The organism is Candidatus Beckwithbacteria bacterium (assembly GCA_026397255.1).
In the GTDB taxonomy this organism is placed as follows: domain Bacteria; phylum Patescibacteriota; class Microgenomatia; order UBA1400; family CG1-02-47-37; genus JAPLVF01.
Genome location: JAPLVF010000007.1, coordinates 1 through 55573, shown reverse-complemented (window position 1 = coordinate 55573; position 55573 = coordinate 1). Strand labels below are relative to the sequence as shown.

At 41.1% G+C, this 55573-nt stretch carries 65 protein-coding genes and 2 tRNA genes (1 of these 67 cut by a window edge); 30 read left to right on the top strand and 37 right to left on the bottom strand.

Translation table 11 applies throughout. From position 1 onward, the window contains the following. Window positions 1-1691, top strand: partial view of a phenylalanine--tRNA ligase subunit beta gene (locus NTZ93_01390; protein ID MCX6816509.1) — the 3' portion only. Its footprint begins 142 nt before the window's first position; the window shows 1691 of its 1833 coding nt (coding positions 143-1833); its start codon lies beyond the left edge, outside the window; the stop codon is at window positions 1689-1691. On the opposite strand, the gene NTZ93_01385 is transcribed toward NTZ93_01390, so the two are convergent. After that, the gene (locus NTZ93_01385; protein ID MCX6816508.1) at window positions 1688-4303 is read right to left on the bottom strand and encodes a PBP1A family penicillin-binding protein; all 2616 of its coding nucleotides are present in this window, start codon (window positions 4301-4303) and stop codon (window positions 1688-1690) included. The genes NTZ93_01390 and NTZ93_01385 overlap by 4 nt on opposite strands. A 26-nt stretch (window positions 4304-4329) precedes the next feature. On the opposite strand from NTZ93_01385, the gene NTZ93_01380 reads away from it, so the two are divergent. The 11 genes from NTZ93_01380 (at window position 4330) to NTZ93_01330 (ending at window position 11180) form a co-directional block, all read left to right on the top strand. Next, window positions 4330-4944: a queuosine precursor transporter gene (locus NTZ93_01380; protein MCX6816507.1), complete on the top strand. Its 615-nt coding sequence runs from the start codon at window positions 4330-4332 to the stop codon at window positions 4942-4944. A 23-nt stretch (window positions 4945-4967) separates the two neighbouring features. Continuing rightward, entirely contained in the window at window positions 4968-5306 is a 339-nt protein-coding gene (locus NTZ93_01375; protein ID MCX6816506.1) for a hypothetical protein, read from the top strand. Window positions 5307-5549: 243 nt separating this feature from the next. After that, window positions 5550-5634: transfer RNA gene (locus NTZ93_01370), tRNA-Tyr, on the top strand. Between the two features lie 3 nt (window positions 5635-5637). Next, window positions 5638-6414, top strand: coding sequence for a hypothetical protein (locus tag NTZ93_01365; GenBank protein ID MCX6816505.1), 777 nt, complete (start codon window positions 5638-5640; stop codon window positions 6412-6414). After that, window positions 6405-7526, top strand: a complete 1122-nt coding sequence (gene tyrS, locus NTZ93_01360) for a tyrosine--tRNA ligase (protein ID MCX6816504.1) — start codon at window positions 6405-6407, stop codon at window positions 7524-7526. Before NTZ93_01365 ends, tyrS begins: the two co-directional genes overlap by 10 nt. Window positions 7527-7629: 103 nt before the next feature. Then, window positions 7630-9570: an ATP-dependent DNA helicase RecG gene (locus tag NTZ93_01355; GenBank protein MCX6816503.1), complete on the top strand. Its 1941-nt coding sequence runs from the start codon at window positions 7630-7632 to the stop codon at window positions 9568-9570. Beyond that, window positions 9548-9706, top strand: a complete 159-nt coding sequence (gene rpmF, locus NTZ93_01350; protein MCX6816502.1) for a 50S ribosomal protein L32 — start codon at window positions 9548-9550, stop codon at window positions 9704-9706. The genes NTZ93_01355 and rpmF overlap by 23 nt, the downstream gene beginning before the upstream one ends. Further along, the gene (gene nusB / locus NTZ93_01345) at window positions 9706-10020 is read left to right on the top strand and encodes a transcription antitermination factor NusB (GenBank protein MCX6816501.1); all 315 of its coding nucleotides are present in this window, start codon (window positions 9706-9708) and stop codon (window positions 10018-10020) included. Before rpmF ends, nusB begins: the two co-directional genes overlap by 1 nt. Next, window positions 10017-10679 (top strand): ribonuclease III, encoded by a 663-nt coding sequence (gene rnc / locus NTZ93_01340; GenBank protein MCX6816500.1) that lies wholly within the window; start codon window positions 10017-10019, stop codon window positions 10677-10679. Before nusB ends, rnc begins: the two co-directional genes overlap by 4 nt. Then, on the top strand, window positions 10661-10894 hold the full coding sequence (gene rpsP / locus NTZ93_01335; protein MCX6816499.1) for a 30S ribosomal protein S16: 234 nt from the start codon (window positions 10661-10663) through the stop codon (window positions 10892-10894). The genes rnc and rpsP overlap by 19 nt, the downstream gene beginning before the upstream one ends. After that, entirely contained in the window at window positions 10887-11180 is a 294-nt protein-coding gene (locus NTZ93_01330) for a KH domain-containing protein (protein MCX6816498.1), read from the top strand. The genes rpsP and NTZ93_01330 overlap by 8 nt, the downstream gene beginning before the upstream one ends. On the opposite strand, the gene NTZ93_01325 is transcribed toward NTZ93_01330, so the two are convergent. From NTZ93_01325 to NTZ93_01280, 10 genes are read right to left on the bottom strand one after another with little or no spacing between them, the layout of a single operon-like run. Then, window positions 11104-11817, bottom strand: a complete 714-nt coding sequence (locus NTZ93_01325; GenBank protein MCX6816497.1) for a hypothetical protein — start codon at window positions 11815-11817, stop codon at window positions 11104-11106. The two genes, NTZ93_01330 and NTZ93_01325, sit on opposite strands and share 77 nt — an antisense overlap. Then, window positions 11817-12368, bottom strand: a complete 552-nt coding sequence (locus NTZ93_01320) for a hypothetical protein (GenBank protein MCX6816496.1) — start codon at window positions 12366-12368, stop codon at window positions 11817-11819. The genes NTZ93_01325 and NTZ93_01320 overlap by 1 nt, the downstream gene beginning before the upstream one ends. Next, window positions 12369-13364, bottom strand: coding sequence for a type IV pilus assembly protein PilM (gene pilM / locus NTZ93_01315; GenBank protein ID MCX6816495.1), 996 nt, complete (start codon window positions 13362-13364; stop codon window positions 12369-12371). A 24-nt stretch (window positions 13365-13388) separates the two neighbouring features. Next, the gene (locus NTZ93_01310; protein ID MCX6816494.1) at window positions 13389-14099 is read right to left on the bottom strand and encodes a hypothetical protein; all 711 of its coding nucleotides are present in this window, start codon (window positions 14097-14099) and stop codon (window positions 13389-13391) included. A 22-nt stretch (window positions 14100-14121) separates the two neighbouring features. Beyond that, entirely contained in the window at window positions 14122-14601 is a 480-nt protein-coding gene (locus tag NTZ93_01305) for a type II secretion system protein (protein ID MCX6816493.1), read from the bottom strand. Continuing rightward, window positions 14589-15032 carry a hypothetical protein gene (locus NTZ93_01300; protein MCX6816492.1) on the bottom strand — a complete coding sequence of 148 codons (444 nt, stop codon included), beginning with the start codon at window positions 15030-15032 and terminating at the stop codon, window positions 14589-14591. Before NTZ93_01300 ends, NTZ93_01305 begins: the two co-directional genes overlap by 13 nt. Continuing rightward, window positions 15019-15474: a type II secretion system protein gene (locus NTZ93_01295; protein ID MCX6816491.1), complete on the bottom strand. Its 456-nt coding sequence runs from the start codon at window positions 15472-15474 to the stop codon at window positions 15019-15021. The genes NTZ93_01300 and NTZ93_01295 overlap by 14 nt, the downstream gene beginning before the upstream one ends. Then, complete coding sequence (locus NTZ93_01290) at window positions 15471-15881, bottom strand: prepilin-type N-terminal cleavage/methylation domain-containing protein (GenBank protein MCX6816490.1); 411 nt, start codon at window positions 15879-15881, stop codon at window positions 15471-15473. Before NTZ93_01290 ends, NTZ93_01295 begins: the two co-directional genes overlap by 4 nt. Continuing rightward, window positions 15878-16324: a prepilin-type N-terminal cleavage/methylation domain-containing protein gene (locus NTZ93_01285; protein MCX6816489.1), complete on the bottom strand. Its 447-nt coding sequence runs from the start codon at window positions 16322-16324 to the stop codon at window positions 15878-15880. The genes NTZ93_01290 and NTZ93_01285 overlap by 4 nt, the downstream gene beginning before the upstream one ends. Beyond that, window positions 16291-17070: a prepilin peptidase gene (locus tag NTZ93_01280; GenBank protein MCX6816488.1), complete on the bottom strand. Its 780-nt coding sequence runs from the start codon at window positions 17068-17070 to the stop codon at window positions 16291-16293. The genes NTZ93_01285 and NTZ93_01280 overlap by 34 nt, the downstream gene beginning before the upstream one ends. Before the next feature lie 82 nt (window positions 17071-17152). Here NTZ93_01280 and NTZ93_01275 point away from each other — a divergent pair, with 82 nt between their 5' ends. Further along, on the top strand, window positions 17153-17818 hold the full coding sequence (locus NTZ93_01275; protein ID MCX6816487.1) for a transposase: 666 nt from the start codon (window positions 17153-17155) through the stop codon (window positions 17816-17818). Window positions 17819-17915: 97 nt separating this feature from the next. Here NTZ93_01275 and NTZ93_01270 read toward each other — a convergent pair whose 3' ends face one another. From NTZ93_01270 to NTZ93_01255, 4 genes are read right to left on the bottom strand one after another with little or no spacing between them, the layout of a single operon-like run. Further along, a complete protein-coding gene (locus NTZ93_01270) occupies window positions 17916-18590 on the bottom strand; it encodes a type II secretion system protein (protein MCX6816486.1) in 675 nt (224 codons plus the stop codon). Window positions 18591-18597: 7 nt separating this feature from the next. Next, window positions 18598-19803 (bottom strand): type II secretion system F family protein, encoded by a 1206-nt coding sequence (locus tag NTZ93_01265; GenBank protein MCX6816485.1) that lies wholly within the window; start codon window positions 19801-19803, stop codon window positions 18598-18600. Further along, a complete protein-coding gene (locus NTZ93_01260) occupies window positions 19803-20855 on the bottom strand; it encodes a type IV pilus twitching motility protein PilT (protein ID MCX6816484.1) in 1053 nt (350 codons plus the stop codon). The genes NTZ93_01265 and NTZ93_01260 overlap by 1 nt, the downstream gene beginning before the upstream one ends. Before the next feature lie 2 nt (window positions 20856-20857). Beyond that, a complete protein-coding gene (locus NTZ93_01255; protein ID MCX6816483.1) occupies window positions 20858-22561 on the bottom strand; it encodes a GspE/PulE family protein in 1704 nt (567 codons plus the stop codon). 26 nt (window positions 22562-22587) lie between these two features. On the opposite strand from NTZ93_01255, the gene NTZ93_01250 reads away from it, so the two are divergent. From NTZ93_01250 to NTZ93_01230, 5 genes are read left to right on the top strand one after another with little or no spacing between them, the layout of a single operon-like run. Then, complete coding sequence (locus tag NTZ93_01250; protein MCX6816482.1) at window positions 22588-23241, top strand: hypothetical protein; 654 nt, start codon at window positions 22588-22590, stop codon at window positions 23239-23241. A 16-nt stretch (window positions 23242-23257) separates the two neighbouring features. Beyond that, the gene (locus tag NTZ93_01245; GenBank protein ID MCX6816481.1) at window positions 23258-25213 is read left to right on the top strand and encodes a DNA gyrase subunit B; all 1956 of its coding nucleotides are present in this window, start codon (window positions 23258-23260) and stop codon (window positions 25211-25213) included. A 13-nt stretch (window positions 25214-25226) separates the two neighbouring features. Further along, window positions 25227-27224, top strand: coding sequence for a sodium-translocating pyrophosphatase (locus NTZ93_01240; GenBank protein MCX6816480.1), 1998 nt, complete (start codon window positions 25227-25229; stop codon window positions 27222-27224). 9 nt (window positions 27225-27233) lie between these two features. Further along, the gene (gyrA, locus tag NTZ93_01235) at window positions 27234-29795 is read left to right on the top strand and encodes a DNA gyrase subunit A (protein ID MCX6816479.1); all 2562 of its coding nucleotides are present in this window, start codon (window positions 27234-27236) and stop codon (window positions 29793-29795) included. A 57-nt stretch (window positions 29796-29852) separates the two neighbouring features. Continuing rightward, window positions 29853-30296: a hypothetical protein gene (locus tag NTZ93_01230; protein ID MCX6816478.1), complete on the top strand. Its 444-nt coding sequence runs from the start codon at window positions 29853-29855 to the stop codon at window positions 30294-30296. A 13-nt stretch (window positions 30297-30309) separates the two neighbouring features. On the opposite strand, the gene NTZ93_01225 is transcribed toward NTZ93_01230, so the two are convergent. The 9 genes from NTZ93_01225 to NTZ93_01185 form a co-directional block, all read right to left on the bottom strand. Beyond that, window positions 30310-30972: a transposase gene (locus NTZ93_01225; protein ID MCX6816477.1), complete on the bottom strand. Its 663-nt coding sequence runs from the start codon at window positions 30970-30972 to the stop codon at window positions 30310-30312. A gap of 41 nt (window positions 30973-31013) precedes the next feature. Continuing rightward, on the bottom strand, window positions 31014-31958 hold the full coding sequence (locus NTZ93_01220) for a tyrosine-type recombinase/integrase (GenBank protein ID MCX6816476.1): 945 nt from the start codon (window positions 31956-31958) through the stop codon (window positions 31014-31016). A gap of 881 nt (window positions 31959-32839) precedes the next feature. Then, a complete protein-coding gene (locus NTZ93_01215; GenBank protein MCX6816475.1) occupies window positions 32840-33607 on the bottom strand; it encodes a hypothetical protein in 768 nt (255 codons plus the stop codon). Further along, window positions 33604-34314 carry a YebC/PmpR family DNA-binding transcriptional regulator gene (locus tag NTZ93_01210; GenBank protein ID MCX6816474.1) on the bottom strand — a complete coding sequence of 237 codons (711 nt, stop codon included), beginning with the start codon at window positions 34312-34314 and terminating at the stop codon, window positions 33604-33606. Before NTZ93_01210 ends, NTZ93_01215 begins: the two co-directional genes overlap by 4 nt. 21 nt (window positions 34315-34335) lie before the next feature. Further along, window positions 34336-35142: a LytR C-terminal domain-containing protein gene (locus NTZ93_01205; protein ID MCX6816473.1), complete on the bottom strand. Its 807-nt coding sequence runs from the start codon at window positions 35140-35142 to the stop codon at window positions 34336-34338. Between the two features lie 86 nt (window positions 35143-35228). Next, a complete protein-coding gene (locus NTZ93_01200) occupies window positions 35229-35909 on the bottom strand; it encodes an RluA family pseudouridine synthase (GenBank protein MCX6816472.1) in 681 nt (226 codons plus the stop codon). After that, window positions 35878-36189: a signal peptidase II gene (locus NTZ93_01195; protein ID MCX6816471.1), complete on the bottom strand. Its 312-nt coding sequence runs from the start codon at window positions 36187-36189 to the stop codon at window positions 35878-35880. The genes NTZ93_01200 and NTZ93_01195 overlap by 32 nt, the downstream gene beginning before the upstream one ends. Next, window positions 36189-36557, bottom strand: a complete 369-nt coding sequence (locus NTZ93_01190; protein ID MCX6816470.1) for a TraR/DksA C4-type zinc finger protein — start codon at window positions 36555-36557, stop codon at window positions 36189-36191. Before NTZ93_01190 ends, NTZ93_01195 begins: the two co-directional genes overlap by 1 nt. A gap of 22 nt (window positions 36558-36579) precedes the next feature. Further along, entirely contained in the window at window positions 36580-37293 is a 714-nt protein-coding gene (locus NTZ93_01185) for a prolipoprotein diacylglyceryl transferase (GenBank protein MCX6816469.1), read from the bottom strand. 24 nt (window positions 37294-37317) lie between these two features. Between NTZ93_01185 and NTZ93_01180 the strand changes: the two genes are divergently transcribed. Then, window positions 37318-37755, top strand: coding sequence for a hypothetical protein (locus NTZ93_01180; GenBank protein MCX6816468.1), 438 nt, complete (start codon window positions 37318-37320; stop codon window positions 37753-37755). Here the strand turns inward: NTZ93_01180 and efp are convergent. Beyond that, on the bottom strand, window positions 37745-38320 hold the full coding sequence (efp, locus tag NTZ93_01175) for an elongation factor P (GenBank protein ID MCX6816467.1): 576 nt from the start codon (window positions 38318-38320) through the stop codon (window positions 37745-37747). The two genes, NTZ93_01180 and efp, sit on opposite strands and share 11 nt — an antisense overlap. A gap of 32 nt (window positions 38321-38352) precedes the next feature. Here efp and NTZ93_01170 point away from each other — a divergent pair. After that, window positions 38353-38436: transfer RNA gene (locus NTZ93_01170), tRNA-Leu, on the top strand. 27 nt (window positions 38437-38463) lie between these two features. Here the strand turns inward: NTZ93_01170 and dnaB are convergent. Together dnaB and NTZ93_01160 are read right to left on the bottom strand one after the other, a co-directional pair. Next, window positions 38464-39780, bottom strand: a complete 1317-nt coding sequence (dnaB, locus tag NTZ93_01165; GenBank protein ID MCX6816466.1) for a replicative DNA helicase — start codon at window positions 39778-39780, stop codon at window positions 38464-38466. Further along, window positions 39773-40225 (bottom strand): MBL fold metallo-hydrolase, encoded by a 453-nt coding sequence (locus NTZ93_01160; protein ID MCX6816465.1) that lies wholly within the window; start codon window positions 40223-40225, stop codon window positions 39773-39775. Before NTZ93_01160 ends, dnaB begins: the two co-directional genes overlap by 8 nt. 72 nt (window positions 40226-40297) lie before the next feature. Between NTZ93_01160 and NTZ93_01155 the strand changes: the two genes are divergently transcribed. The 9 genes from NTZ93_01155 to NTZ93_01115 all read left to right on the top strand — a co-directional run bounded on the left by NTZ93_01155 (window position 40298) and on the right by NTZ93_01115 (window position 47684). Next, window positions 40298-40729, top strand: coding sequence for a hypothetical protein (locus NTZ93_01155; GenBank protein MCX6816464.1), 432 nt, complete (start codon window positions 40298-40300; stop codon window positions 40727-40729). Continuing rightward, complete coding sequence (locus NTZ93_01150; GenBank protein MCX6816463.1) at window positions 40726-41409, top strand: hypothetical protein; 684 nt, start codon at window positions 40726-40728, stop codon at window positions 41407-41409. Before NTZ93_01155 ends, NTZ93_01150 begins: the two co-directional genes overlap by 4 nt. Beyond that, window positions 41410-41688 carry a YerC/YecD family TrpR-related protein gene (locus NTZ93_01145; GenBank protein ID MCX6816462.1) on the top strand — a complete coding sequence of 93 codons (279 nt, stop codon included), beginning with the start codon at window positions 41410-41412 and terminating at the stop codon, window positions 41686-41688. It begins immediately after the preceding gene. 203 nt (window positions 41689-41891) lie between these two features. Next, window positions 41892-43436: an HAD hydrolase-like protein gene (locus tag NTZ93_01140; GenBank protein ID MCX6816461.1), complete on the top strand. Its 1545-nt coding sequence runs from the start codon at window positions 41892-41894 to the stop codon at window positions 43434-43436. Then, window positions 43433-44335: a nucleoside hydrolase gene (locus NTZ93_01135; protein ID MCX6816460.1), complete on the top strand. Its 903-nt coding sequence runs from the start codon at window positions 43433-43435 to the stop codon at window positions 44333-44335. The genes NTZ93_01140 and NTZ93_01135 overlap by 4 nt, the downstream gene beginning before the upstream one ends. 62 nt (window positions 44336-44397) lie before the next feature. Next, complete coding sequence (gene hisS / locus NTZ93_01130; protein ID MCX6816459.1) at window positions 44398-45603, top strand: histidine--tRNA ligase; 1206 nt, start codon at window positions 44398-44400, stop codon at window positions 45601-45603. Continuing rightward, window positions 45587-46498 carry a DMT family transporter gene (locus tag NTZ93_01125; GenBank protein ID MCX6816458.1) on the top strand — a complete coding sequence of 304 codons (912 nt, stop codon included), beginning with the start codon at window positions 45587-45589 and terminating at the stop codon, window positions 46496-46498. The genes hisS and NTZ93_01125 overlap by 17 nt, the downstream gene beginning before the upstream one ends. Next, a complete protein-coding gene (gene rpmE / locus NTZ93_01120; protein ID MCX6816457.1) occupies window positions 46495-46797 on the top strand; it encodes a 50S ribosomal protein L31 in 303 nt (100 codons plus the stop codon). Before NTZ93_01125 ends, rpmE begins: the two co-directional genes overlap by 4 nt. Further along, window positions 46794-47684 (top strand): PCRF domain-containing protein, encoded by an 891-nt coding sequence (locus NTZ93_01115; protein MCX6816456.1) that lies wholly within the window; start codon window positions 46794-46796, stop codon window positions 47682-47684. Before rpmE ends, NTZ93_01115 begins: the two co-directional genes overlap by 4 nt. Here the strand turns inward: NTZ93_01115 and NTZ93_01110 are convergent, their stop codons facing one another. The 6 genes from NTZ93_01110 to rpsF are packed head-to-tail and all read right to left on the bottom strand — an operon-like array spanning window position 47685 to window position 51420. Beyond that, window positions 47685-48809 carry a trypsin-like peptidase domain-containing protein gene (locus NTZ93_01110; GenBank protein ID MCX6816455.1) on the bottom strand — a complete coding sequence of 375 codons (1125 nt, stop codon included), beginning with the start codon at window positions 48807-48809 and terminating at the stop codon, window positions 47685-47687. After that, window positions 48806-49210: a 50S ribosomal protein L9 gene (gene rplI / locus NTZ93_01105; protein ID MCX6816454.1), complete on the bottom strand. Its 405-nt coding sequence runs from the start codon at window positions 49208-49210 to the stop codon at window positions 48806-48808. Before rplI ends, NTZ93_01110 begins: the two co-directional genes overlap by 4 nt. Beyond that, window positions 49207-50397, bottom strand: coding sequence for a S41 family peptidase (locus NTZ93_01100; GenBank protein MCX6816453.1), 1191 nt, complete (start codon window positions 50395-50397; stop codon window positions 49207-49209). Before NTZ93_01100 ends, rplI begins: the two co-directional genes overlap by 4 nt. Next, on the bottom strand, window positions 50397-50603 hold the full coding sequence (rpsR, locus tag NTZ93_01095) for a 30S ribosomal protein S18 (GenBank protein ID MCX6816452.1): 207 nt from the start codon (window positions 50601-50603) through the stop codon (window positions 50397-50399). Before rpsR ends, NTZ93_01100 begins: the two co-directional genes overlap by 1 nt. A gap of 6 nt (window positions 50604-50609) precedes the next feature. Next, window positions 50610-51158: a single-stranded DNA-binding protein gene (locus tag NTZ93_01090; GenBank protein MCX6816451.1), complete on the bottom strand. Its 549-nt coding sequence runs from the start codon at window positions 51156-51158 to the stop codon at window positions 50610-50612. After that, window positions 51136-51420: a 30S ribosomal protein S6 gene (gene rpsF / locus NTZ93_01085; protein ID MCX6816450.1), complete on the bottom strand. Its 285-nt coding sequence runs from the start codon at window positions 51418-51420 to the stop codon at window positions 51136-51138. Before rpsF ends, NTZ93_01090 begins: the two co-directional genes overlap by 23 nt. A gap of 85 nt (window positions 51421-51505) precedes the next feature. Between rpsF and NTZ93_01080 the strand changes: the two genes are divergently transcribed. After that, on the top strand, window positions 51506-52435 hold the full coding sequence (locus tag NTZ93_01080) for a hypothetical protein (protein ID MCX6816449.1): 930 nt from the start codon (window positions 51506-51508) through the stop codon (window positions 52433-52435). Here the strand turns inward: NTZ93_01080 and NTZ93_01075 are convergent. The 4 genes from NTZ93_01075 to NTZ93_01060 form a co-directional block, all read right to left on the bottom strand. Further along, entirely contained in the window at window positions 52425-52991 is a 567-nt protein-coding gene (locus tag NTZ93_01075) for a hypothetical protein (protein MCX6816448.1), read from the bottom strand. The genes NTZ93_01080 and NTZ93_01075 overlap by 11 nt on opposite strands. Beyond that, entirely contained in the window at window positions 52988-53656 is a 669-nt protein-coding gene (locus NTZ93_01070; GenBank protein ID MCX6816447.1) for a methyltransferase domain-containing protein, read from the bottom strand. The genes NTZ93_01075 and NTZ93_01070 overlap by 4 nt, the downstream gene beginning before the upstream one ends. Before the next feature lie 145 nt (window positions 53657-53801). Next, window positions 53802-54752 (bottom strand): YchF family ATPase, encoded by a 951-nt coding sequence (locus NTZ93_01065; GenBank protein ID MCX6816446.1) that lies wholly within the window; start codon window positions 54750-54752, stop codon window positions 53802-53804. A gap of 4 nt (window positions 54753-54756) precedes the next feature. Further along, complete coding sequence (locus NTZ93_01060) at window positions 54757-55317, bottom strand: hypothetical protein (protein ID MCX6816445.1); 561 nt, start codon at window positions 55315-55317, stop codon at window positions 54757-54759. Window positions 55318-55573: the final 256 nt, after the last annotated feature.

Genomic DNA, 55573 nt, shown 5'->3' with positions numbered 1-55573 from the left:
TCGAAGTTACCACTAACCGGGTTGACTGCATGTCCGTCATGGGCATCGCCCGCGAAGCCGCCGCCATTCTGCCCCAGTTTGGCTTTAAAGCCAAACTCAAAAATATCCTTTTTCAACCTGCAGGTTCTCTCCCTGTAGGCAAACCTTTCCCTTTAAAAGTCATTGTTGACCAACAACTCTGTCCCAGATTTAGTGCAGTAGTCATCAAAGATGTCGCTATTAAACCGTCGCCAAAAATGATTAGCGGTCGGCTCGAAAAATCCGGCATTCGCAGTCTCAATAATGTTATTGATATTTCTAACTACTTAATGCGCGCTTATGGTCAACCAGTCCATGCTTTTGATTTCGACAAAATTAATAAAATCATGAAACTTCGTTTATCTAAAAAAGGTGAAAAGATTACCACTCTGGACAACAAAACTTTTACCTTAACGGGAAAAGATATTGTTATCGAAGACGCTAGCGGGCAATTGATTGACCTGTGTGGCATCATGGGCGGCTTTAATACGGCCGTCGACGTAAACACGAAAAACATTTTATTATTTGTCCAAACCTACAATCCTATAAATATCCGTTATACTTCAATGTCTTTAGCCCAAAGAACCGAAGCGGCAACACTATTTGAAAAAGCCTCTGATCCGGAATTAGTTATGCCAGTTTTAATCCAGGGAATTCAATTATTTAAACAGTTAACTAATGGGCGACAAGGAAGTAAAATTATTGATCTTTATCCCAAACCATATCAGCCAAAAATGGTCAAAGCTCCGCTTCAATTAATCAAAGAACGCCTAGGAATCGAAATCACTCAACCAGAAGTGGATAAAATTCTGAATTCTCTGGGATTTATTAACGGCTCCATCCCTTCCTGGCGCGCCAAAGATATTAATATCCCCGAGGATATTGTCGAAGAAGTGGCCCGGATTTACGGTTACCACCGTTTACCCAGTCAAATCATGACTACCGCTATTCCCACCAACTACCCAGACGAAAAATTTAGTCTCGAGTATCAACTTAAAACCTGGCTGACAGGCATGGGCTTAACGGAAATTTACACCAACTCCATGGTTTCGAAAGAATTAGCTGTCAATTCTGGCTTTCCTTTATCGTCACACTTAAAGATTAAAAACGCCCTATCGGAAGACTGGCAATATTTGCGCCGCTCCTTGATCCCTTCCCATACTCAATCTTTTCCGGCTTTTGAAATCGCTAACGTCTATATTCCTCGCCCCGGGAAATTACCGGAAGAAAAATTGCAACTGATCATCAGTGGTATTAACGATTACCTACGCCTAAAGGGAATCGTGGAAGTTTTATCAGCCAAACTTCACACCGCAATTACTCCTCAATATCAACCAACTTCTGTGGTGATTGATTTACTGCCTGTGTTTAAAAAAGCCTCTATTTACCCCCATTATCAACCGGTTTCTTCTCATCCCCCGATTATCGAAGATTTAACCTTTACCTTACCGGGAAAAACCTTAATTGGACCAATCTTGGAAGCAATTAAAAAAATCGATAAACTGATAAAATCTGTTAATCTTTCCCAGACTTATCAGCACAATTTTACTTTTACCCTCGTTTATCAAAGCTTGGCTAAAGACTTATCCGTTTCCGATATCGCTCCCATCAGGCAAAAAATTGTGACTGTTTTATCCCAAAAATTCCACGCCCAGCTAGTCGGCAAAATTTAAGGGCTAGGAGGCAATGGAAAGGGGGATGGACTCAATGACGGTGACGGACTCGGTGAGGGCTGCCAATCCCAAGGTTTATTCACCCCAATCTTAATCTGACTTTCACCAACATTTCCTTTTTCATCAACTGCTTTAACTTTAATTGTATATATCCCATCAGCCAAAGAAATTGTCGTTTCAAACGGTTTACTCGTTAAAGTCGGGCCTTTCTTTTCATCATTTGCGTAAAATTCTACTTGTTTAATTGAACTATTACCTGTCACCTTAGTTTTTATAGTAATATCATGAGAATTAATTTGAGTTTTATCCCCAGGTTCTTCAATCTCCACTACCACCTCAGTTGAATCACTGCAATATTCTTTGGGATATTTATACCTGCCGTCACTTTGGCCGTTAATCCAGGCGTCAATTCCTTCCTGCCAGCGGTTGCGGCTGCCGCCGCCAGGATCGCTTTCCTTTAACACAATATATTCTTTTTCGTCGTAATCGCCCCGGGCCGCTAGCGTATCCGGAGCCAACTTTTCCTGACCTTTACAAACTTTCAGCTTAGTGTGAATAGTATCTACTCCTACCGGTTCCGTCCCCTTAATAAAATATTCTTTCCTGGACGGATAACCGTCGTGGCTGACTAAGCCGGAGATGCTGTCGACATCCAAACTTACAATTCCTTTCGGCACTGCCCATTCTTTCAGCGGCTTATCTTTAATCGCTTCCAAAATAATTCGTCTCCAGATTGGTGAAGCCCCGGAAACCCCTGACGCCACTGTTTTCATCGGCGTATTGTCATTATTTCCTACCCAAGCACCCACCATTATATCCGGCGTCCACCCAATTGCCCAGTTATCTCTTTGATCATTAGTGGTTCCGGTTTTCACCGCCACTGTCCGGTTGCTAATATTTAACAAACTGTTGGGCCCAAAACTAATCAACCGGGCATTGTTATCTGACAAAATATCGGTAATTAACCAAGCTTCTTCCTCGCTTAAAACCCGTTGCCCTTGGGTGGGTTTAAACTGTTCCAACACCTTCCCGTTGCTGTCTTCCACTTTTAAAATACTGATCGGCTCCACTTTTAGTCCGGTGTTGGCAAAAGCACTGTAGGCCGCCACCATGTCAATCAAACGCACTTCACCGCCACCCAGTGTCACTGACAGCCCGAAACGATTCACGTGCTCCTGAGTCGGTTCCAGTGTTGTCAAACCCATTTTATAAGCTGTTGTTAACATATCTTTAATCCCTACCAATTGCAACAGTTTCACCGCCGGAATATTTAAAGAACTTCCCAAAGCGTATCTTAATTGTACCGGACCATGAAGTTTCCCGTCATAGTTTTTCGGTTTGTATTCCGGCAAATTAACGCCGCCGGGGAACACGGTTTCCACGTCAACCAACATTGTTGCCGCTGTATAACCCTCTTTAAACGCCGTCACGTAAGTAATTGGTTTAATCGCTGACCCCGGTTGTCTCTGTGACAAATTCACATTCACTTTACCATCATAGTTTTCATCAAAATAATCTTTTGATCCGACCATCGCTAAAATTTCTCCGGTCTGCGGATCTAATACCATCGCCGCCCCGTTAGTAATCTTCAAACTCTCCACTTTTTTAATTTCCTCCGCCACAATTACCTGCGCTTTCTCCTGCAATTGCCAATCTAACGTCGTCGTTACTGTTAACCCGCCTTGCTCGACCAATTTTTCGCCGTAACGATCAATCAATTGTTGCTTGACATACATCACAAAATGCGGCGCTTTGAAATCTGCCCCCTCTTGAGCAAACGAAACTTGATTTAAATCATTCAAAGCCTGATTCTCTTCGCTTTTGGAAATATAGCTATCTTCTCTCATCCGCCGCAAAACATCTTTAGTCCTGGTTTTATAAGCCTCCGGACTCGTTCCAAACGGCGAGTAGCTAGTCGGCGATTGGGGTAAGCCGGCCAAAATTGCACACTCCACTAAATTTAAATCAGTCACGCTTTTTCCGAAATATGTCTCACTAGCCGACTCCACTCCCCAAGCCGTTCCGCCGTAAGGGGCTTCGTTTAGATACATCTGCAAAATTTCGTCTTTGGTATATTTTTTTTCAATCTCTACTGCCAGTACAAATTCCTGAATCTTTCTCCCTATGGTTCTTTGAGAAGTCAATAACACATTCTTAACTAACTGTTGTGTCAAGGTTGATCCGCCTTGCAAACTATGGCGCACTAAAATATTAAACACCGCTCTCAACCAACCCATAGGATCAAATCCCTGATGTTTATAAAAATTTTTATCCTCAATCGCTACCGTCGCCTCCTTTAATTTCTCCGGTATTTTATCCAACGTGACCGGGGTCCGTTTTTGATCAGCAAAAACATCATATAAAAGTTCACCGTTGCGGTCTAAAATTTTCGTCGCAAACCCTTCCCGCCTGACAATCTTACCGGGTTGGGGTAGATCCCGTGAATACCAGGCAAATAAAACCACTCCTAATAGCGAACCAACCACTAAACCGACAAACGTTAACAAAGCCACAAATTTAATAAAATCTGCCTTAGTTCTAATTCTGTAGCTGTGAGAAAATTCCTTCAGTTTATTGACCCTTCTCCGCCACTCTCGTTGCCAGTTACTCATAAATATAATATACTCCTTTTAACTTTATGGACAAAACTCAGAAACTTGATTTACTCTTGGCTGTCTACATCGCCGCTATTGTTAGCGCCGAACTACTCGGCAGCAAAATTTTTCAAATCGGTTTTATTAAAGCCGCCGTCGGTATCTTTATCCTTCCCTTAACCTTCACCATTAACGATATTGTCACTGAAGTTTACGGCAAAGCCCGCGCCCGCAGTTTTATTAAAATCAGTTTATACATTTTAATTGGTTTAGCCGCTTACAACCTCCTCTGTATTTCCTTGCCGCCAGCCAAACGTTTTCTGCCGACCAACGACGCTTATAACTTAATTTTTGCCAAGTCCTTGCGCATTACTCTAGCCAGTCTAACCGCTTTTTTCTTAAGCGAACGCTTTGATGTTTTCGTGTTTAGCAAAATCAGGGAAAAATTAGGCCAGAAAAATTTATGGCTGAGAAATAACTTATCCAACTTTATTGGCCAACTCTTTGACACGGTTATCTTTTATTCCTTAGCTTTTTATGCCCCTGGTAATATTGGTTTTCTAGTTTCTTTAATCTGGCCCTACTGGTTCTTAAAATGTTCTATGTCGATTATCGAAACCCCGTTTACTTATCTGGGCGTTTCCTGGTTGAAAAAGTAAATTTAACGTGCTAATTTAGACTTATGTTAACCAAGCAAGATTTAAGCAAAATTAAAAAAGTTGTTAGAGAAGAAGTGGTTTCCGAATCGGAAACTGGACAGAAAAGCTTACGAGCGGAAATTATACTTTCAAGAATGCAGCTTCAAGATAGATTAAAAAACCTAAACAACAGGGTAATAGACTTAGAACAACAATCAAAAGAAACCGGGAAAAATGTTCTTGGATTGAAAAAAGACGTCAAAAAAATTGACAAAAAAACTGACGATATTATTGATCTTTTTGAACATGACTATCTTGATCTGGAAAAACGGACCCGGCGGATTGAAAATCACCTCCAACTCCCGACTCTTGCGGATTTTTAATTTCTGTGCTATAATACACCCATCTTTGACAATCTAATAAAGCGATGAAAGAGAATTTTTACACTCTGGAGCAGAGCTGACAAAATCAGCTACGGGAGTTCCCGTCACAGAACTAGCGTGTGTCGGCAACGGAGCACGTCAATATTTTACAGATAAATTTATCTGTTTGACTTGACTCCCGCACTTAGCGGGATTTTTTTGGCCATAGGCCAATCAGCCTTTGGCTGATGTGCTCCATTTTATGCTGAGGTGCCGGAGTCCGGTCAATCGGGGCTGTCTGTAGAACAGTTGCTTTTAAGCTTCGGGGGTTCAAATCCCTCCCTCAGCACCTATGATAAATTTATCGCAAAATCCGCTTTTTTGGCCTAACCAGGCAGATTTTATAGTGGACCAAACAAAACCAAATATTTTTCTTGGTACCGGCATCGCCACTGAAACCAAAATCAGCCAGGCTGCGCCGTTTGACTTAATTGGTTTTCTCTTGTCCGCCGAATTTGTTAAGCTTCAAATCCCAAAAAGTCAGGTATTTTTATTAGTTGCCGATCAGCACGCCTGGCTGGCGAATAATCTTGATAGGGAACAGTGTAAAAAGGCCGCTGCTAATTTACATCAAATTATTCAAATAATTATTACAAATTTTAAGCTTGAAAATTGGTATATATTTAAGGCGTCAGAAATTTTCCCCAATGCTTTACCGCAATCTTACGAAGCACTGGAAACAAGAGATGTCTTACATTTTTTTAACCAACATAATTGCGGCCTTAAAATCGGCTGGAGTTTTTCTTTAGCCGAAACTAATCATAAAACTGACGAATCTCATTTTGACCAACAATTTGGTCTTCCGATTCAGTCGATTTTTACTAAACCCGGAGTCACTATTAATCCTAATAAACCCCAAGAAAGTCCATACCTTTCTACCGACCCCGCCGCTAGAATAATAATTGATCAACATTCCACTCCGGAGTGGAATGTTGCTAAGTTAAATCCTGCGGTGAAAAACCATTTAAATCGTATTACAATATTATTTGAGAAATTGATTAATGCTTTTCCCAACAAAACACCGTTGGAAAATAAACTAAAATCAATTATAAATTTAATATGCCAATAACTATCGATCAGGTTTTAGCTAGGGGAGTAGAACAGATTTTACCCAGCAAGGAAGGTCTGAAAAAACTGATGCAGACAAAAAAGATCAAGCTATACTTGGGAATTGACCCGACGGCCACCAACTTACATTTAGGCCATACAGTCATGTTAAGAAAACTTCAGCAGTTCGCTGATCTTGGCCACGAAGCGATTTTGCTTTTCGGCACCGGCACGGTTTTGGTTGGCGACCCTTCCCAGCGGGGAACCGCAAGAAAGTTAATAACTCAAACGGAAATTGATCAGAATATCAAAACTTGGAAAGACCAAGTTAAGCCAATTATTGATTTTAATAAAGTCAAAATTAAATATAATGGCGACTGGCTTTTAAAAATGAATTTAAAAGATATTATTGAGATTGCCTCGAAAATTTCCGCCGTCCAGCTTTTTAAGAGAGAAATGTTTCAAAGACGACTAAAACTTGGAGACACTGTCTGGTATCACGAAACTATGTATCCGCTTTTACAAGGTTACGATTCCGTTGTTATGGACGTTGATCTGGAGTTAGGCGGTACTGATCAAATTTTTAACATGCTCGTCGGTCGGGAACTGCAGCAAAAAATCAATCACCGGGAAAAATTTGTCTTGGCCGGAAAAATGATTTTAGGCACCGATGGCCAACAAATGAACAAAACTTCAGGTAATTGTATCTGGCTGACTGACACGGCCGAGGACATGTTTGCCAAGTTGATGGCCGTGCGCGATGAATTAATGCCCGACTACTGGGAATTTTTCACCGACAAAACAATGCCTAAAAATGACCCTCTCACGGTTAAAAAAACCCTAGCTTTAGAAATCACCAGTCAATACCATGGATTAAACAACGCCAAAGTTGCCCAAAAACATTTTGAGCAAACGTTTCAGCAAAAAGCCCCGGAATACAAAGAAACCATCAAATTTAAAGAAAACTTGATTAAAACCTTAGCTCAAATTACCGCTAGCAACGCTGAAGCCAAAAGATTAATTATTCAAGGGGCCGTTGATATTAACAATCTTAAAACTACCGATCTATACGCCCCGCTTAAAATAGGGGACCGTTTAAAAATCGGGCAAAAAACTTTCGTTAAAGTCGTATGAGATTAAACAAACGCCAAAAAAGACTTTTTACCATTCTGGTCGCTATTTCCAGCCTCAGTCTGTTAATCGGCTCACTTTTACCTTTGTTTTATTCCCTCAGATAATGCCTCAACTCACCCTCGATACCCTAATCGATCAACTCTTCCTGATCGGTCCGGTTTATGCCCATAAACTAAAAAGATTAAATATTAGTTCTGTCGAAGGCCTGCTTCATCACTATCCTTTCCGTTATGAAGACTTGAGCCAAGCTAAAATTGGAATCATTGTCAGCAGCCGCAATCTCTACACTCGGTTTGGCAAAACAGTTCAAAAAATTATTGTTAAAACTAACGACGGTAATCAAGAAATTACCTATTTCAATCAACCTTTTCTTATTAAAACACTTACACTAGGAACTAAAATCCGTTTCAGCGGCAACGACTACGAAATAATTAAAGAGGGGCAAGAATTGATTCATACTGGCCGTCTCGTAGCGATTTATCCAGAAACCGTCGGTGTTTCTTCCAAGTGGCTCCGTTCTCGCATTCATTATCTTTTAAAACAAATAAAAATTGCTGACTGGCTGCCTTTAGACATTCAAAAAAAATATTGCTTAATTGATTTAAATTCTGCCCTGCATCAGCTTCACTTTCCTAAAAATCAAGGGCAAATTGACGACGCCGTCAAACGCTTAAGCTTTAACGAAATGTTTTTATTACAACTTGAGGCTCTGGAAAGAAAAAAAACTTGGCAGGAAAAAAAGTTATCCTACCAATTTAAAATTGATCAGGAAAAGATTTTAAACCTAATTAGCTCTTTGCCATTTTCGTTAACTTCCGCCCAAAACCGCTGCTTAAAAGAAATTCTGGCTGATTTAAATAAAGACCGGCCGATGAACCGTTTATTACAAGGAGAAGTTGGTTCAGGTAAAACCGTTTTGGCGGCCATTGCTATGTTTGCTGCCTATTTAAACGGCTACCAATCAGTCCTGATGGCCCCAACAGAAATACTAGCCAATCAACACTATCAAACTTTAAAAACAGTTTTTGCTGACACCGGTATTAAAATTCAATTAGTCACTTCCTCAACAAAATCTCCGCGCTCCGCGCTCCGCGCTCCGCACATCTTAGTCGGTACCCATGCCCTTTTATTCAGAAAAATTTCCAAACAAATCGGCCTGTTGGTAATTGATGAACAACATCGGTTCGGCGTCCGTCAACGCTCACAAATTCTGACAGAAAATAAAATTACTCCGCATCTATTAACTATGACCGCCACCCCAATTCCCCGAACCTTCGCCTTAACGGTCTATGCTGATTTGGATTTATCCCTCCTTGATGAAATGCCTATCGGCAGGAAAACAGTAAAAACGTGGGTTGTCCCTCCTGAAAAACGGTTAGATGCTTATCATTGGATTGCCAAAGAAATAACTACTAATCACACCCAAGCCTTTATTGTTTGTCCACTGATTGACCCCTCGGAAAAAGAAACAATGAAAGACATTAAGGCCGTTTCGCTCGAGTTTAATCAATTAAAGTCTGTCTTTAATAATTTAAAGTTAGGCTTACTTCACGGCCGCCTTAAAAATAAAGAAAAAACCAAACTTCTTGAGAAATTTAAGAAAAATAAAATTAATATTTTAGTGGCCACGCCAGTCATTGAAGTTGGGATTGATTTTCCTAATGCCACCATTATTTTAATTGAAAACGCGGAGAGATTTGGTTTAGCCCAATTACATCAACTCCGCGGTCGCGTCGGCCGCAGCCAAAAAGATTCTTATTGTCTTATTTTTAGTCAAAGCCAATCTGCCTTTACCCGTTTAAAATATCTCGAAACTAACTTTTCCGGACTTAAATTAGCCGAACTAGATCTAAAGCTACGCGGTCCTGGCGATTTATATGGCTTAAAGCAACATGGTTTTTTTGATTTAAAATTTGCTTCATTAACTGAGACAGATTTAATCGAAAGAACCAAGAACGCCGTTTCGAATTTAAAAAATCTAACTCCGCTCTTGAAAAAAGAACTAGAAAAGCATAAAATAAATTCATATGCCACCGCAGCCTAAAAGAAAAATTTCTACTCGCCGTCAGGGAAAACGCCGGGCAGCTATTCATTTAACTAAACCTACCCTTGTCCCTTGCCCTCATTGCCATCAACAAAAACCTCCTCACGTCTTGTGTCCCAATTGCCGTCAATATTGATGAAATCAGTTTCTGACCCCCGCCACCTTAAACGAATTAAATCATTTAAAAGACTTTTTTCTTCGATCTTCCGTAATGAAAAATTCAATACAGAAATAGACAAAATCATCAGTCTAAATGCCCCTGATTGGCCGATTAATAAATTAAATAAAGTTGATTTGGCTATCTTAAGATTAGCGGTTAAAGAAATGAAGGCCGGCATTACCCCGCCAAAGGTGGTGATAGATGAAGCAATTGAGTTAGCTAAAACTTATGGCAGTGAAACTACTCCTAAATTTATTAATGGCGTTTTAGGCGCCATCATTAAAAAATGATTCAGTTTAAAAACCCTTTTTTATTAACCACCGCCCTGACTCATCGCTCGGCTATAAACGAAAAACAAGGCAGTAAGATTTCCAATGAAAGATTGGAATTTTTAGGCGACGCTGTTTTGGAATTAATTGTGTCTGATTACCTTTATCATCAATACCCCCACCTTCCCGAAGGTCAATTAACCAGTAAACGGGCCCAAATTGTTCAGACAAAAACATTAGCTGCCGCCGCCAAAAACCAGAATCTTGGCAGTCAATTAATTCTTTCCCGTGGGGAGAAAAAAGCCGGTGGTGATAAAAACCCTTCGCTTTTAGCCAACGTTTTTGAAGCTCTTATTGGCGCTATTTATCTTGATCAAGGACTTACTGCCGTTAAGAAATTTATTCAAGAACAACTTATTAACCAGTTTTCCCATCTTTCTGAAACATTAGAAATTGCCGATTTTAAAAGCCAACTTCAGGAAAAATGGCAAAAGCAATTCAAAATTGCCCCGCATTATAAATTAGTTAAAACTTCCGGGCCGGACCATAATCGGATTTTTACCGTCCAAGTTTATTGTAAACAAAAATTGGCCGGCGTTGGTCAGGGCAAATCCAAACAAGAAGCCCAACAGCATGCCGCTAAATCTGCTATAATTTCCCTATGCTTAAACTTAAACTAACCCGTACCGGCAAAAAAAATTACGCCACTTATAAAATTGTGGTCAACGAAAAAAGAAGCAAACGCGACGGTCAATATCTGGATTTAATCGGCACTTATAACCCTAATACTCATCCCCATACAATTAAAATTGATTTAAAAAAAGTTAATTACTGGATTGCTCATGGCGCTAAACCCACGGCTACCGTCAGCCGCCTAATTAAAACCCATGCTTAATTTAGTCAAATTCCTGGTAACGAATCTTGTCGATAAACCTAAAGCTGTCAATGTTACGGAAGATATTGATGAATCCGGCGTTCACCTGATTACCATCACTGTCGATCCTAGCGATATGGGTAAGGTAATCGGCAAAGGCGGCAAAATCATCAATAGTATCCGGGAACTAACCAAAGTTAAAGCCATCAAACAAGGATTAAAAGTCAAAGTTAGTCTCCAAGACCCGCTGCAAACAGATCAACTTTCCCGGTCTGAGCCACCGGTAGAATTACCGGAAATTGAGTAAAAGTAAACATCGTTGATAAAATTGCCTCGTCATCTCTGGTTAATAAAGCTACCGGCTCTGTTATTGCTCCGATAGTTTTCGGCGGACCTTTGAAAAAAGCCGAAACGTCAATTTTCGCCGCCACTTCTGTTGGTTGTTCGCTGACTAGGGGACTAGTCTTGATCATTAAACCAACCTTGTCTATTTTCATTAATGGGGCCGCTCTTTCTAACTCCTTCATAAAATTTAAAATATTATCAAAGGTTCCTCCGACCTCAAATCCAAACTTCATATCATTTAAACTGTCCTCCGCTTGGTCTTTGGTTGTCTGATTATCTGTCAAACTGCCTGGACTTAAAGATACCCCGCCAAAATTAAGACTATATTTACCCGATAATTGTGTTAACGTTGAGAGCAATTGCACCACCGGTTTATCGGAGGGAAAAACTGTTTCCATTTTTACCACTCGCTCATTAACTAAATTTTTATCAATTCCTTCTAAATCCGCCAACTTCTTTTCCATGGCCTTCAACTCCTGATTTAACTGCTTATTAGTCGTCAAACGACTATATAAGCCCGTTAAAATCGGACCACAAATCACTCCTATCATTGCTAACCCCAATAAACTTAAAATTATTAAGTTTCTATATTTTTTCATTAATTGACATTGCCTCCGGATAATTGCAGATTTATATCAAAATTAATCCCGCTTTTACTGTCAAAAGAAATTTTATCCACCTGAGCATTAACAATGATTAACTTTCCCGCTTTTGCCTCTCTGATATGACCAAGTAATAGATTAAATGTTTCCCAATCAGCTACATCACCTGCCAGTTTAATTATCCCGCTTTCATTAACATCAAATCCTTTTAGGCTTGTCCCGTCCGGAACAAGCGCAAAAACTGCTTCGGCTACTGCCTGATGTCGTTCCTGCAACTTTAACAAATCTTTAAAAGATTGTAGCTTGCTTAATAAGTATACTTGTTTCGTTTCCACCTCTTTTAAATCAGTTATCTTTTGTTTAATAACATTCAACTGCAATTCCAGTTTTTTATTTATTGCGCTGATCGATAAATTAAATAAAGACACAAAAATCATTATCCCGCTTAAACCAAACAGAATTAAAACCAGAATTTTCCCGGCCAGTTTTTTTAATCTCTGCCGATCTCTAACTTTCTTTATTTCTTTCTTAATTAGTTCTATCTCCATTTATAGCCACCCTTTTAAAGCTAACCCTGTTACTGTTGCCCACTGAGAGCTATTTTCATAGGGAAACTTCTTTTTAAAATCTTCGTCATGAAGAAAATTCTTAAAAGGATCAGCGATCACCACTTCTATGTTCAATTTAGCGGCTAAAAAACCACTTAGTCCGGCCAGCATGGCTCCGCCGCCGGCCAAAATGAGTTCATTCGGAGGTTTATTATAACCCTGTTGTTGCAAATAAATCATCGCCTTTTTAATTTGCTCAATAATTTCTTCAATAAAAGGTTGTAAAATTTTAGCCACCTTTCCTTCCAGTAAATCTTCCCTTAATCCGTAAGTTTTTTTATATTCCTCCGCCTGTTCAAAAGATAAAGATAATTCATTAACTAAACTCTTAGTTAAAGCCATCCCGCCGACATTAGCTGAGTAAGTAAAGCTGGGGATGTTATGATTCAACACCATTAGGTCGGTGGTTTTATAGCCGAAGCTGGTTAAAATCTGAACTTTCTTTTCATCGCCTAAAATCCGTTTCAAGCTAAAAAGCTCTGTTTCTAGGCCACCGGGAATCAAATCCGCCTGATCAAAGATTTGCATTAATTGTTGAATTCGGGTTTTTGGTACGGCAATCAATAACACCTTCATCGATTTATCACTCTTAATTTCATCAATCGGTAAAATCTGATGAAATAACTCCACCTCTGATAAAGCAATGGGGATATATTGTTCCGCTTCATACCGGATTGAAGATGCCAACTCCATTTCTGATAGTTTCGGCGCCTCAATAATTCTGGTAAAAACTTCACTTTCCGCTAAAGCAACATTGACTTCGCTTGAAGCTTTTATTTTTGCTTCCTTGATAGCTGTTTTAATCGCCTCGGTTAACCCATCGGCCTTAAGCGGCACCGCTGCCATCCGGGCAACTCTAAATCCTTGACTGACTTTTTCCGCTTGTAAAACTTTAACTTGATTAGACCCGATGTCTAAGCCAAACCAATTTTTCATGGGCAGGTTTCTCCTTATATATTATCATTGTACTAAGTTTGTCCCGGAAAATAAAGCATAGTCAAATATTGCCGGCGCCGCCGGTTCGGTTCTGGTCACGTTAATCGCTTTCGACTCTAGAGTCGTCGCTTGGGCCGTTGAATTAACCTGATACACTTGCGGCGGTAATTCTATTGACCCGTACACCCTCAACTTCGTTTGGCTGTAAATCGGCCTGATCCGCACCAACCGATCATCCACCCCTACTGTCACTGAACGACTTCTTAAATAACCATCAGTCCCCGGAGTTGATATATCGGTTAAACCATTGTCGTATCCCGTACAGGCATTAATTCCGTCTCTTTTAACATTCCCGTCTTTGTCGATTACTGCTATTTCCAAAGATGCCGTCCCGGGACAAGCTTCTCCCCACTCAACCGTTAAAGTGTTTGCTCCTCCCAAAACTACTGTGGCCACATCGTTTTCACTCAAGGTCTCTAACTTTAAAACATTAACTCCTGTAACTGAATATTGACCAGTAATTCCCGCCACCGGTGGTAAAGGATAAGTCCCAACGGCTAAATTTTGTAAACCGGCCTCTATCCCGGCTTCTGCCGCATTAAATGCCCTCGACGCCTGGTCTTCCTGCTCGCTGATTTTAACATCCGTCGTTGATCGGGAAATAATCGACAAACCAAAGCCTAAAGCCACCGCCGCCACTAAAAGCACAATTAACACCGCTTGACCTTGTTTCATAATTCTATAGTAACTTATTAGTTTATTTTTGCCTAGTAGCCACCGAAGTGGCAAAATTTTGGCTGAATTTTTCTTGAACTTGGGATGACGTATCTCCGACAGTTAAAGTAAATTTGATGGTCACAATCTGGTTACCGCCACTGCCGTTTATGCAGGAAAATGTCAGCCCGGAAACCTCTCCCAATGTTCCGGTTAAAAACGCGCTGCCTGAAGCCACTCTATCACTAAGCAATTTATATAAAATCGGTGTGCCTCCATACGGCATTGTTAACGTTAAATTCCCAGCCCCGCACGCTATCTTATCTGCCCTTCTCACTTCTCTGGTTATTGCCTTGAGGGCAAAATCACCATCCTCATGTAATTGCTGCAATATTTGGGCCTTGCCGCCGCCTCGGAATGCCCCCAATAATATCGCCACTAAAGTAATGCTGAACAAAACCATTATTCCCGAAACGGTTAATACCTCAATCAGTGTAAAACCTTTTCCTTTTATCTTTCCCATAAAGTCAACTGCGTTACTTGATTTGTTTGATAAGTTTGCGCGCCTTCTTTCCAGGATACCACCACATTAACAGTCACTGGTGTTGGATTTTGGCTTAAAAGTACACAGCGTTTAAAAAAAGTATTAATGTTTATTTGGCAATTGCTTAATAAAGCCGGCCCCACTGTCCAATCCTCAGGTAAATTATAAGCCGTTGTTCCGTCCGCCTGGCCGGAGAATTGACTCCAGCTAAAATCCCGATAAGTCCTCATCAACTCCACGCCTTCTTGGGCTAAACTCACTGCTTGGGCTCGATCTTTCGCCACGCGGCTGTTTTTTACTGACAAAGACACTAAGGCTAAAATCGCCGTTAATAACAAAGCCATCATGCCTACTGCTACCACCACTTCAATCAACGACTGGCCTGAATTATTTGTCTTAAAGTAGTTCACCGCTGATCACCCCTCTTTGTTCAATAGTTACTTCATAACTGGTAGTGCCTTTGGATAAAGTAACCGTCTGCGCCCCTAGAACCTCTGCTTTTAGCACCTGAAAATAAATATTAAACGGGTCTACAAACTCAACCCCGTCTGTCAAATCAATTTTTTTTGCTACCCCGCCTACACACCAAGCCGTCACTGTATAATAGGATGAATGGCTAGTGTTAACCCTATAACCCTTGAATGGATTTGTACCGCAGTCCGTCGGTTTTTCCGAAGCCAAGGCTTTCTGTTGGACCGATCTTAAATTAGACAAAAACGTGGCTCCGTTCTGCTTCACCGCTTGTTTATCTCCAATTCCCCGGTAAGCCGCCAGCCCGCCGCCGAAAAGAACCGCGCTAATAGCCACCACCACCAGCAACTCCACCAACGTAAACCCTAACCCCAACTTCATAGGGGATTGCTAATCTTGTAATTACAGGTTATTCCTGTGCCGCAATTGCCACTGCAAGTATCTGTGCCTCCCAACTCCAAAGCCGCACATAATGTATAAATTGCCCCGGTAGCGCTGGTATAACGATACAAACGTCCAGTAGTCGGATCAGCTGGTATTGTGCCAATGTAACTGGGTGTTAATAAACTTAAATTACCTGTAGTTGGATAAACTTTTAGGTCAGTCCGATACATCTCTAAGGCCGCCCGGATTTGTTCCAAATCTCCCTGCCTGCGGCCATCTCTGGCTTTTTGATTCGCTACCCGGAAGTTAGCAATACCCACCATGGTTAATACAGCAATAATCGTCACAACTACCAACATTTCTATAAAAGTAAAACCCCGCTGGCGTAGGCAAACTTTTTTCATTGTTGGTTACTCACGCAAAAGTAATTTTTGGTTCCAGCCCAGCTACAAACCCCATTTGCTCCAACAGTATTGGCGTTGCCTGTTCCCGTATTCTCCAAATACGCACACAAACAATAAATGGTGTTTGTGGTTCCGGAATTAGTCGTATAAGTATAAACATATGTACCGGTGTTTTTCGGATCATTCGGAACCTGATTCATCGTTGTTTGACCAGCCGTGCAAATCAAACTTGAACCGAAACTCACTTCGGGATATCTCACATCCACGCTGTAACATTGCTCCAGCGCTTTTTGAATGGCCACCATATCACCTTGCCGCCGGGCATCCCTGCCTTTTTTCTGCGCCGTGGAAAAACTGACCGACCCAATCGCCAATAAAATGCCGATTATCGAAATTGTCACTAATAACTCTAAAAGAGTAAAACCTTTTGATACCACTGCCATATAATTCCTCCCCATAATTTAGCTATTATCATTCCTAATAAAAGGAATGGCCCGAAGGCTATTCTGTCCTTGAACTTCTTTTTCTTAATTAATATCAATATAGTGCCCACAGTTGCTCCTGTCAAGAACGCCAAAAAGTAAGCCACGACAATCCTGGGCCAGCCTAAAACCAGACCTAGTAATAAAGCCAGCAGGATATCACCGTCACCCATTTTTCCTTTGGAAACTAATCTGATTAACCAGATAAATCCCGCCGACAGCAAACCAACTAACAACACCAGCCATTGGTGCGAGAAAAATAACCTGATAATACTCACCGCAATTAACGGCCAGACAATTTGATCGGGGATCAGCATATATTTTTGATCAAAATAAGCAATTGCCAAAGAACCGGAAAACAAAATCAGCCAGTAGAGAAGCAGGGCTAAACTGTAAAATCCTTCCCAGGAACCAAAAAACCTAAAATTAACCGTCAGCAGCCAATAAATCCAGACAAACTCCATGCCGATTACTAATTCTGTTAGGGGATATTCAATCGGAATTTTCCTTTTGCATTTCCGGCATCGGCCTTTCAATAAAAGAAAGGAGAGGAGGGGAATATTGTCATACCAGGCGATCTTGACCTTGCAATAATCGCAGTAGGATCGTCCGCGCAGCGCCGAATCACCGTGCCTTACCCGATAAACCACCACATTTAAAAAACTACCGACCGCCAACCCCAGCAAAAACAGTATTAAATAATCCATTCTTTTACTATACCAAATCAATCAAATCAGCAACACCGCTACTACTCATTCCACTCCGGAGTGGAATGTTATAAAATAAACCATGCCCAGTAGAAAAACTCCTTTAGTCACTCAAGAAATATATCACGTCTTTAATAGGGGATTTAATAAAAAACAGATTTTCTTTTCCGAAAAAGACTACATCAGGGCCATCAAAACAATTCAATATTACCAATATTTAACTCCACCAATAAAATTTTCCTATCTCAATCTTCAAACACCAAAAAGACAAAAAAAGATATTACAACAACTTGTCCAAACATCTATTGATATCTTAGCTTATTGTTTTATGCCAAATCATTTTCATTTTCTTATCAAGCAAACTAAAGATAAAGGCATTCTTCAATCAATTAGTAAATTTTCCAACAGTTATTCAAAATACTTTAATACTATTTATGAAAAGCAGGGACCAGTTTTAGAAGGCAGATTTAAGGCTATTAGGGTTACCTCTAACGAACAATTATTACATCTCAGCCGCTATATTCATCTTAATCCCTTCACCTCATCAATTATTAAAGACATAAATAAAATTCAAGAATACCCGTATTCATCAATAAAAGAATATTTATCCTCCAGTCGATACAACCTATGCTCCACCGACACAATTTTGCGCGAGTTTAAAACAAAAAAATCTTATCTTGAATTCATTCAAAATCAAGCCGATTATCAAAAACAATTACACCTGATTAAATCTCTCTCCTTAGAGTAAACATTCCACTCCGGAGTGGAATGTTTTAAAAATAGCTTACTTTGTAACCAAAAACCCCTCGTTGCCGAGGGGTTTTAAAATTCAAATCAAACTTATTTTACTCTTCCGGAATACAGACATAACAAGCATCTACGTTAGTCGTCCATCCAGGCCCAGCCCCAGTGGCAACAAATTGTGTGGTGCAAGGTTGGACTATTGTCGGTAAGTCAGTACCGCCAATTGCTAAGCTTTTCAACTGTCCGGCTACAGCATTCCATTTAATCCGAGTTGCTTTTGAGGAAGGCACAAAGCAGACGCTGATTGACGGATCATTAAGTAATTTTATAACATAAAACTTGTCCTCTGCCAACGGTGTGCTTCTAAAAGCTTTTCTTTTGCCAAATTGGCTTTTCAATTCTTCTGTAGTAACCAGTAACCCCTTATTGGTACAGCCACTGGCACTCACAGTTTCTAAGAGATAGGATCCACTGGCCGGAACTGTAGCAACTGCCCCGCAGATACCTACACCGTTCATTGACGCTCGTCCGTAAAAAGCACCGGAAACTGCGGCTATTTCATTGCTCCAACCGACATTATTCCAGGGAAACTCTTCCGTAGAAGCAAAATAACGGTCAAGCGCCGACATAATTTGCGCCGCATCCGACCGCCGACCCGCATCCCGGGCTTTATTAATCTGCTCAATTGGGTTCAAGGCTGATAACACTGCTACCGCTAGAATACCAATTAAAGTAATCACTACCAACAACTCAATTAATGTAAAACCCTTCTTCATAAGCCTCCTAAAATTGGCTGGTTAGATTATAAATTGGCATAATAATGGCAATTACTAAAAACCCTACCCCCACACCTAATATAATCATCATAAGTGGCTCAATTGCGGTTGTCAAGCCCTTCACTGCCTGCTCGGATTCGGTTTCAAAATACCGAGAAACATTAAACATTACTTCGTCAATTTTCCCGGTTTCTTCACCCACAGCCAGCATTTGCGAAATCAGCGGCGGAAAATGTTCAAACTGGCCGATGGCCGCCGCCAAAGGCACACCTTTTTCCACATCCTTAGCCGCGGTTTTTATCGATCGGCCAAACAGTTCGTTGCCCGCCGCGCCGGAAACAATTTCCAAAGCCTCCACAATCGCCACTCCTGACTCGACCAACAACGCCAAAGTCCTGGTGATCTCCGTCAAAATCATTTTGGTTTTTAACGGTCCGATTATCGGTAAGCGTAAAATATAAGTATCATAAATCAGCCTGCCGGAAGCTGTTTTTCTCCATTTGCTGAAACTATACCCGCCCACCACTAATAAAACCAGCCAAAGCCAAATAGTTTTTGCCACAAACGTTGAAATACCAATTAAAACCTTGGTCACCATCGGTAATTCTGCCCCAAAGTCGTTATACATCGAAGTCAGTTTAGGGATCACAAAAATCATCATTATTGTCGCCACCACCACCATCGCTATGGTAATAATTGCCGGATAAATCAGCGCGCTTTTGGTTTTTGCCCGGAATTCCCCTTCCTTTTCCAGATTATCCGCCAAGCGTTGTAAGACCTTTTCCAAAACCCCCGCCGCCTCTCCCGACCGGACTAAAGACAAATAAATCCGGTCAAAAACACCTTCATGTTTCTGCAAAGCCTTGTAAAAAGATCCGCCGCCTTCCACATCCCTCAAAATTTCGTCTGTTAATTTACCCATGGCCGCGCCTGACTGATATTTTAGGATTGCTAAAGCGTTGGTCAATGGCAACCCGGCGGTCACCATCGTCGCCAACTGCCGGGTAAAATGAACTACTTCTGTCCGTCTAACCTTATTAAAACTCTCCAGCATCTTCATCCAAGCCGGCAAAAGTTCAATTTTGTCTAAGTTAATAATAAACAGGTTTTTGCTTCTTAAAATACTTTGGGCCTGGACCAAGTTCACTGCCTCAACTGTACCTTTAACTTTACGGTTATCTTTATCAGTGGCTAAATAATTAAATTTTTCCATTATCTTTTAACCAGACGCTCTAACTCTGCCGGGTTTAAAGCATAGCCTAGAGCCACTTTAAAATCGATTTTACTCTCGTTGACTAAACGGGCTAAATCCTGTTCCAAAGTATGCATTCCTAAATCTCCGGAGGTCTGAATAATGTTGTTAATCAAATGGGATTTTCCTTCCCTGATCGTTGTTTTTACTGCCGCAGAACCTAAAAGCACTTCTGTTGCCGCTGCCCGGCCGCCGCCGATTATCGGCAGCAATCTTTGGCTGATTACTGCCGCCAAGGTATTCGCTAACTGAGTTCTCACTTGGGCTTGCTGGCTTTCCGGAAAAACATCCACGATCCGGTCAACTGTCTGGGCCGCATTATTAGTATGTAGTGTCGCTAGCACCAAATGCCCGGTCTCTGCCACCGTCAGGGCCGCGGCAATCGTTTCGTAATCCCGCATTTCTCCGACCAACACCACATTAGGGTCTTCCCTTAGAACCGACCGCAAAGCCACTGACCAGGAGTGAGTATCACCATGCATTTCCCGCTGGGAGATGATGCTCTTTTGCGGTGTATAAACATACTCAATCGGATCTTCAATCGTCACAATATGCTCTGCCCTGGTCTTGTTGATTTCATCAATAATTGCCGCCAAAGTTGTACTTTTCCCATGCCCGGTTGGTCCGGTCACTAATACAAATCCCTGTTTTAATTCAGTAACCAAATGGCAAATTTTCGGCAAGCCTAATTCCTCGATGCTTTTTATTTTCTCAGTCACCAATCTTAATGCCGCCGCCATTGTCTCTTTCTGGTAATAAACATTTATCCTGAATCTACCTAAATGTCCAAAAGCAAAAGAAAAATCTAATTCTTTATTGACCAAAAACGTGTCTTTTTGCTCCGGAGTTAACAATGGAAAAATTAATGCCTTGGCTATCTCGGCCGTCACCACTTCTTGACCGACCGGCTCTAATTCACCATTAATCCTGAGGTAGGGCGGCACCCCCACCGTCAAATGCAAGTCTGAAGCTTTTTTTTCAACCACGAGACCTAATAAAGACTTTATCTCCATAATTAATCTTCAGCGACTCTGAGAACCTCTTCTAGAGTCGTCATGCCCTCCACTATTTTTAAATAACCATCTTGTTTCATATCAATCATACCACTTTCTTTTGCCTCTGCTTCAATTTTACTGGAAGGCACCCGCTCTAAAATCAAGCGGCCGATTTTTTCCGTTACCGGCAGCACTTCAAAAATCCCGATTCTGCCCAAATAACCGGTGCCGTTACACTCCTGACATTTCTTTCCTCGATATAGCTTAAAGTCATCTGATTTTAATAACGGGCCCAGCACTTTTTTAATATCCGCTACTACCGCAGCCGGGGGAGTATAACTTTCTCTGCAAAACTTACAAATCTGCCGGCAGACCCGTTGACCAACAATGCAAGTCATGGATGAAGCCAGCAAAAACGGTTCCATTTCCATATCCAAAAGCCTAGGGAGTGCTCCCGAAGCGCTATTCGTGTGTAAGGTTGAAAAAACCAAATGGCCGGTTAAAGATGCCTGAATCGCTAACTCCGCCGTTTCCTTATCCCGGATTTCGCCTACCATAATAATGTTCGGGTCCTGGCGCAAAAATGACCGCAATCCGGAAGAAAAAGTCAGTCCCGCCTGTGGATTCACTTGGACTTGGTTAACCCCGGGAATTTGATATTCCACCGGATCTTCCAAAGTTAAAATATTCACCCGGGGTGTGTTAATTTTTGAGAGCAGTGAATATAAAGTGGTCGTTTTTCCCGAACCGGTCGGCCCGGTTATCAAAATAATTCCGTGGGGAACCCGAATCGCTGTTTGTAAATTAGTCAACGCCATCCCTCTTAGCCCCAAATCCGGCAAATCCGGCACTTTAAGTTCCTTTTTTAGTAACCGCATCACCATTTTTTCCCCCCAGACCGAAGGTAAAGAAGAAATTCTTAAATCCACTTCTTCTGCACCGGCCTTAAAATTAAACCGACCATCCTGAGGTAAACGTTTTTCGTCAATTTTCATTCCTGCCAAAATTTTAATTCTCGAAATTACACTGTCATGAACATTTCTGGGTAAAATCAGTTTCTCGTATAAAATTCCGTCAATTCTGTACCTCACCCTGGTTTTATCTTCCAATGGCTCAATGTGCACATCGGAAGCTCTTGCCTTAATGGCAAACTCTAAAATTGTCGACACAATTTTAGCAATCGGTGCCTCCCGTATCACTCCGCCGCTATACTCATCCAAAGCTATTTTTTCTGACTTAATAGTAGTAGTTTCTTTTAATGCCTCCGTCACTTCTGTCGACAAGCTCTGGGTGTAATGTTCATCGATTATCTTTACCAGTTTACTTGGCTCGCCTAAAAATAATTTTAATCTCATCCCGGTTTTTCTCTCAATAAACTCCAAAGACTGCAAGTCCACGGGATTGGCCATTACCACGGATAATGTCTTTTGATTTTTATCAAGGGAAAACGGTAAAACTAAATATTTTTCCGCGACCGTCTGCGGCAGTAAATTTAATGCTTCCGGACTGGCGCTCACAGTGGAAACATCTAAATAAGGCACTTTAAGTAACTCCGCCTTCGTCTGAGTAATTTTGTTCTCGGAGACTAAATTATGTTTGATTAACAATTCTTCCGCCCCGGCCGCCGAACCCAAAACCTCTGTCTTAATCCGCTCATAGTCACTTTTTTTAAGTAATGACTTTTCCAAAAGAAAATCCAGTAATTTAAGGTCTTGGGCAGGCATAATAAAACTATTATATACTATTAAATATGCTTCATTCTATTCTAATTACCGCTAACAATCAAAGTCAAATTTTGACTTTAGCCCGTCAACTCAGCCACGATTCTTTACTACCTGCACCCGACACGTTAATTATTAATTCTGAACCCAGTATTGGTATTGCCGATATCCGCCATATTACTCATTTTTTAACGCGCAAACCAATGTTTAAAACCAATAACATTGTCTTTATTTCTCAAGCCGAGAAAATGACTTTTGAGGCCCAAAATGCTTTTTTAAAAACTCTGGAAGAGCCGCCCGCCCACTCATTAATTATTCTGGCAACACTTCAGCCGGATTCACTGCTGGAAACCATCATTTCCCGCTGTCAAATATTCCATATTTCTCCTTCCGATTCTCTTTCTTCTGCTTTACAAAAATCCCAGGCAGATATTTTTTGTCAACTAAAAGAAAGTTCTCCTGGTCAAAAAATTGCCTTGGCTAACCAACTGGCTGTTTCTAAGCAGGAGGCTTTGGAGTTTTGTTACCATCAATTACTCTTTTTAAGAGATTTAATGATTAATCAAAAACAATTTTACCTTCACTCTTTTATAAGACAAATTACCCAAAATATTGTATACTTGAATCAGAATGTTAACCCTAAACTGGTATTGGAAAATTTGTTTCTTCAACCAGTGATGTGATAAAGTAATAAATTCTATGTCTACTTACACCGCTAAAGATATTACTATTCTGGAAGGCTTAGAGCCAGTCCGGAAACGCCCCGGCATGTACATCGGCTCAACCGATGAACACGGCCTCCATCATATTTTAACGGAAATTATTGACAACTCCGTTGATGAAGCCATTCCCGGTTATGCCCGCAATATTTGGATTTCTTTGAATAAAAATGGTTCGGCCACGGTTATGGATGACGGCCGGGGTATCCCGATTGACAAACACAAAAGCGGTTTGTCCGCTCTGGAAGTTTCCATGACCAAACTTCATGCCGGCGGCAAATTTGGTTCGACCGCTTACCAGGCATCCGCCGGACTGCACGGTGTCGGCGCTTCCGCCGTTAATGCTTTATCTAGTTTTATGCGGGTAATCGTCAAACGCGACAGTAAAGTTGTTTATCAGGATTACGAACGGGGTAAAACTAAAACTCCTATCACTCAAATTAAAGAAATTCAATTAATTAAACTATTGCCAAATGACCACTTTAAATACCCAAATTCCCCGTCTTATACCATTTCTACCTTTATTCCTGACTCTCAAATCTTTAAAAAGCACGAAGGCTTCAATTTTATCACGGTCAAAAATCTCTGCCGGGAACGGGCTTTCTTAATTGCCAAACTGTCTTTCCATCTCTATAACGAGGAAACTAAAGAAGAATGCCATTTTTATTTTGACGGCGGTATCAAATCACTAATCAATTATTTAAATAAAAATAAAAAGCCACTCCACCCGGTAATTTATTTTTCTAAACAAGTTGATAATCTAGAAATTTCTGTCGGTGTGGAAATTGCCCTGCAATATAACGATACTTTTAACGAAAATATTCAAAGTTTTGCCAATGTTATTAATACTGGGGACGGCGGCACTCATTTGGCCGGTTTCCGTATGGCCTTAAATAAGGTTGTTCGGGATTATGCTGAAAAAAATAATTTACTTAAAGATGTTAAAAGCAATAATAGTTTGATCAGCGAGGATCTAAAAGAGGGTCTGGCGGCAGTTGTTTTTGTCAAAATGCCTTCAAACGATATTCAATTTGAGTCCCAAACGAAAACTAAACTTAACAATGCCGAAGCCCAATCAGCCGTTTTTGCTGTTGTCAAAGAAGGTTTAAGTGCCTACTTTGAAGAACATCCCGGGGACGCTAAAAAAATTCTGGATAAAATCTTGCTGGCCGCTCGGGCCCGTTTAGCCGCCCGGGCCGCCAAAGATGCCGTTATCCGCAAAGGCGCCCTGGAAGGCTCCACCTTACCAGGAACATTGGCAGATTGCCAAGAAACTCGGCCACAAAACTGTGAACTTTATATTGTCGAAGGTCCCTCTGCCGGCGGTTCCGCCAAACAAGGCCGGGACCGTAAATTTCAGGCCATTTTGCCTTTGGGCGGCAAAGTCCTAAATACGGAAAAAGCCCGCCTGGATAAAATTATTGCCTTTCAGGAATTGAAAAATTTGATTATTGCCTTAGGTATGGGAATCGGTGAAACCCTTAATCCGGAAAAATTACGCTACCATCGGATTATTATTATGTGCGATGCCGATGTTGACGGCGAACATATCACTACCTTATTATTAACCTTTTTCTACCGCCAGTTAAGACCCATCATTGATCACGGTTTCTTATATATTGCCATGCCGCCTTTATATAAAATCTCTTTTAACAAAACTGATAAATATGTTTATACCGACGCCGATAGGGAAGAATTTATTAAATCTTTAAAGGGCCAAAAATACACCCAACAGCGTTATAAAGGCTTGGGGGAAATGAACCCGGAACAACTCTGGGACACCACCATGAATCCCCAAACACGAATTTTAAAACAAGTTAATGTTGCCGACGCTCAAAGAGCCGATGAAACTTTTATTATGCTGATGGGAGAAGAAGTCGCCCCCCGGAAAAAATTTATTCAATCTCACGCCAAATTAGCTACCTTAGATATATAATTATAGGAGAAATATGAATATCCAGATTATTGCTCTTCTGTTTGCCCCGGCCACTGCCATTACTGCCTTAATTTACGGTTTTATTTTAACTAAAAAAATCTTAAAAGAAGGGGTCGAAAACGAGAAACTTCAACAAATCGCTCTGGCCGTTCAAAATGGCGCCATGGCTTACTTAAAAAAACAATTTATAGTCATTCTACCCATTGTGGTAGTTTTAACTTTAGCGATTTATTTCGGTCTAGGGAAGGGGATTGCCGCCACTTTTTTGATGGGGGCGTTTTTTAGCGCCCTGATTGGCTATTTAGGCATGTGGATTGCCGTTAAAGCGAATGTCCGCACGGCTAACAACGCCTTAAAAGGTTTAAACCCGGCTTTAAAAACTGCTTTTTCCGCCGGGACGGTTAACGGTATGTTGGTGGTTGGTTTAGGTTTGTTGGGTGTTTCTTTAATCTACGTTTGGTCTTATTTTAGCCACACTGACGCCACTCAGGTGTTAGTGGGCTATGGCTTCGGCGCCGCCTTAATCGCTTTATTTATGCGGGTAGGCGGTGGTATTTTCACCAAAGCCGCCGATGTCGGCGCTGACCTGGTCGGTAAAGTGGAGAAGGGGATACCGGAAGACGATCCGCGTAACCCCGCCGTCATCGCTGATAATGTCGGTGATAATGTGGGTGACTGCGCCGGTATGGCCGCCGATGTTTTTGAATCTTACGCCCTAACTATTGTTGCCGCCATGATTTTAGGCGGAGCGATGTTTGGCCTAAAAGGGGTCGTTTTCCCTCTGCTAGCCCGTTCCGGCGCAATCCTAACCTCAATTTTAGGCACCTTTTTTGTCAAAGCTAAGTCCGATCGGGAAGATCCGATCAAACCCTTAATCCGTGGTTTTATTGTTTCCGCTGTGGCCGCCATCATTATTTTTATGCTTTTGGCCACCTTTCTTTTAGGCGAACCAAAGGCGGGTTACGCCGCCGTCACCGGTATTGTCGCCATGCTGGCTTTACTTTACGTCACCAAATACTATACCGGACCAGGTGAAAAACCGGTCGTTACCACTGCCAAAGCCGCTCAAACCGGCGCCGGCACAAATTTAATCAGCGGTCTGGCTTTAGGTATGGAGTCGACTTTTTTCTCGGTCTTAATTGTGGCTGCCACAATCTTGCTTGGTTATCTATTTTTAGGTTTTTACGGTATCTCTCTGGCCGGTATGGGCATGCTGGCTACCACCGGCATTATTATGTCTTTGGACACTTTTGGCCCGATTAGTGATAACGCCCAGGGTATGGTCGAAATGGCCCATTTACAGGGTAAGGCCCCAAAAGTCACCAGCAACCTGGATGCTGTCGGCAACACCACTAAAGCCTTAACCAAAGGTTTTGCTGTCGGCTCTGCCGCCGTGGCCGCTTCCTCCTTATTTGCCACTTATTTTGAAGCGACCAAACTAAATGCAATCAACATTGCCAACCCCAAAGTCTTTATCGGGCTTTTATTAGGCGTCAGTCTACCGTTCTTGTTCAGCTCCCGCTTGATCGGTTCAGTTGGCCGTGCCGCCTTTGAAGTCGTTGAAGAGGTCCGCCGGCAATTTAAGACCATCAAAGGCATCATGGAAGGGAAAAATTTACCGGATTATTCTAGGGCGGTCACCATTGTTACCGCCGCTGCTCAAAAAGAACTGATCATTCCGGCTGCCATTGTGATTACTTTTCCTATTATCGTCAGCTTGTTAGGCGCTGAAGCTTTAGGCGGTTTTTTGGGCGGCGTGGTTGTTTCCGGCTTAACCTTAGCCCTGTTTATGTGTAATGGTGGCGGCGCTTGGGACAATGCCAAAAAATACATCGAGGATGGTCACTTCGGCGGCAAAGGCAGTGATGCCCATAAAGCGGCGGTCGTCGGCGATACTGTCGGCGACCCCTTAAAAGACACCTCTGGACCGGCTCTTAATCCGATGATGAAAATTGTCCAGATTGTGGCTTTATTAATCGCGCCTTTTGTTATTCAATTCATTGGTAAATAAACTAAATTTATGGATATCGGTAAACTCCAGCCGGTCGAGATCACTTCCGAAATGAAGCGGAGTTACTTGGACTATGCCATGAGCGTAATTGTCGCTCGGGCCCTACCGGATGTCCGCGATGGTTTAAAACCTGTCCACCGCCGGATTCTTTACGCCATGAAAGAGCAGGGGATTACTCATTCCTCCGCCTACAAAAAATCCGCCCGCGTCGTCGGCGAAGTTTTAGGTAAATACCATCCGCACGGCGATATGGCTGTCTATGACGCCATGGTCCGAATGGCCCAGGATTTTTCTTTAAGATACCCTCTGGTGGACGGCCATGGCAACTTCGGTTCGGTTGACGGCGATTCACCCGCCGCCATGCGTTATACCGAAGTCCGCTTAGCCAAAATCTCTGACGAACTTTTAAACGAATTGAATCAGGAAACCGTCGATTTTATTGACAATTTTGACGCTTCCTTAAAAGAACCGTTGGTTCTGCCGGCCAAACTGCCCAATCTTTTGTTAATGGGCGCCGATGGCATCGCTGTCGGTATGGCCACTAAAATTCCCCCGCACAACTTAGGTGAAGTGGTTAACGCGATCAATATTGTCGTTACCAAAACTAAAATCATTCCTCATCCGCAACGTCCGGAAAAACTGACTAATCCGGAAACGGTTGCCCCGGAATTATTAACCGGCAGTCTGGAATCAACCGTCACCTCCGCCGATTTAATGGCCGCTATTCCCGGACCGGATTTTCCCACCGCCGGCATTATTTACGATCAAGCTACTATCGAACAAGTTTATACCACTGGCCGTGGTTCAATTATCGTCCGGGCCAAAACCGAAATTGTTGAACGTAAAGGCCGGTTTCAAATTTTAGTTACCCAGTTGCCTTACCAGGTTAATAAGGCCCGTCTCATTGCTAAAATTGCCGATTTGGTCCGCAATAAAAAATTAAACGGCATCAAAGATCTGCGCGATGAATCCGACCGTCAAGGTCTGCAAATCTGCATCGAATTGAAAAAAGAAGCCAAACCCAAAGCCGTTCTCAATAATCTTTTTAAACACACCGAACTCCAAAGCAGCTTTCCCGCTAATCTCGTCGCCCTGGTGGACGGCACGCCGCAACTGCTTAATTTGCGCCAAATCCTTTTAGAATATTTAAAACACCGCCAGTTGGTGGTGATCCGCCGCACTCAATTTGAACTTAAAGCCGCCAAATTAAGAGCTCATATTTTGGAAGGTTTGAAAATTGCCCTTGATAATTTAGATGCGGTGATCACCACCATTAAAAAATCCAAAGACGCCGATACCGCCAAAATTAATTTAATGAAAAAATTCAAGCTTTCGGAAATTCAGGCCCAAGCAATTTTGGATATGCAACTTAGGCGCCTGGCCGCCCTGGAAAGACAAAAAATTGAAGACGAGTATCGGGCCATCAAAAAAACTATTGATATTTTGATTGCCTTGCTGTTGAATCCGGCTAAAGTTATTACTACCATCACTCAGGAATTAAAGGATTTAAAGCAAAAATATGCCGACCCGCGCCGCACCAAAATTATTAAAAACTCTTTAAAACAGTTTTCCGAAGAAGACCTGGAACCGGAAGAAGCTTGTCTCGTCACCATGACCAAAACCGGCTACATCAAACGCATGCCGATGAATACTTACCGTTCTCAGCGCCGCGGCGGCAAAGGCGTCACCGGTATGGCTACCAAAGAAGAAGATGAGGTTAATCAGATTTTTTCCGCTAATACTCACGACGTTCTCTTGATCTTTACGGACAAGGGGCGGGTTTTTAGGTTAAAAGTTTATGAAATTCCCGCCGGCTCCCGCCAAGCCAAGGGTCAGGCAATCATTAATTTAATCAATATCGAATCAACGGAAAAAATCCAGTCAGTTTTAAGTTTAGCCAAAGACAAACTCAACGAAGGTTATCTGTTAATGGTTACCCGTCAGGGCGTGATTAAAAAAACCGCCACTGCCGCTTACAGCAACATTCGTAGTAGCGGAATTATTGCCATTAAACTGGATAAGGATGACCAACTGGTTTGGGTCAAGCAGACTTCCGGCCACGACCACATTCTTTTAGTTTCCTATTCCGGCCAGTCAATTCATTTCAACGAAACCGATAGTCGTCCTTTGGGCCGGTCTTGCCGCGGTATTCGGGGCATCCGCTTAAATCCGACTGATTATGTTGTCGGCATGGCGGTTTTTAACCCTCTGCGTAAAAAGGTTAAGGGTAAACGAAAATTCTTCCAGGATATTTTAGTAGTCATGGAAAAAGGTTTGGGTAAACGGACCGACATCTCCGAGTATCCTTTGCAAAAACGCGGCGGCAAAGGTGTTAAAGCCAGTCAGGTCACTGAGAAAACCGGCAAACTAGTCTCTGCCCAGCTGGTCACCGAAATTATTGAAACCGTCATTCTCACTTCCAAAAAAGCCCAGGTAATTAAATTGCCCTTGAAAAACATTAAACGTATCGGCCGCACTACCCAAGGAGTGATTTTAATGCGCTTTGCCAAATCTGCCGATTCCGTCGCCGCCGTCGCCCTCTTGGAAAAACAGGAAACAGAAGAAGAATAAAAATGTGGTATAATCACTTTAATCAACTGCCCAGAGAGGCAGTTTTTTGTTAAAAATATGAGTAGATTACCGGAATTTAGCAATGTCACTAGGGAACCAGCATCTTTTGACAGTAATCTGGGAAAATTTCTTAAAAATCATCTTATTGTTGATCCAGATAGACAAACAGTTCCTCAAACTCTTCTAAAATATTTTTCCGGCCAAGTCGGTCCGGTTCCGGTAATCATTATTTGTCATAAGCTAGAAGAAGAAATACTTCCGCTTGCTGAAGAAAGTACAGATAAAAGAATAATAATCAATTTTCCTGCAGAAGAACCTACGTTTATAACGTTTGAACCATTTAGTAAACTAGCCTCTTATCTAAAAATCTCCACTCGCAAACTTTACCAAGATATGTGTATTGACCCAGATGGTTCAGAAAAACCAACTGTGGTAGTTCTCTTAAACTGTAAGGGAACCGCGGGCGATCCTGACGATTACGATTCCGTCTATAAAATCTAATGACCTACAAGGATTATCCCTGTAGGTCTTCTAATAGATCATTCTTGATTACAATTAAATCTCTTTCGTCTGATTCTTCAACAAATTTTTTGTAAGAAAGACTCTTTCCTCGGAAAAAAGGCATTTCTAAGATATCTTCGTGTTTAACCCAACTTTGGTTAATAATCCCTAAATAATTTAGATAACTGGAGTATTTATAGCCTTCAAGGATTATCCCTGTAGGCAATATATCTTTCGGATTACAATGAATGTACTTTGATAAATAAATCAGCTGTTCTTCGGACTCAACCTCGACCGCTTTATAAGTACTTTGAAAAACTGGACCAACTCTTTTGTAGCGACGATTAAAATACATTGAAAATTTTGTCCCTAATGACCTCATAAAATGGTTAATCGAATCAATACTTTTTTGCCAAACTAACAAGTGAAAATGATTAGGCATTAAACAATAACAAATTAATTTAACCTCATCGGTATAGTTTTTTAACATTCTCGAGGGCGCCACCTTCAGGGATAATCCTTGAAGGTTAAATGGCATCAAATATAACTTCAGATAACTCAAGAATTTTTTATAATCAGCCGCATCTAAAAAGATTTTTTGTTTCGCGACACCTCGATTGTAAATATGATAATAACTATTAGGCTTATATTGCTTAATTACATTTTTAGCCGGCATATATTAATCATATACCTACAGGGATAATCCTTGAAGGTGTGTTATCTGTTTCCCAAATGCGTTTTGTCGTAAATCTCTTTTAAGCGCTGATTGGTAACATGAGTGTAGATTTGGGTCGTGGCGATATTTTTATGCCCCAGCATTTCCTGGACCGCCCGGATATCCGCTCCGCCGGTCAGCAAATCAGTCGCAAAAGAATGTCTTAGCCCATGTGGGGTAATCTTCACCGGTAATTTAGCCACCCGGACGTACTTTTTAACAATCCGCTGCACCGACCGGCAAGTTAACCGACCTTTATCCCCTTTGTACCGTAAGTTAATAAACAGCGGCTCATCTTCGTCTTCCCGTTTTGCCAAATACCGCTTCAGCCACTCTTTGGCTCTTTTAGATAAAAACACCACTCTCTGCCGGCCACCTTTCCCAATGACCCCGAACTCACCTCTGTCTATATCGATTTCCCCCTTATTTAACTTGACCAACTCGGACACCCTCAAGCCCGTGGAAAACAAAGTCTCTAAAATCGCCTTATCCCTCAATTCTGAGAGGGTGGCAATCCCCACACTGCCTAACAATCTTTCCACCTGCTCTCCGGTTAAAAATTTTAACGACTTACTTTCGCTTTTCGGCAGCTCAATCTTCTCCGGCGCCAATGTTTTTACGTCCCTCTTAATCAAATATTTTAAAAACGACCTCAAAGCGATAACGTGATAAGACTGAGTCGCCCGACTGAGCGGTTCATTTTTTAAACTTAAAAATCTGGCTAAAAATACCCGGTACTTCGTCACCTGGTCTAAACTTAACTGGGTCAACTCAAACTTGGCTAGATTTTTGTCTGTCCACTCGAGAAAACGGTAAAGATAATGCCGGTAGTTTCTGATTGTCAGCCTCGAGCAGTTCCGTTCAATCTCCAGGTACTCCAAATACTCTTCGACATATTGATTACGCCTGACTTCGTTTTTTGTTTGTATTTTATCCTTAGCACTCATGTCTTTTACCTGCCAGGATGTGGATAAGTAGGGGATAGGTTGCTATATCAATCTTTTTTATCATTGATTTCTCGCATACTATAAGTTTTAGCTGTGGATAAATTTTCCGCAACCGGTTACATTGTGCGACATTAATAATTTATTGTCAAGGACAAAACAAAAGCACAGTCCTGATAAAATCATTAAGACCATTCGTCAACTTTCAAAAAACGACAAATTGGCTGGGCCAATTGAACCAGGTTATATCACAGTTTTAACTAATAACAAATAGTTTGATCGCTCATTTTTCCTCAGGAAAACCGCGTAGAATCGCGTCTAGAGCCCGTTTTGTTTTTCCGCATGGTAATGATCGTTGTTTTATAGTAGGTGAGGGTCTGATAGTTTCGGGAAAGGTTAGTCAAACCAAAAAAAGGCTAATCCGCCTGAAATAGAGGAATTACAAAAATTAAATAGCTGATATATTTAAAAAAATTTCTAAATATTTTTTATTCGACAACTTTGTACTAACAAACACCCCCTCTCCCCATTGCCTGAAGCATGGTCGCAAAAGATACATTGTGCGACATAATCAATACCCGAATAAAGCCCTAACCTATCAATTGCTGACAACTCTCCTTAGGGTAGTAAAGATTAATTCCAATTCTTCTCCTACCTCCACACCCCTACTAAACATGCCAGTAAACTTTTAATATCAAATTACTAATATCTATTATCTTATCTAAGTAGTCCTCTAAAGTTATCCACAAGACTATATCAAACCACCACGATGAAAAAAGCTTGATATGACAATCCAAATCGTGAAAACAATCAGAAGATTTTGTGAAAAGTCCTATAATTATTATAGGTTAATATGTATTATAGGCCTTACTACTCCTCTACTGCTATTGCCAACGGCTTAAAAAAAAGGTTATTCCTAAAACTAATCCTGCTACCCATAAATATTCCTCCACGGTTTTTCTAAATAATCTACCGGAAAATCGATGTTGCACCAAACCCAACGTGACGTATAACCCACTGACTAAAAACAGAGAAGCCACGGTAATGGTTACCGGCCAAAAGCTGATCACTAAAGCCAATGTTCCCAATCCCCAACTAATGCCCAAACTGTTTTGCCAAACTTCCTTAGAAATTTTTTCCTCAAGATTAACACTCCAAACCGCCTGTAAACTTAAACCTAAACTAGTTAAACCAACCGCCAAGCCATTCCACCAAGGGAAGAAGCGGAAAGAGAAAAGCGTATCCCAGAGAAAAAAGGCCACTACCAAAGTAATTAAAAATCCCACCGCGTGAGCCGCTCTTAATAACTGAATCGTCCTGATTGCCGCTACTGACAAAATATTCTCGGTCAGGAGGAGTGCATACATGCCGATTCCAAACACACTTAAAATCATCACCCGGCTCAATAACCTTACCGGCAATAAAAAATAGAAAAGAGCCACCGCTACCGGATAAAAAACCGGCAAAATTAACACCGTCAACCATTCAATTCCTTTCAAATCGTCAAATAAAGCCCAGACGGACAAACCATAGGCCATTCCCGCCAAAAGCCCGATCGCCTGATAGCGTGAATCAATTTCAATCGACTGAATGCCGATTAACCCCAAAGTCAACACCAACGCCGTCACTGCTAACTTGGTCCGCTTACTCATATATTCGAATAAACTTCCTGCACATCATCATGATTATCTAACGTCTCTAAAAACTGGAATGCCTTTCCTTTCATTTCCTCTTCTAAAACCAAATAATTTTTCGGCACAAACACCAATTCCGCTTCTTTAACCGTAAAACCTGCCTGATCAACTTTTAATTTTGTTTCCGCTAATTTGTTTGCCTGGGTTAAAACTTCAATTCCGTCTTCCGCTTCTTCCACATCCTCCGCCCCTAAATCAATTAATTGTAGAATTTCACTTTCCGTCTCGGCTTTTTTTTCAATCAATAACCTGCCCTTTTTATCGAATAAAAAAGCCACTGAGCCCGGCTGTCCTAATGTTCCCCCACCCCTTTCGAAAATTTTTTTTATCTCGCTGGCTGTCCGATTTTTATTATCGGTTAAAACTGACACCATCACTGCCATATTCCCCGGGCCAAAACCCTCATAGACCCCCTCCGCTAACCCACTGCCTCCCTCTCCGACCCCGCTGCCACGCTCCACTGCCCGCTCAATGTTAGCTTTGGGCATATTGACTACTCTGGCTTTTTCTACCGCTAATCTTAACTTAAAATTACTATTTAAATCACCGCCGTCTCTCGCCGCGACAGTAATCGCTCTGATCAATTTAGTAAATATCTGACCCCGCTTATTGTCAGTCACCGCCTTTTTATGCTTAATGGTCGCCCACTTAGAATGTCCGGACATAGCTTAAATTTTATACCTCTTTTATAGAGTAGTATAGTCCTCGCCAACTACCACTACTATATCAGACCTATACTCATCCACATCACCATATTTAACTAAATTAATATTCAGCCATTTTCTTAAACTCAGTAAAGCCTGTTTATTTTTAAAACGCTCATTAATTAAAAAATAGCTTTGTTTTTCGTTGTCTTTATTACCGATTAAAGTCACCTCAAACCCCAAATTGTCAATTTGCCGGCTGAGAGCATTACCTACTCCTTCGGTATCAGTCGCGTTGAGAACCGCCACGGTTAGTCCTTCCGCCGCAATCTTTTCATCAAAGACTGCCTGATGGATTAAGTCATCACTGCTTTGTTGCCAATCAATTTTTCTCACTCGGCCTTTTTCCTGCCAAGTTCTAAACCAGGCAATTCTTAACCGGTCCCAATGGCTTAAATTGCTCTTCCCTCCTATCTGCCAACCAGTCACGCCGATACCCAAGAGGTCTTGAGCTGTTCTTGCCAGTAATTTTCCGCCTTTTTTTTCCAATTCTCCTAGGTCAAAAACTTTCCCCAACCGATACTCGCCGAAACCGAAACCGACTTTTGCCAAAGCCTCTGCCGAAATAGCAAAAGCAACTTCTTTTTTCTGCTGGGGAATCAGTAAAATCACCTTGATATCTTTATCTTGTTCCACCCAAGCAAAATTAGTTTGTCCGTCCCAAAGACTGGCTTTGACTTCTTTAATACCCACAGCCCCACCAACTAAAATCGAAGTAAAAATTAAAAAAAATGTCAAATATTTTTTCCAAACAACTTTTTGTTGTCTTGGTTTTTTAAACTGTTTCATTTATATTCAAACTATATCATTTTCCCTTAACAAATTCGTTTTTTGTGATTGCTAAAGAAAACATGTTTTTAATTTAGACAGTAATATCAAGCTTTTTTTAGTTTATTGAGCACTCTCTGTAAATCGTTTGCTAATCCCAGTTTAAACTCCATTTTTTTTAATGTTTTCGGGTGTAAAAAAGTGATTTCTTTCGCCTGTAAAAACAGTCTGGGACACCAACGCCTGTCCTGATTGCTGGTTTTTCGACCAGCATACAAGCCATCAGCCACTAAAGGACAACCCCGATATTTAAAATGGACCCGAATTTGGTGGGTCCGGCCGGTTTTCGGCCTAACTTCCACCAAAGAAAAGTTGTCAAAATACTCTAACACCCGGTATTTTGTTACCGCTTTTCTTCCTCCGACAAAAACTCCGAATCGCTTCCGGTTAAAGGGGTTTCTGGTAATCGGCAAATCAATTATCCCCTCTTCCGGCGCCATCCGACCGTGCACCAACGCCCAATAAACTTTTTCCACTTGTCTATCCTTAAACTGTTTTTGTAAATTCTCCATTGCCTCTTCGGTCTTAGCCACCAACAATAAACCACTGGTTTCTTTATCTAAACGGTGCACAATTCCGTGCCTATCTAAGTTAATGCCTTTTTTTTCCAACCAATCCTCGACCGTCATTTTATCTTTTGTCGTCTTGGCTTTATTTACTACCATTCCTGCTAATTTGTCCAAAACTATCAAATCATCATCTTCGTAAACTATCTGAGGTTCTCTCATACCAACGACTATACAGTAAAATAACTACCCCTGCCAGAATAAAGCAATCCGCTAAATTAAAACTGGGCCACCAACCGATCGAGATATAATCAACCACCCCACCAAACCTTATCCTATCAATTAAATTGCTTAAACCCCCTACCAAAATTAAAACCGTTCCCAGGGACCAACCAAACACTCTGATCATTAATAAAAGAGTTCCCCCAATCAGCCAGATCCAATACTGCCCCAGTTTCGCTCCTATTCCCCAAATTATTCCAGAATTAACAATAAAATTCATTAGTCCTTTTTTTTATTGGCACAAACAATGCATTCCGTCGCCGTCGGATCAATTGCCAGCCGGTCAGTATCAATCATCTTTCCGCACTTTTCACACAAACCGAATTTCCCCAGTTTAATCCTGGTTAACGTCTTGCGGATTCTGACCAGCATTCTGTCTACTTCCAATTTCAGGGCCGATACCCGATCATGACCGGATTCCTCCGCCGCCTCGGCATCAATTGCCGCATTATCATTCACTCTGTCGTGGTTAGTAAACGGATCTTCTTTTTCCAACTCTTTCTTTCTCTGTTTTAATTTCTTCTCTTCAGTTTTTAAATAATTGCTGACAGGCTTTAGTACCGGTAAAGGAAATTTAATTCTGGACATAACTTGTCTCGCCTCCGGCGGATTATTTAAAATCAAATCCTAATTTTTTGCGGTTATGCTTTTTAATTGCCACCGGTTGCTTTTTAAATAGTTCTGCCAGTTTACCCCACCGATTTATTAAAAGCAAGTATCCGCCGATTACCAATATTAAACCAAACCACAATGTAACCAGGGCGTTTATTGTTCCCAAAACCAATAAATAGGCTGCTACTAAAAAACCCGGCTTAAAAGCACTTCGATATTTCTTCTCCCATTTTTTAAAAATAAAATAGAATAAAGCTAAACTCGCACTAAAAATCAATTCGAACGGCATTTTTATTGTCCCGACAGCTAACCATCTACCTAACCTACCAAAAATCTCCACGATTAATTCAGCAAAAACTGCTGTTTCCAAAATCGGCCACCAAGGCCAATGTTTTCTAACCGCCCAGATTACCACTATCAGCCAAAAACCGAAGAAGGCCCCCTCATAAGCCAAACCCGGGAACTTCGTTAAAAAAATAATTCTGTACCAATTATTAAACTGCCCCCAATTAGTCAACACAAACCAAACTCTGGCAGTCAGCAAACTGACTATTCCGCTTACCAGCCAGCAATCCATCAATTCTTCTTCGGCTGTTCCTTCTTCCCTACCTTTTTGCCAAAACACAAAGCCGCCGAAAAACACTCCCAGGGCTAATAAAAAGCCAAAAGAATGGATTACTAATGGACCGAAAGCAATTAATGTTGGCCACATAACTTTATAGTATATAATAACACCATGCTCGTTACCTCGCACGCTCTGGTTGGGGCCGCCATCGCCAAGCTTATCCCTAATCCTTATCTTGGCTACCCGATTAACTTATGCTCCCATTTTCTCCTGGACCTGATCCCTCACTGGGATTTTCGTACCCGAAAAATTATTCACTCTAAAACTAGAACTATTGCTGTTTCTTTGAGCGATGCCTTTATCGGCTTCTTTTTAGGTTGGCTAATTTTTAAATCCCAAGTGACCTACGCCTACCTCTTTCCGATGATGTTTATCGCTCAACTGCCTGACTGGCTGGAAGCGCCTTTTCATATCTTAAACTGGAGCTTCCCGCCTTTTTCCACGATTAAAAAACTCCAAAGCCGGCTACATCACAAACTTAATCTCCCCTGGGGGTTAGTTTTACAAATTTTAGTTGTTGTTCTGGTGGTTTTAATCGCTAAGCTCTAGAAACGTAGTTACCCTCGCGCGTATCAATAATCACCTTTTCGCCTTGTTTAATAAACAAGGGAATCTTAACCTGCAAACCATTGTTCAAAACCGCCGATTTATACATGTTTGACACGCTATTCCCCTTCTCTCCCGGCCCGGTTTCTTTGACTATAAACGTTAACTTTGGCGGCAGTTCTACCGATAAAGCCGTAAGTCCTGAGCCCGTCGAAGGGTCCCAAAATAAAACTTGGACTTCCAACCCATCAGCTAAATACGGTTTTTGTTCTTTAATTAACTCGTTATCAATCTCAATTTGTTCAAAACTAACCGGGTCCATAAACACACTGTTGTTGGCATCCGCATAAAGATACTGCATCTTTTTGCGCCTGAGCTGAATGTCATCAACGCTCCCGCCGCTTGAAAAACCCATCATCGTTACTGACTGGGTGTTTAAATTTCTGACGCGGACTTTAATCGTGGCATTTCCCCGCCCCATCTTAGTAAATTCGTACTTTATAACCAAGTACGGCTGGCCATCCATTTCAAAGGCGGTCCCGTTTCTTAGTTGGTTCACGTTAAGCATATGATAGAATTATAGTCATCCTGTCAAAAAAAGCCAGAGTGTTGAAATCGGTATACAAGCACGACTCAAAATCGTGTGGAGGTAACTCCGTGTGGGTTCAAGTCCCACCTCTGGCACAAATTGGAATTCTCTCCCGCGCCACTCTATTCTTTTCTCTTTTTTTCCATTCCGTAAAAACGGATGCGGTCGCCGCGGAAACGAAGGTCAACCGTCGCCAAGGGACCATTCCGGTGTTTGGCAATCCACAATTTACAGTTTTCCAAATCATTCTCATCCTGGCGGAATAAAAACATCACCACGTCGGCATCCTGTTCAATACCGCCGGACTCGCGCAAATCCGCCAGCTGGGGCTTGGGGTTCCCCCGGTGTTCCACTGCCCGCGACAGCTGCGACAAAGCCAACACCGGCACTTTTAACTCCCTCGCCAAATTTTTCAAACCCATCGACACCTCGGAAATCTCCTGCACCCGGTTTTCCAAATTTCGCGAATGGGCTAACTGCAGATAATCAACGACTAAAAACTGCACCCCGTGCTCAATCTGCAGCCTTCTGGCTTTCGTCCTCATCTCCATAATCGACATTCCCGGCGTATCATCAACATAAAGCGGGGCTTCGGCCAATTCTCCCATCGCATCGGACAATTTAGCAAAATCCATCTCATTCAATTTACCGGTTTTTAATCTCCAGGCATCAATATCCGCCTGGGACACCAGCAAGCGGTCCACCAATTCTTCCTGGCTCATTTCCAGTGAAAAAAAACCAACCGGAATTTTATGATTGACCGCCACAAATTGGGCGATGTTTAAAGCTAAAGAAGTTTTTCCCATTCCCGGCCGGGCCGCCAAAATTAACAGATTGCTCCGTTGCATTCCGGCCAAAACATTGTCCAGATCATTAAATCCCGTCGGCACTCCCCGCATGCCGCCGCTGGTTTTATGCAACTCGTCCAAGCGGTCAAACGATTCCGCTAAGGCATCCTTAATATGGATAAAATTTCTGATCAGGTGCTGCTGGGAAAGAGAGAATATCGCCTTTTCCGCCTGGTCTAAAATCCTATCCAAACCAGCGGTTTCATCGAACGAATCTTCCACCATCTTTGACGCCTGACTGATCAACTCCCGCTTGGTCGCTAAGTTTTTAATAATCTTGGCATAGTTAACCGCGTGCGCCGAAGTCGGCACGCGGTTAACTAACTCCGTTAAATAAGCCACTCCGCCGATTTTTTTTAAACTTTTTCTTGTCTTTAATTTTTCCGCCACCGTCACTACGTCAATCGGCTCCCTTTCATTGTAAAGTTCCCTGACACACTCAAAAATTAAGGCGTGTTTGTCTTCATAAAAAAAACTCGGCTGTAATAATTCCGCCACTTCCACCACTGCGTCTTTATCAATTAACACCGCGCCTAAAACCGACTCTTCGGCTTCCTCACTGTGCGGCGGCACCTTCATTTGATTAGGCATATAAAACAATCACTTTCATTTCTTCCGGTAGCTGCAACTTGCTGATCGTCAGTTTCTTTTCCTGTCTCGACATTCCTTCGATACCTTTAATTGGTTCAGGACTCACGGCCAAAGACGGCCCAATTTGTTTAACTATTTCCGCTGATTGCCCCGAAACTAATAAAACGTCTACTCCGTCTAACCAATCAAGTTGACTGTCACTTAATTTTTCTTTAAATTCTCCCAAATATGCCACCCGTAACTCGTCAATGTCAAAAGTATAAATTACCTCTTTGTTAATCTTAGTACCAAAAATACTGACACCTTTAACTTCATATTCACCTGCTCCTTTAATAACGACCGTTTCTCCTTCTGCTTCCACTTTATTTTCCTCTGGCTCAACTGTCACTTTGACATTTCTGTATTTTAATAGAAAGCCGGCTTTTGGCAATAAACTTATATCCATATGAACCTAATCTAACATAAAACCATTTTCTTGACAATTAAAACTCAAGGGTGTTATAGTGCCGTTTGCCGTATGAAAAAAGAACTTTTAATTGCCGTGGTTATCGGCCTCTCTTTGGGTTTAATTGTTGCTTTAGGTATTTTTACCGCCAATCAAGCCTTAAACACCCAAAAACAAAAAAAATCCACTCAAACTTCCACCTCTCCTATCACCACCATTACCAACCAACAAAAAACTTTGAATATTACTTCACCGGAAAATTTTGATTTAATTAATCAAAGTGACATCACTCTTTCCGGTATCGCTTGGCCCAATGCCGTGATTGCCCTTTTAACCGAAACTCAGAGCTATTTGACGTTGGCCGATAGTGAAGGCATTTTCACCTTTAAAATCAAGCTGATTAAAGGCTTTAACGAAATTACCATTATCGCTTCCGATGAAACCGGCTTTACTCAAACCCAAAACTTAGTTTTAACCTATTCCACTAGCATCATTCAACCATGAAAAAAATTATTCTATTTATAATTATTGCGTTAATATTTCCAGCCTTAGTTCAGGCCGCCACCGCCACGGATTCTTCTTTAACCGACAAAATTAAAGAGCGCCTGGAAAAAACTGCCGAAGAAGGTGTTGATAAAATTAAAGAGGATTTAGTCACTAAAAGCCAAGCCCCTCGTCCCAAAGCCTATGTTGGACAGATAAACAGTATTGCTGATGACTCAATCGTGGTTACCTACAAAGCCCAAAACTACCCGCTTTACCTGGCTAAAAAAGAAAATTATCAAATCAATGACTATATCCTGGCTTTAGGTTTCTTTTATCCTGATAAGAATCACTTCGAGGCTAAAAAAATTGTCCGGCTTACTCCTCCCCAACCACCAATTAACCGCCAACTAATCGATGGCCAAATTGAAGAAATCGACGGCAATAAAATTACTGTTGACGGGAAAAAACTCACCCTTACCACGAAAACTGATTTGACTGTCAAAAATATTGCCAATCCTTCCGTTAATAATTTAGAGTTAAAAGACACACTTTTCGCTATTGTTGTTTTTGATAAATCCGGCAACTTAAGCGAAGTCAAAAATGTTTTAGTCATTCCCGGAAAAAATAATCCTGCCTCTACGATCCCCACCAATGCCACTGAATCCGCTTCCGCCTCTCCATCTGCTAAAATACAATAGATGTCCAATTTATACCGGGCAATTTTAAAATTAAAAAACACTGGTGAAGTCGCCGCTTTCTGGCGTGACCTATTAACTTTAAAAGAAATTAAAATCATTGACAAGCGTTTTGCCATGGCCGAGCTTTTATACCAGGGTATCCCCTACGCCAAAATCGCTAAAAAACTTCACGTTTCCACCACCACGGTCACCCGCACGGCTTATTGGCTCAAGCACGGCAAAGGCGGCTATCAATTAGTCCTTTCTCGTCTCAAAAAAGGAGACTCCTTTACGAAGTGAAGGTGTCTCCTTAATGGAATTTTCCTTTCCCCTTGACAATTTCTCTTTTTAATGTTATATTATCATGTTACCACGTTAATATATGAGTAAATTAAACAATTTATCAGTTGAACATCATTCCCCGTTTATGGCGGGGCTTCAACCGTAGTTTAGTTAATTAAATTACTCGTTCTCCCCCGCTACTAAGCGGGGTTTTTTATTATATGAATTCTGAAAATTATCAACCATACGTACTCACACAAGATACGAAAAGCATTTTTAGTATTTTCGATAGGGATTATCCTATTCAATTCAATGATCGGATTGATCAATATTTTGGTGAACTAGTCCAGGCTATTTCACTAGCCTATCCAAACATTGAAACCTACATGGAAACTGATATGCAGGCAAAATTAGGGTCAAAAGTGTCAACTGAATTAGAGCAAAATCCGCAAAAGGTTTGTCTTTGTCTAGATCGTTTTCTTCTTACAGATCTTGAATCTAGATTTCCTAATCAATTTGCAAGATTAGCCATTACTCGAACAAACGACGGCAGGAAAAACTCCCGGCAAGGAAATCTACCAATTGACCAACAATTTCAATCAATCGCCGCTTCAATTGAAAATAGGTCTCTTATTATTGTTGATGACGGCTTATTCAGTGGTGGTACGACTCAATTCGTTATAGATAAACTCTATCGATTTGGGGTTAAAAAATCTCAAGTGGAAAAAATTATTGCTTTTCTTGGCAATTCTCAGGTCACTCAACTTGATAATATTCCCATTGAATTTATAGCTGACATTCCCAATCTTTTTGAATGGATCGATATTCGAGATTTCGGTGTGTTCGGCGGCAAACAACTTGCAACCAGCCGTAAAAATAATGTTACAACCGCTATTCCTTATCTTTTTCCCTGGAGTTTAGGTGAAGGTGCTAGCCTCGATAAAAGTGGTCAACTATTTACTGTCAGCCAGAAAATGATCCAATCTTTTATTTCACTTATATCTGATTTTGAAGCTATAACAGGCAAGCCTTTTAAATTTAGAGATTTAGTTAAATCCGGGTTTCCTCTACCAACTAATCAAGACAAAACAATTTCAATCAGTATAAATAATAAAGTAATTGAATATTTACAGCTCTGCATAGAAACCATTAAAACCGAACAACAAAGAGAAGTAATTGTGTTGGACATGGATGGAACTCTTTACCAACTAGACGGAAAAAATAACGGGTATTCTAGTTCAAGGCTTGAAGCAACTGTTTTGGAAAATTGTCAAAAATTTATTATTACCACCGAAAATTGCTCGCCGGAAACAGCCAAAATAACTATGGCTCAAGGTTTGAAAGATCCAATTGGTCTAAGCAATTTTCTCAGTCAACGTTACGAAATAACAAGGGAGGATTATTTTAATATTGTCTGGAATATTAATCCAAAAAATTTAATCGCCAATTATCAAACTCAAGCAGAAACAGTTAAACAATTGTCAAAAACAGGTAAAAAATTAATTTTATTAACCACTGCTGCCAAAGTTTGGCAAGAACAAGTCATTAACTTTTTAGGCTTAACAGATTGTTTTGAATCAATATATACCGGAGAATCATTTACTCAAAAAGAGGAAATATTTAAAATACTAAGCGAAAGATATCGACCAGAGAATATTACTTCTGTTGGTGATCAAGAAATAACTGATATTATTGCCGCTGCCGCTTTTGGCTGTAAAACTTTATTAGTACAAAGTCCAAATGATTTTGAAAGGTTACTTATATGAAAGATATTCTAATTGATACTGACATGGGAATAGACGACATTATTGCCATCGCTTTACTCCTTAATAATAAAGATATAAATATTAAAACAATTAGTACAGTCAGAGGGGTTGCCGATCTTACCACTGGGACTCAAAACCTTGCTCGTCTTTTAACCTTGTTGAGGGAAACCACCATACCTATTTATCAAGGATTTAACCCTCCTCAACAGAAATTAGATTTCCCTAAAATTGACCGTCAACGGGCCAATAATCTTACCTTACTCAAAGACATTCCCCTACCCAAAAGTCCATTTAAAAAAATTTGTGTCAAAACTTTAAACAGAAATTTATTCAGATTTTTAAATTCTTCCACATCACCAATATCAATTCTCTGCCTTGGTCCTTTAACCAACATTGCCAAAATAATACAAAATTCAACAATTATTAAAAAAAATGTTAAACAGATTATTATTATGGGTGGAGCTATTTTTATGTCAGGGAACATTCCACCCGACTATTTATGCGAGTACAACATTGCCTTAGATCCAAACGCAGCAAAAATTGTTTTCTCTTCAGGCTTGCCTATTACTTTAATTGCTACCGACACCACCAACCAAGCTCGTGCCAAAGATAAACAGTTTTTAAAACAAGTAGTTTTGGCCAAGCCTCAAACGGCCGCCGGGGAAATTATTAAAACTATCATCATTAATAATCGCAGAGATTTTATTGATTTTTATGATCCCTTAGCGGCAGCCATTTTAATTGATCCAAAAATTATTTCCAGTAGTAAAAAAATTATTCTCACAATTACTCCTGATGGTCAAACAATTGGCCAATTTAATTCTCAAAGCCTAATCAATCTAGTAACTGCAATAGACAAAAAAGCATTTTATCAACATTTAATCACAGCCCTTAAATAAATAAAATGTAAAAGAAGCTCTTAACATGATAAAATGATTATTAAGGACTCTAAATTTTTAATATGAAAGCAAAACTCATTAAACCGCAAACCCTCAAAGGCTTCCGGGATTTTTTGCCCCAAGATGCCTTAAAACGCCAATACGCCATTGATATTATCCGGCGGACTTTTGAATTGTACGGCTTTGAACCTCTGGAAACTCCGGCCGTTGAATATTTGGAGACTTTTGAGGGGCAAATCGGCGAAGACGAAAAATTATTTTTTAAATTTACTGACCAAGGCGGCCGAAAAGTGGCCTTGCGTTACGACCAAACTGTCCCTACCTGCCGCGTCATTGCCCAATACCCTGACAAAATTTCTCTTCCCTTTAAACGCTACCAGATTCAAACCGTTTGGCGCTCGGAAAAACCGCAAAAAGGCCGCTACCGCGAGTTTTTACAGTGCGATGCTGATATTTTTGGGGTGGATAACCGCACGGCCGATGCCGAAACCATCGCCTTAACCATTGATATTTTTAAAAACTTAGGTTTTACCAAACCAATCGCCATTATTAACGACCGCGATCTTTATAAAGATATTCCCTATCCGGCCATTGTGGCCATCGATAAACTGGACAAAATCGGAGATGAAGGCGTCATTAAAGAACTCACCCAAAAAGGCTTTGACTCAACCATTCTCGAGAAGGTCAAAAACAACCAACCTAATGCCAATCTTAAAGCTATTTTTGAATATTTAGATAATTATGGCTTTAAAGATAACTATCGGTTTAAACCCACCCTGGCCCGTTCTTTTTCCTATTCCAACGCTACGATTTGGGAAATTATTGATGAAAATTTTACCACTGGTTCTCTAGCTGGCTGCGAACGCTTTGACAGCTTAGTCGCCAAATTTTCTAACCGCCAAGTTCCCGCTGTTGGTTTTAGCGTCGGCTTTGACCGGACAATTTTGGCCATGGATGAATTAAAATTATTCCCCAAAATTACTACCAAAACCAAAGTTTTAGTCACCATTTTTAATCCTGATTATTTAACCAATTCTCAAACTCTTACTCAAAAATTGCGCCAAAATAAGATTAACACCGACATTTACCCGGATTCCCAAGCTAAACTAGCTAAACAGTTTAAATATGCCAACGATAAAGCTATTCCTTATGTTTTAGTGCTTGGCGACGAAGAAGTGACCAAAGATTTAGTCACCCTCAAAGACATGAAGACCGGCAAGCAGGAAACATTTACTTTACAGCAGGCAATCGATGTCCTCACGCGTTAAGGCCTACCTAGCTCTGTTGACCATGTCCATTATCTGGGGTGCGGCTTTACCGATTGTGAAACCTTCCCTTTCCCTCATCTCTCCTTACCAATTCTTATACTTCCGCTACTTAATCGCCGCTCCTTTAACTCTGCCTATTTTTATTTACTATCTTTTCAAACTCAAATTCACCGGAAAAACCCTCTTAAAAATTTTTGCCTTAGAATTTTTAGGCACCCCGTTGTTATTACCAATTCTTTATCTTGGTCTGCAACGCACCTCGTCTTTGGAAGCCTCATTTATCGGCGCTAGCGGTCCGATTTTTGTCGTTTTAGGCGGCATTATTTTTCTTCACGAAAAAGAGGAAAAACATGAATGGTTCGGACTAATCATTAGTTTTTTAGGAACAATTATTCTTATCTTAGAACCGCTCATTACCGGGAAAAATCATCAAGCCAGCTTTTCTTTTAGCGGCAATCTGCTTATTATTGCCTACAACATTATTTATACAATTTATGTTTTACTGGCAAAAAAACTTTACCAATCAATTCCTAAATTATTTGTTACCAGTTTTAGTTATTCAATTGCCCTGGTAACTTTTTATATTTTCTTATCTCTTTTTCACCAATCAACCTCAATTAATCTGTTGCGTTTGGCGCCGGTAGCCATCGCTTCCGGTTATATGGCGATTTTCGGCTCAATTATCGCTTTAACTTTATTTCTTTTCGGCCAAAATTTGATCGAGGCTTCCGAAGCCAGCTTGTTTACTTACCTTCAGGGGATTATCGCTATCCCGGTTGCCTGGTTATTTTTAAGTGAAATCGTCTCGCCAATCATGATTCTAGCCATTATAATTATCATCTTGGGTGTTTGTCTTGCCGAATTCCGGCCGAAACGCTATAATCGTAACTCATGAAGCCAAACATTCACCCTCAGTATTATCCTAACGCTAAAGTTACCTGCGCCTGCGGCACTACCTTTACTACCGGCTCGACCTTGCCGGAAATTAAAGTGGAAATCTGCAGCGCCTGCCACCCGTTTTTTACTGGTCAAATGAAATATGTGGACACCATGGGCCGGGTGGAAAAATTTCAAGCTAGACAAAAAGCGGCTCGAACTAAACAATACGTCAAAAAAAGCCAAAGAAAGAAACAGGAAAAAGTTGATGAAGGTCCGCAAACCCTCAAAGAAATGTTTGCCCAGAATAAGTCATGACCGACTATTTGAAGTTGGAGTTAGACCGTCTCGATAAGTTAATTCAACAGGCAGAAGAATCGCTCTCTGATCCTCAATTGGCTCCACTCGCCCAAGAGGAAATTACCAATCTCACGACCCAGAAACAAGCTTTACTCGCTTCACAAACTCCTGAAAAAAAAGTTGCCGAAACTAACCAGCCGCAGGGTAATGTGATTCTGGAAATCCGGCCCGGTACCGGCGGCGAAGAAGCCAAGCTTTGGGCCAGCGATTTGGAAAATATGTATACCCGCTTTGCCAACTCCCAAAAACTGGAAGTAATTAAACTTAACGACGGAGTCATTAAAATAAAAGGCCATCCGCCAGCTGGCGGAGCCTTTTCTTTGTTTCAATATGAAGCCGGCGTCCATCGGGTTCAGCGGGTCCCGGTTACCGAAGCCCAGGGACGAATTCATACCTCTACCGCCACCGTGGCGGTTTTACCGGAAGTCAAAGAAACTGATGTAATTATTAAACCTCAAGACATTGAAATTACTTTTTTTCATGCTTCTTCTCATGGCGGACAAAACGTTCAAAAAGTCTCTACTGCGGTTAGAATTACTCATAAACCAACCGGCATTATCACTGCCTGCCAAACTCAACGCTTCCAGGACCAAAACCGCAAAATTGCCCTGGACGTCTTGCGTTCAAAATTATATCAGCTGGAAAAAGACAAAGTCGCCGCCACGATTGGTCAAGCTAGAAATTTAGCCGGCCATGGTTCCCGCTCGGAAAAAATCCGCACTTATAACTTCCCCCAAAATCGCGTTACCGACCACCGCATCAATACATCCTGGAAACAACTGGATAGAATTATGGAAGGCAATTTGTTGCCTGTAATTAACGATTTAACCTCAAAATTAACCTAATTACTCCCCCGCTTCCTGAAGCGTCGCTTTAATAATTATTTCTTTTCCGTCTCGATAAATTTTTAAGTTAATTTCATCACCCACCCGTTTATTTGCCATTATTTCCGTCACGCCGGTTTTGTCATCTAATTTTACCCCGTCAATTTGGGTGATAATATCCCCGCTCTTCACAGCCGCTTTATCCGCTGGAGAAGCGGCTACAACTTCCACGACATAAGCCCCTTGCGGCACACTATTCAAGATCGCCGTTTTTTGGTCTAACATTTGATATTTCACTCCTAAAAACGGCCGGGAAAACTTGCCGGTTTGATTAAAATTATCTAGGGCAGCCTTAACAATATTAATCGGCAGAGCAAAACCGATATTTTGGCCCGTCTGGGATACTGCCGCGTTCACCCCGATCACTTCACCCGAAGAATTGAGAAGCGGCCCGCCGGAGTTGCCCGGATTGATCGCCGCACTGGTTTGAATCACGTTATCCAACCGCTCACTGGCACCGTCTAAAGGCGAACCGGCATTAATTCCTCTGCCTAAACCGGAAATCACCCCAGTGGTCACCGTCGACCTAAATTCCCCTAAAGCTGTTCCGATAGCAATCGCTGTCTGACCAACCTTGAGCGTATCCGAATTACCTAATTTAACTTCTTTTAATTGTTTTCCTGCCGGCGGCGTCACTTTTATGATTGCTAAATCGTTTACCGGATCGCGGTAAATTTTTTCTGCCGGCATTTCCGTGTTATCAGCCGTAATCACCTTGTATTCTGCCTGCAAATCGGCCACCACGTGCTTGTTGGTAATTACTAAACCATCATTGGCGGAAATGACAAACCCTGACCCAATATCTTGTTCGATATTTTGTTCATTTATTTGCGGCGACACTTGTTGGCTAAAAAGCCCGAACGGGTCAAATTTAATAATTTTTTGAGTTTTTTTTACTCCTACCGTTACCACCGAAGGTGTCACGCTATCCACCACTTTAGTAATCACATTTTCTTCCTGTAAAACTTCCCGATAAATTGTCTTATCCTGAACGCCTTTTTTAGCTGGCCAAAGCTTGGCTCCCCCAAAAGCCGAAACAACAATCACAATAATTGTAGCAGCGAAAATTAATCCTCTTCTTTTCATTTAGCCGATAATTTTAACTTTATTTTACCTTTAGCCTTACCAAATTTTAATTCTATCTCATACTCGCCGACTTTTTTAATCGGTTCTTCTAAAATAATATTTGTTTTTAATATTTTTAATTCTTTGGCAATTTCTTTTTTAGTGATACTGCCATGAATTTTGCCGTTTTTCCCTGCCTGTGTCTTAATTTCTATTACCTTCCCTTCCAGTTTTTTCATTGTCTGTTGATCAGCGGTTTCTTCCTGGTTCTTAGCCGATTTTAATTCTTCTGTCTTCTTTTTTATCTCCTCCAACTTCTGTTTTGTCGCTATCACTGCCAATTTCTTCGGCAATAAATAATTAACCGCATAACCTAAAGCCACTTCTTTAACTTCGCCTGTTTTTAAAATAATCACTTTCATAAATTAAAAAGCTCAATTGCTTTATTTAATGCTTCGTCTTCAGTTGTCTCTTTATTATCGGCAATTTCCACATCCGGCGTCAACCCTTTGGTGTCATTTACCCACTGCCCTTTTGGTAATAACCATTTGGCTGTCGTTACGTGCAGTCCGGCACCACCGCCCAAATCTAACGCTTCCTGCACTGTCCCTTTGCCAAAAGTTTTCTCGCCGATTAGTTTGGCACGTTGGTAATCCCTGAGGGTCCCAGCCAGAATTTCCGCTGATGAAGCGCTGCCTTGGTTCACTAACACCGCCAATGGTTGGGTCAGCAACCGACCCGACCCAATCACGCTGTAAGTTTCTTCTTTCCCATTCGCCTCGGCTTGTTTTACCACCACCGACCCCTGTTTTAAAAACTCACTGGCATAATTCACCGCTCCCTGGAGATAACCGCCGGGATTATTTCTCAAATCCAAAATTATACCTTTGATTTGTCCTTTGGCTACGATCTTATCCACGGCATCTGACCATTCCTTATCTGTTTGACCGCCGAAACGGGAAAGTTTCAGCCAAGCAATATCTTTGTTCGTTCCCGCCCACTGCAACTCAACGCTTTTAACCACAATCGTATCCCGTCTCAAAGTAATCACTTTTGAATCTTTATCCCCTGCGTGCAGGATGGTTAAACTTACTTCTGTTCCTTTAGTCCCCCGAATCAGCTTCACCGCTTCCGGCAAAGATAAATCGGTCGTGTCCCGATCAATCCCCTTATTGGCATCCTTAATATGCAAAATATAATCCCCGGCTCTTATTCCCGCCGCTTCCGCCGGCATCCCGGAAAGCGGCGCCACCACCGCCAACGTATTGTCTTTAAACCCGAGCTCAATTCCCACTCCCTCAAATGTCCCGTTTAAATCCTCTTTACTCGATTGGTTGTCCTCCGGCGGCAAAAACACCGTGTAAGGATCTCCTAACGAGCTGGTCATCCCTTTAATTGCTCCCCAAACCATCTCCTGCGGCTTTAATTTATCCTTAATTAAGTAACTCTGGTCCAATTTATTCCAGACTTGCCAAAACAGAGTTAAATCAACGTTTTTTGGGTTGCTGACTCTGTCTAACCGGCCTAGCTTCCAACCGATCCCGCCGGAAATCAGCATCAAACTCAAAACCACGATTCCTAAACGTAATTGTCTTAGAGTTAATTTCATTACCCCACAAATGGCAGTAAAGCCAAATGCCTCGCTTGTTTAATCGACTTTGTCAGACGGCGTTGGTGTTTGGCGCACACACCCGTCTTTGTCCCGGCCAAAATTTTACCCCGGTCAGAAACAAATTTCTTCAAAATCTCCCATTCCAGATAATTAGGGAGTTTTTTATTTTGACAGAAATAGCATTTTTGTTTGGTTTTAAACATAAAAGTTTAAAAAGGAATATCGTCCGGATTAACTTTTGGTTCCGCCGGCTCTTCTTTCTTCTCCACTTTTTTAGTTTTTGCCTTGGGCTTTTCTTCCTCGGCTGGCACTGTGGGAACTTCCTCAGCAGGAGCAGGTTCGACTGAAGGTTGAGGTGTTTCCGCCGCATATTCTTTCTGCTCATACGCCCCTTCTTCGCCAGGTTGACCGTCTTTTCGTTTATTATCCAACACAATCATATTATCAATCACGACTTCTACGGTTGTTCTTTCTTGTCCCTGGGCATCAGTCCAGTTTCGGGTTTGAATTCTCCCCTCCACAAACACTTTTCTGCCTTTAAACAATAACTCTGAACACAATTCGGCTAGTTTATTCCAGGCGACAATCCGGTGAAATTCCGTTTCTTCTTGTCTTTCCCCTCCGGCTGACGGCTGCCAACTGCGGTTGGTCGCTAAACCAAACGTGCAAACCGGCGTCCCTTGTGGTGTATATCTTAATTCCGGATCTCGGGTCAAATTCCCGATTAACAAAACTTTATTCAATGAGCGGCTGGACATAACTGGCCCCCTCCTTTTTAACTAGTAAAAATCTTAAAACTTTTTCGTCTTCTTTTAATAATTTATTTAATTCTTTTACTTGGGTTTCCGGCAACTCCACCTCAAAAAAACCATACCAGCCTTCGCTGGCTTTTTTAATCCGGTAGGCTAATGGCCGGGAACCCAAAATTTTAGTATTAGTAATTTTGCCTTTTACCTTAAAGAGAAGTTGAGTCAAGTCCCGTTCCTCTGTTAGGACCAAGGCTAGTGTGTATTTTCGCATTGAGTTTATATCTTAAACAATAATTATTTATTTTTCAACTGCCAATTTTAAACTCGACCTAAACCACAGATGTTATAATCACTCGATGAACCAACTTCTTTCTGATCCGTTTAAAATTAGGTCAACTGCCTCTCAAGTAGTAAAAAAATCCCAGTTGGTATCTATTAACCAAACCAGTCTCACTAAATTTAGTCAACAAGTCTCTCAAGCTATTCACAAAAAACAACTTTTGAGTCAAACTCAATTTGGACGACTGCAAAATACTTGCCAAAAAGTCTTCTTACTGAACACTGTTAATTTTTGTTTTTGGGCTAAAAAAAATCAAAAAAAATGGACAGTTGAATCTCCTTCAGGAAAACCTGTTGACGGCTGGGAAGCTCTAGTGGCTGTTTTTGACCGGGCTCTTGCCGAAAATACCCCTTTATTAAACTGCCAATTCTTAATTAATCTTGACTTAAAACAAGGCCGGCACATTTTTAGAAGCGCTAATCAAACTCAAATTCCTCTTTTTAAAACCAGGCTTAAATTTCTTCAGCAGGCCGGTTTTATCCTAAAAACAAAATTTAAAGGTGATTTTCATTACCTTCTCCAACAAGCTGACTTTAAGGCCATCAACATCATTCAGTTGGTTATTAAACATTTCCCCTCCTTCAATGACCGCTTCTATAAAAGGGCTCAAATTTGTGCTTATGATCTTTCTTTACTGCCTGAAGTAAAAATATCTGGTCTTGATCAATTAACTGTCTTCGCCGACTATAAGTTGCCCCAGATTCTCCGTTCTTTCGGTGTCTTAAACTATCAACGCTCTTTAGCTAAAAAAATTGATAATCTTATTCTTATTCCCAAAAATTCTCAAGAAGAGATTGAAATCAGAGCCGCCACAATTTGGGTCGGAGAACTGCTGGCTTTTAAACTCCAGCAACCGCCCTGCCTTATCGACAATGCAATCTGGCATTTAAGCCAAACTTATCCTGCCGCCAAACCCTATCACCGCACTTCAACCACTAACTATTAACCTGTTTATTCATTTCTTTTTTAATTAAATTCCTAATATACTGCGATCGAGAAACTAACCCCTTATCAACCATTTTGTCTAGATATGTGTCAATTTCCGGTGAGATGTAAAAAGTAAAGCGCCTATTAACTATTTTCTCCGCTTCTTCTAAACACCAATCAATCACCTCCTCAACGTTATCCTTAGAGTACTCAGATTTAATTAACCGGCTGGAAAACAATTGACTAACCAAAACCGGTTCTTTCCCGGCCTCAAATAATAATATTACCGGCTTGCCCCGACTCAGAATTAAACCTAGCTCAAAACCAATATGAATAGTCGAAGGGTAAGAACCTTCAATTACCGCTAAATCTGCCTCACTTACATAAATCAGCCACTCTTTATACCACTCTTTTACCTCCCGGCTTGAAAACTGAACCACATCTAACCCATATTCTGATAATGCTTTTTCAAACACATCGTGTCCTTGCTGTTGCAAATGATTGACTATCCTCTGGTAGATCTGTTTCAATCCTTTTTTACTAACTTCTTCTGAGGCTGTAAAATAAATTTTCACTTTTTCTTCGCCACCAAGCTAAACCATTTTGGTAAAGACGGGTCTGTATTCAGGCTCGTTTCCGACCAAAGGACAGTAAAATCAGCTGATTTTACCATCTCTAATATTTCTGTTTTCCGATACAAAGTCATATATCTTTTCCCGCCTAAATCACTCATTGTCATTACATTCGCTTTTCCTAAAAGTAAAGATAAATACAACACTCCAGCCGGCTTCAAAAAAATTCTAAAGTCTCTTAAGAGTACTTTAATATCTTTTTTAGGCACATCAGTCAAAGCATCGGCATAAACCGCATCAAAACTTTCCGGCATAAAAGGCAGTGACTTTAATTTTAATCTGACAAATAAACCATTAGGCACTCTTTTAATGGCTTCTGTTAGCAAACCATAAGCAAACCCTACCCCTAAACAGCTATAACCCATCTGACTTAATAAAAAATAGTCTCTCCCGCTTTGGCAACTAACCAATAAAATCTTGCCGTTTTTCTTGATATGTTTGGTAAAAGGCTTAATGTTATATTTTTTTATCTCCCGTATGGTTTTCTGATTCCATTCCCATCGTTTTGCATATTCTTTAGCATAACGATTATATGTCTGAGTCGTTACATAAATCTGGGTATCAGACAAGTCCTCATCGGGAAGAAAACTATAATTTGCCTTGTCCATAAATCCACTAAATTATACCACGCCTACACATTAACCAATATATTAGCTCCCATCTCCACCGTCTTAAAAATAAAAATATTTCCATAAACCATGCCTATTCTACCTATGCCCTGAAAATTTTATCAATTCATACCTAATATGAATGCTATGATCCTATCTTAAATTCAATTACATCTCCGTCTTGAACAATATAATCTCTCCCCTCCATCCTGACTTTACCCAACTCTCTCGCCTGTTTCCACCCGTCTACCTTAACAAAATCATCAAACTTAACCACATCCGCCGCAATAAAATTTTTCATAAAGTCTGTGTGAATCACCCCGGCCGCTTTCAACGCTGTTGTGTCGTTTCTAATAGTCCAGGCGCGTACCTCTTTTACTCCGGCAGTTAAAAAAGTCATCAATCCCAAAGTCTTAAACGCTTTTTGAATTAATCTTTCCAACCCACTTTTGCTCACCCCTAATTCTTTTAAATATTCTGCTTGTTCGGCTCCGGATAGCTCGGCCAGCTCGGCTTCGGTTTTCGCGCAAATCGCCACCACTTGATCTTGATTAACTCCCAACTCGATGCTGAATTTTTTTTCCAATTCCCCAGCTTTCTTTAGATCGACCTCATCCACATTTAAAGCAATTAAAATCGGCTTCTTGGAAAACGGCGGCGCCTCCGGGTGATCTAAATCCGCTAAATCCAACTCCATTTTCACTGTTTCAAAATCCTCTTTCGGATTAACCACTCCTTGCTTAATAATATCCGGATCAGTAAACGCCCGGATCACGTGGCAAATCGCGTCCATTTCTCGAATATGGCTTAAAAATTTGTTGCCCAAACCCTCGCCTTTAGACGCACCTTTAATCAATCCGGCAATATCGGTAAAACTGACTGTCGCCGGGACAATCGGCGCGTTATAAATCTTGGCTAACTTTTCCAGTCTTTCGTCCGGCACCGGCACTACCCCTACATTTGGCTCTATTGTCGTAAAAGGATAATTAGCCACCTCCGCCAAACCAGAAAGTTTACCCTGAGTGGAACGAAGGGCATTAAACAGCGTGCTTTTTCCTACATTCGGCAACCCCACAATCCCAACCGTTAAAGACATAAAGCTATTGTAACAGAAGATAGTCCGCAATTAACTTATCATATTTGCTGGTTAGCCGAAACGCTTTCGCCGCCAACTCTCGCCTTTTTTCTAGAGATATTTTTTTAGCTATCTGCGCGTAATCTTTAATTTGACTTAAAACGGTTGTTGTCCGCCAGCTTTTGGCTGCTGCTCGCAATAATGTTACCCCGCCGATATCAATTTGTTCAATTGCTTCTCCTAAACTCACTCCCGGTTTTTTAATCGTTTGCTCAAACGGGTATAAATTCACCACCACCATATCAATCGGCCCAATCCCTAATTTTTTTAACTCCCCAAGATGTTGTCGGTTGTTTTTTTCTGCCAAAATTCCCCCCATTATTTTCGGGTGCAAAGTTTTTACTCTGCCGCCTAAAATTTCCGGAAAACCGGTCACTTGGGCAACTTCTACAACTTTAAAACCTTTAGATTTTAAATATTGGGCCGTCCCTCCGGTAGAAATTAATTTCAATTTAAACCGCCGGCTTAATTGGTTCACCAATTCTATCAGGCCGGTTTTATTGTAAACACTGATTAAAGCGCGCATGATTGACTAATATTTAATAATAAATTAAGATAGTGATAATTTGTAACAATTCACCAACCGTAAGGAAAAACAACATGTCCGATAATATGGACAAAACATCAACTGCCTCGAGTGATCAATCCAACAAGCCGCCGGTGCCATCGGCCGAAGTTCAGGAAATGCTTGATTTTGTTCATAAATGCAGGAGAATAGTGCCAGATCATGTTCCGGAACCACCCAGCCATGATCTTATGGATAAATAACTACGCACAATGCA

Bases quoted from the DNA above. Each gene is read 5' to 3' on its own strand.
- NTZ93_01275 (MCX6816487.1), top strand. From the start codon at position 17,153: ATGCCCAGTAGAAAAACTCCTTTAGTCACTCAAGAAATATATCACGTC.
- NTZ93_01135 (MCX6816460.1), top strand. From the start codon at position 43,433: ATGAAAGATATTCTAATTGATACTGACATGGGAATAGACGACATTATT.
- NTZ93_01250 (MCX6816482.1), top strand. From the start codon at position 22,588: ATGCTTCATTCTATTCTAATTACCGCTAACAATCAAAGTCAAATTTTG.
- nusB (MCX6816501.1), top strand. From the start codon at position 9,706: ATGAAATCAGTTTCTGACCCCCGCCACCTTAAACGAATTAAATCATTT.
- dnaB (MCX6816466.1), bottom strand. From the start codon at position 39,780: ATGCCTAATCAAATGAAGGTGCCGCCGCACAGTGAGGAAGCCGAAGAG.
- rplI (MCX6816454.1), bottom strand. From the start codon at position 49,210: ATGAAAGTGATTATTTTAAAAACAGGCGAAGTTAAAGAAGTGGCTTTA.
- NTZ93_01185 (MCX6816469.1), bottom strand. From the start codon at position 37,293: ATGTGGCCAACATTAATTGCTTTCGGTCCATTAGTAATCCATTCTTTT.
- NTZ93_01310 (MCX6816494.1), bottom strand. From the start codon at position 14,099: ATGAAACAAGGTCAAGCGGTGTTAATTGTGCTTTTAGTGGCGGCGGTG.
- NTZ93_01080 (MCX6816449.1), top strand. From the start codon at position 51,506: ATGAACCAACTTCTTTCTGATCCGTTTAAAATTAGGTCAACTGCCTCT.
- rpsP (MCX6816499.1), top strand. From the start codon at position 10,661: ATGCTTAAACTTAAACTAACCCGTACCGGCAAAAAAAATTACGCCACT.
- NTZ93_01320 (MCX6816496.1), bottom strand. From the start codon at position 12,368: ATGGAGATAGAACTAATTAAGAAAGAAATAAAGAAAGTTAGAGATCGG.
- NTZ93_01245 (MCX6816481.1), top strand. From the start codon at position 23,258: ATGTCTACTTACACCGCTAAAGATATTACTATTCTGGAAGGCTTAGAG.
- NTZ93_01285 (MCX6816489.1), bottom strand. From the start codon at position 16,324: ATGGCAGTGGTATCAAAAGGTTTTACTCTTTTAGAGTTATTAGTGACA.
- NTZ93_01290 (MCX6816490.1), bottom strand. From the start codon at position 15,881: ATGAAAAAAGTTTGCCTACGCCAGCGGGGTTTTACTTTTATAGAAATG.
- rpsR (MCX6816452.1), bottom strand. From the start codon at position 50,603: ATGTTTAAAACCAAACAAAAATGCTATTTCTGTCAAAATAAAAAACTC.
- NTZ93_01110 (MCX6816455.1), bottom strand. From the start codon at position 48,809: ATGAAAAGAAGAGGATTAATTTTCGCTGCTACAATTATTGTGATTGTT.
- NTZ93_01215 (MCX6816475.1), bottom strand. From the start codon at position 33,607: ATGAGTAAGCGGACCAAGTTAGCAGTGACGGCGTTGGTGTTGACTTTG.
- NTZ93_01060 (MCX6816445.1), bottom strand. From the start codon at position 55,317: ATGCGCGCTTTAATCAGTGTTTACAATAAAACCGGCCTGATAGAATTG.
- NTZ93_01270 (MCX6816486.1), bottom strand. From the start codon at position 18,590: ATGAAGAAGGGTTTTACATTAATTGAGTTGTTGGTAGTGATTACTTTA.
- NTZ93_01260 (MCX6816484.1), bottom strand. From the start codon at position 20,855: ATGGAGATAAAGTCTTTATTAGGTCTCGTGGTTGAAAAAAAAGCTTCA.
- NTZ93_01330 (MCX6816498.1), top strand. From the start codon at position 10,887: ATGCTTAATTTAGTCAAATTCCTGGTAACGAATCTTGTCGATAAACCT.
- NTZ93_01210 (MCX6816474.1), bottom strand. From the start codon at position 34,314: ATGTCCGGACATTCTAAGTGGGCGACCATTAAGCATAAAAAGGCGGTG.
- NTZ93_01375 (MCX6816506.1), top strand. From the start codon at position 4,968: ATGTTAACCAAGCAAGATTTAAGCAAAATTAAAAAAGTTGTTAGAGAA.
- gyrA (MCX6816479.1), top strand. From the start codon at position 27,234: ATGGATATCGGTAAACTCCAGCCGGTCGAGATCACTTCCGAAATGAAG.
- NTZ93_01145 (MCX6816462.1), top strand. From the start codon at position 41,410: ATGTCCAATTTATACCGGGCAATTTTAAAATTAAAAAACACTGGTGAA.
- NTZ93_01180 (MCX6816468.1), top strand. From the start codon at position 37,318: ATGCTCGTTACCTCGCACGCTCTGGTTGGGGCCGCCATCGCCAAGCTT.
- NTZ93_01255 (MCX6816483.1), bottom strand. From the start codon at position 22,561: ATGCCTGCCCAAGACCTTAAATTACTGGATTTTCTTTTGGAAAAGTCA.
- NTZ93_01205 (MCX6816473.1), bottom strand. From the start codon at position 35,142: ATGAAACAGTTTAAAAAACCAAGACAACAAAAAGTTGTTTGGAAAAAA.
- NTZ93_01190 (MCX6816470.1), bottom strand. From the start codon at position 36,557: ATGTCCAGAATTAAATTTCCTTTACCGGTACTAAAGCCTGTCAGCAAT.
- pilM (MCX6816495.1), bottom strand. From the start codon at position 13,364: ATGAAAAATTGGTTTGGCTTAGACATCGGGTCTAATCAAGTTAAAGTT.
- NTZ93_01160 (MCX6816465.1), bottom strand. From the start codon at position 40,225: ATGGATATAAGTTTATTGCCAAAAGCCGGCTTTCTATTAAAATACAGA.
- NTZ93_01155 (MCX6816464.1), top strand. From the start codon at position 40,298: ATGAAAAAAGAACTTTTAATTGCCGTGGTTATCGGCCTCTCTTTGGGT.
- NTZ93_01365 (MCX6816505.1), top strand. From the start codon at position 5,638: ATGATAAATTTATCGCAAAATCCGCTTTTTTGGCCTAACCAGGCAGAT.
- efp (MCX6816467.1), bottom strand. From the start codon at position 38,320: ATGCTTAACGTGAACCAACTAAGAAACGGGACCGCCTTTGAAATGGAT.
- NTZ93_01280 (MCX6816488.1), bottom strand. From the start codon at position 17,070: ATGGATTATTTAATACTGTTTTTGCTGGGGTTGGCGGTCGGTAGTTTT.
- NTZ93_01140 (MCX6816461.1), top strand. From the start codon at position 41,892: ATGAATTCTGAAAATTATCAACCATACGTACTCACACAAGATACGAAA.
- NTZ93_01100 (MCX6816453.1), bottom strand. From the start codon at position 50,397: ATGAAATTAACTCTAAGACAATTACGTTTAGGAATCGTGGTTTTGAGT.
- NTZ93_01195 (MCX6816471.1), bottom strand. From the start codon at position 36,189: ATGAATTTTATTGTTAATTCTGGAATAATTTGGGGAATAGGAGCGAAA.
- NTZ93_01385 (MCX6816508.1), bottom strand. From the start codon at position 4,303: ATGAGTAACTGGCAACGAGAGTGGCGGAGAAGGGTCAATAAACTGAAG.
- NTZ93_01380 (MCX6816507.1), top strand. From the start codon at position 4,330: ATGGACAAAACTCAGAAACTTGATTTACTCTTGGCTGTCTACATCGCC.
- NTZ93_01090 (MCX6816451.1), bottom strand. From the start codon at position 51,158: ATGTCCAGCCGCTCATTGAATAAAGTTTTGTTAATCGGGAATTTGACC.
- NTZ93_01115 (MCX6816456.1), top strand. From the start codon at position 46,794: ATGACCGACTATTTGAAGTTGGAGTTAGACCGTCTCGATAAGTTAATT.
- NTZ93_01065 (MCX6816446.1), bottom strand. From the start codon at position 54,752: ATGTCTTTAACGGTTGGGATTGTGGGGTTGCCGAATGTAGGAAAAAGC.
- NTZ93_01200 (MCX6816472.1), bottom strand. From the start codon at position 35,909: ATGAGAGAACCTCAGATAGTTTACGAAGATGATGATTTGATAGTTTTG.
- NTZ93_01220 (MCX6816476.1), bottom strand. From the start codon at position 31,958: ATGAGTGCTAAGGATAAAATACAAACAAAAAACGAAGTCAGGCGTAAT.
- NTZ93_01265 (MCX6816485.1), bottom strand. From the start codon at position 19,803: ATGGAAAAATTTAATTATTTAGCCACTGATAAAGATAACCGTAAAGTT.
- NTZ93_01305 (MCX6816493.1), bottom strand. From the start codon at position 14,601: ATGGGAAAGATAAAAGGAAAAGGTTTTACACTGATTGAGGTATTAACC.
- NTZ93_01325 (MCX6816497.1), bottom strand. From the start codon at position 11,817: ATGAAAAAATATAGAAACTTAATAATTTTAAGTTTATTGGGGTTAGCA.
- rnc (MCX6816500.1), top strand. From the start codon at position 10,017: ATGATTCAGTTTAAAAACCCTTTTTTATTAACCACCGCCCTGACTCAT.
- NTZ93_01230 (MCX6816478.1), top strand. From the start codon at position 29,853: ATGAGTAGATTACCGGAATTTAGCAATGTCACTAGGGAACCAGCATCT.
- NTZ93_01355 (MCX6816503.1), top strand. From the start codon at position 7,630: ATGCCTCAACTCACCCTCGATACCCTAATCGATCAACTCTTCCTGATC.
- NTZ93_01295 (MCX6816491.1), bottom strand. From the start codon at position 15,474: ATGAAGTTGGGGTTAGGGTTTACGTTGGTGGAGTTGCTGGTGGTGGTG.
- NTZ93_01240 (MCX6816480.1), top strand. From the start codon at position 25,227: ATGAATATCCAGATTATTGCTCTTCTGTTTGCCCCGGCCACTGCCATT.
- rpmE (MCX6816457.1), top strand. From the start codon at position 46,495: ATGAAGCCAAACATTCACCCTCAGTATTATCCTAACGCTAAAGTTACC.
- NTZ93_01070 (MCX6816447.1), bottom strand. From the start codon at position 53,656: ATGGACAAGGCAAATTATAGTTTTCTTCCCGATGAGGACTTGTCTGAT.
- hisS (MCX6816459.1), top strand. From the start codon at position 44,398: ATGAAAGCAAAACTCATTAAACCGCAAACCCTCAAAGGCTTCCGGGAT.
- NTZ93_01225 (MCX6816477.1), bottom strand. From the start codon at position 30,972: ATGCCGGCTAAAAATGTAATTAAGCAATATAAGCCTAATAGTTATTAT.
- tyrS (MCX6816504.1), top strand. From the start codon at position 6,405: ATGCCAATAACTATCGATCAGGTTTTAGCTAGGGGAGTAGAACAGATT.
- NTZ93_01150 (MCX6816463.1), top strand. From the start codon at position 40,726: ATGAAAAAAATTATTCTATTTATAATTATTGCGTTAATATTTCCAGCC.
- rpsF (MCX6816450.1), bottom strand. From the start codon at position 51,420: ATGCGAAAATACACACTAGCCTTGGTCCTAACAGAGGAACGGGACTTG.
- NTZ93_01125 (MCX6816458.1), top strand. From the start codon at position 45,587: ATGTCCTCACGCGTTAAGGCCTACCTAGCTCTGTTGACCATGTCCATT.